Origin of the sequence: Streptomyces sp. NPDC096046 (assembly GCF_040303285.1) — a bacterium.
In the GTDB taxonomy this organism is placed as follows: Bacteria; Actinomycetota; Actinomycetes; order Streptomycetales; family Streptomycetaceae; genus Streptomyces.
On the sequence record NZ_JBEOSZ010000021.1, the window covers coordinates 26,595 to 84,265 of the forward strand.

At 71.8% G+C, this 57,671-nt stretch carries 46 protein-coding genes and 1 pseudogene (1 of these 47 only partly in view); 19 read left to right on the plus strand and 28 right to left on the minus strand.

Annotated features, from left to right (window positions below; genetic code table 11):
* The 13 genes from ABTX62_RS19640 to ABTX62_RS19700 all read right to left on the minus strand — a co-directional run.
* A partial coding sequence (locus tag ABTX62_RS19640) for an SCO3242 family prenyltransferase (RefSeq protein WP_352117427.1) occupies window positions 1-844 on the minus strand: 844 nt, incomplete at its 3' end.
* A 104-nt stretch (window positions 845-948) separates the two neighbouring features.
* Complete coding sequence (locus ABTX62_RS19645) at window positions 949-2,133, minus strand: inositol-3-phosphate synthase (protein ID WP_352117344.1); 1,185 nt, start codon at window positions 2,131-2,133, stop codon at window positions 949-951.
* Between the two features lie 85 nt (window positions 2,134-2,218).
* Window positions 2,219-5,941 (minus strand): ThuA domain-containing protein, encoded by a 3,723-nt coding sequence (locus ABTX62_RS19650; protein WP_352117345.1) that lies wholly within the window; start codon window positions 5,939-5,941, stop codon window positions 2,219-2,221.
* Between the two features lie 263 nt (window positions 5,942-6,204).
* Window positions 6,205-7,203, minus strand: a complete 999-nt coding sequence (locus ABTX62_RS19655; RefSeq protein WP_352117346.1) for a sugar phosphate isomerase/epimerase family protein — start codon at window positions 7,201-7,203, stop codon at window positions 6,205-6,207.
* Window positions 7,204-7,216: 13 nt separating this feature from the next.
* The gene (locus ABTX62_RS19660; protein ID WP_352117347.1) at window positions 7,217-8,428 is read right to left on the minus strand and encodes a Gfo/Idh/MocA family protein; all 1,212 of its coding nucleotides are present in this window, start codon (window positions 8,426-8,428) and stop codon (window positions 7,217-7,219) included.
* A 55-nt stretch (window positions 8,429-8,483) separates the two neighbouring features.
* Entirely contained in the window at window positions 8,484-9,530 is a 1,047-nt protein-coding gene (locus tag ABTX62_RS19665; protein ID WP_352117348.1) for a substrate-binding domain-containing protein, read from the minus strand.
* Window positions 9,531-9,547: 17 nt separating this feature from the next.
* Window positions 9,548-10,567, minus strand: a complete 1,020-nt coding sequence (locus tag ABTX62_RS19670; RefSeq protein ID WP_283971026.1) for an ABC transporter permease — start codon at window positions 10,565-10,567, stop codon at window positions 9,548-9,550.
* Window positions 10,564-12,081, minus strand: coding sequence for a sugar ABC transporter ATP-binding protein (locus tag ABTX62_RS19675; protein WP_352117349.1), 1,518 nt, complete (start codon window positions 12,079-12,081; stop codon window positions 10,564-10,566). Before ABTX62_RS19675 ends, ABTX62_RS19670 begins: the two co-directional genes overlap by 4 nt.
* A 121-nt stretch (window positions 12,082-12,202) precedes the next feature.
* Window positions 12,203-13,384: an ROK family transcriptional regulator gene (locus ABTX62_RS19680; RefSeq protein WP_352117350.1), complete on the minus strand. Its 1,182-nt coding sequence runs from the start codon at window positions 13,382-13,384 to the stop codon at window positions 12,203-12,205.
* Window positions 13,385-13,585: 201 nt separating this feature from the next.
* Window positions 13,586-14,263: a GntR family transcriptional regulator gene (locus ABTX62_RS19685; protein WP_352117351.1), complete on the minus strand. Its 678-nt coding sequence runs from the start codon at window positions 14,261-14,263 to the stop codon at window positions 13,586-13,588.
* A gap of 163 nt (window positions 14,264-14,426) precedes the next feature.
* Window positions 14,427-15,365, minus strand: a complete 939-nt coding sequence (locus ABTX62_RS19690) for a beta-ketoacyl-ACP synthase III (RefSeq protein ID WP_352117352.1) — start codon at window positions 15,363-15,365, stop codon at window positions 14,427-14,429.
* 206 nt (window positions 15,366-15,571) lie between these two features.
* Window positions 15,572-15,712, minus strand: coding sequence for an MFS transporter small subunit (locus ABTX62_RS19695; protein WP_283971031.1), 141 nt, complete (start codon window positions 15,710-15,712; stop codon window positions 15,572-15,574).
* Window positions 15,681-17,015, minus strand: coding sequence for an OFA family MFS transporter (locus tag ABTX62_RS19700; protein ID WP_352117353.1), 1,335 nt, complete (start codon window positions 17,013-17,015; stop codon window positions 15,681-15,683). Before ABTX62_RS19700 ends, ABTX62_RS19695 begins: the two co-directional genes overlap by 32 nt.
* A 258-nt stretch (window positions 17,016-17,273) precedes the next feature.
* Here ABTX62_RS19700 and ABTX62_RS19705 point away from each other — a divergent pair, with 258 nt between their 5' ends.
* From ABTX62_RS19705 to fdhD, 5 genes are read left to right on the plus strand one after another with little or no spacing between them, the layout of a single operon-like run.
* Window positions 17,274-18,245, plus strand: coding sequence for a 2-dehydropantoate 2-reductase (locus ABTX62_RS19705; protein ID WP_352117354.1), 972 nt, complete (start codon window positions 17,274-17,276; stop codon window positions 18,243-18,245).
* Window positions 18,242-20,167 carry a molybdopterin oxidoreductase family protein gene (locus tag ABTX62_RS19710; RefSeq protein WP_352117355.1) on the plus strand — a complete coding sequence of 642 codons (1,926 nt, stop codon included), beginning with the start codon at window positions 18,242-18,244 and terminating at the stop codon, window positions 20,165-20,167. The genes ABTX62_RS19705 and ABTX62_RS19710 overlap by 4 nt, the downstream gene beginning before the upstream one ends.
* Before the next feature lie 6 nt (window positions 20,168-20,173).
* Window positions 20,174-21,997, plus strand: coding sequence for an NAD(P)H-dependent oxidoreductase subunit E (locus ABTX62_RS19715; RefSeq protein WP_352117356.1), 1,824 nt, complete (start codon window positions 20,174-20,176; stop codon window positions 21,995-21,997).
* Complete coding sequence (locus ABTX62_RS19720) at window positions 21,994-22,854, plus strand: 2Fe-2S iron-sulfur cluster-binding protein (RefSeq protein WP_352117357.1); 861 nt, start codon at window positions 21,994-21,996, stop codon at window positions 22,852-22,854. Before ABTX62_RS19715 ends, ABTX62_RS19720 begins: the two co-directional genes overlap by 4 nt.
* A gap of 7 nt (window positions 22,855-22,861) precedes the next feature.
* On the plus strand, window positions 22,862-23,746 hold the full coding sequence (fdhD, locus tag ABTX62_RS19725) for a formate dehydrogenase accessory sulfurtransferase FdhD (protein ID WP_352117358.1): 885 nt from the start codon (window positions 22,862-22,864) through the stop codon (window positions 23,744-23,746).
* A gap of 105 nt (window positions 23,747-23,851) precedes the next feature.
* Here fdhD and ABTX62_RS19730 read toward each other — a convergent pair whose 3' ends face one another.
* Window positions 23,852-24,289: a MarR family winged helix-turn-helix transcriptional regulator gene (locus ABTX62_RS19730; RefSeq protein WP_352117359.1), complete on the minus strand. Its 438-nt coding sequence runs from the start codon at window positions 24,287-24,289 to the stop codon at window positions 23,852-23,854.
* A 124-nt stretch (window positions 24,290-24,413) separates the two neighbouring features.
* On the opposite strand from ABTX62_RS19730, the gene ABTX62_RS19735 reads away from it, so the two are divergent.
* Window positions 24,414-25,331: a quinone oxidoreductase family protein gene (locus tag ABTX62_RS19735; protein ID WP_352117360.1), complete on the plus strand. Its 918-nt coding sequence runs from the start codon at window positions 24,414-24,416 to the stop codon at window positions 25,329-25,331.
* 363 nt (window positions 25,332-25,694) lie between these two features.
* Complete coding sequence (locus tag ABTX62_RS19740; RefSeq protein WP_352117361.1) at window positions 25,695-26,930, plus strand: DUF5005 domain-containing protein; 1,236 nt, start codon at window positions 25,695-25,697, stop codon at window positions 26,928-26,930.
* Here the strand turns inward: ABTX62_RS19740 and ABTX62_RS19745 are convergent.
* On the minus strand, window positions 26,866-27,876 hold the full coding sequence (locus ABTX62_RS19745) for a bile acid:sodium symporter family protein (RefSeq protein WP_352117428.1): 1,011 nt from the start codon (window positions 27,874-27,876) through the stop codon (window positions 26,866-26,868). The two genes, ABTX62_RS19740 and ABTX62_RS19745, sit on opposite strands and share 65 nt — an antisense overlap.
* Window positions 27,877-28,038: 162 nt before the next feature.
* On the opposite strand from ABTX62_RS19745, the gene ABTX62_RS19750 reads away from it, so the two are divergent.
* From ABTX62_RS19750 to ABTX62_RS19760, 3 genes are all read left to right on the plus strand, one after another.
* Complete coding sequence (locus ABTX62_RS19750) at window positions 28,039-28,917, plus strand: LysR substrate-binding domain-containing protein (protein ID WP_352117362.1); 879 nt, start codon at window positions 28,039-28,041, stop codon at window positions 28,915-28,917.
* A 300-nt stretch (window positions 28,918-29,217) separates the two neighbouring features.
* Window positions 29,218-31,044: an AMP-dependent synthetase/ligase gene (locus ABTX62_RS19755; protein ID WP_352117363.1), complete on the plus strand. Its 1,827-nt coding sequence runs from the start codon at window positions 29,218-29,220 to the stop codon at window positions 31,042-31,044.
* A 157-nt stretch (window positions 31,045-31,201) separates the two neighbouring features.
* On the plus strand, window positions 31,202-31,993 hold the full coding sequence (locus ABTX62_RS19760) for an aldo/keto reductase (RefSeq protein ID WP_352117429.1): 792 nt from the start codon (window positions 31,202-31,204) through the stop codon (window positions 31,991-31,993).
* 158 nt (window positions 31,994-32,151) lie between these two features.
* Here ABTX62_RS19760 and ABTX62_RS19765 read toward each other — a convergent pair whose 3' ends face one another.
* Entirely contained in the window at window positions 32,152-33,063 is a 912-nt protein-coding gene (locus ABTX62_RS19765) for a class I SAM-dependent methyltransferase (protein WP_352117364.1), read from the minus strand.
* A 130-nt stretch (window positions 33,064-33,193) separates the two neighbouring features.
* The gene (locus tag ABTX62_RS19770) at window positions 33,194-34,918 is read right to left on the minus strand and encodes a glycoside hydrolase family 6 protein (protein ID WP_352117365.1); all 1,725 of its coding nucleotides are present in this window, start codon (window positions 34,916-34,918) and stop codon (window positions 33,194-33,196) included.
* Window positions 34,919-35,372: 454 nt separating this feature from the next.
* Here ABTX62_RS19770 and ABTX62_RS19775 point away from each other — a divergent pair, with 454 nt between their 5' ends.
* Window positions 35,373-38,291 (plus strand): glycoside hydrolase family 48 protein, encoded by a 2,919-nt coding sequence (locus ABTX62_RS19775; protein ID WP_352117366.1) that lies wholly within the window; start codon window positions 35,373-35,375, stop codon window positions 38,289-38,291.
* 214 nt (window positions 38,292-38,505) lie between these two features.
* Entirely contained in the window at window positions 38,506-41,154 is a 2,649-nt protein-coding gene (locus tag ABTX62_RS19780) for a cellulose binding domain-containing protein (RefSeq protein WP_352117367.1), read from the plus strand.
* Between the two features lie 152 nt (window positions 41,155-41,306).
* Here ABTX62_RS19780 and ABTX62_RS19785 read toward each other — a convergent pair whose 3' ends face one another.
* Window positions 41,307-42,305, minus strand: coding sequence for a helix-turn-helix transcriptional regulator (locus ABTX62_RS19785; protein ID WP_352117368.1), 999 nt, complete (start codon window positions 42,303-42,305; stop codon window positions 41,307-41,309).
* Window positions 42,306-42,344: 39 nt separating this feature from the next.
* Here ABTX62_RS19785 and ABTX62_RS19790 point away from each other — a divergent pair.
* A pseudogene (locus tag ABTX62_RS19790) lies at window positions 42,345-42,819 on the plus strand (hypothetical protein).
* Window positions 42,816-43,292 carry a hypothetical protein gene (locus tag ABTX62_RS19795; RefSeq protein ID WP_352117369.1) on the plus strand — a complete coding sequence of 159 codons (477 nt, stop codon included), beginning with the start codon at window positions 42,816-42,818 and terminating at the stop codon, window positions 43,290-43,292. The pseudogene ABTX62_RS19790 and the gene ABTX62_RS19795 overlap by 4 nt, the downstream one beginning before the upstream one ends.
* On the opposite strand, the gene ABTX62_RS19800 is transcribed toward ABTX62_RS19795, so the two are convergent.
* Together ABTX62_RS19800 and ABTX62_RS19805 are read right to left on the minus strand one after the other, a co-directional pair.
* Window positions 43,261-44,001 (minus strand): class I SAM-dependent methyltransferase, encoded by a 741-nt coding sequence (locus ABTX62_RS19800; protein WP_352117370.1) that lies wholly within the window; start codon window positions 43,999-44,001, stop codon window positions 43,261-43,263. The two genes, ABTX62_RS19795 and ABTX62_RS19800, sit on opposite strands and share 32 nt — an antisense overlap.
* Window positions 44,002-44,005: 4 nt before the next feature.
* Window positions 44,006-44,311, minus strand: a complete 306-nt coding sequence (locus ABTX62_RS19805) for a 4a-hydroxytetrahydrobiopterin dehydratase (protein ID WP_352117371.1) — start codon at window positions 44,309-44,311, stop codon at window positions 44,006-44,008.
* Between the two features lie 135 nt (window positions 44,312-44,446).
* Between ABTX62_RS19805 and ABTX62_RS19810 the strand changes: the two genes are divergently transcribed.
* Window positions 44,447-45,253: a helix-turn-helix domain-containing protein gene (locus ABTX62_RS19810; RefSeq protein ID WP_352117372.1), complete on the plus strand. Its 807-nt coding sequence runs from the start codon at window positions 44,447-44,449 to the stop codon at window positions 45,251-45,253.
* Here ABTX62_RS19810 and ABTX62_RS19815 read toward each other — a convergent pair.
* Window positions 45,235-45,660 (minus strand): hypothetical protein, encoded by a 426-nt coding sequence (locus ABTX62_RS19815; RefSeq protein WP_352117373.1) that lies wholly within the window; start codon window positions 45,658-45,660, stop codon window positions 45,235-45,237. The two genes, ABTX62_RS19810 and ABTX62_RS19815, sit on opposite strands and share 19 nt — an antisense overlap.
* 240 nt (window positions 45,661-45,900) lie before the next feature.
* Between ABTX62_RS19815 and ABTX62_RS19820 the strand changes: the two genes are divergently transcribed.
* Window positions 45,901-46,764, plus strand: a complete 864-nt coding sequence (locus tag ABTX62_RS19820; protein WP_352117374.1) for a Sco1979 family transcriptional regulator — start codon at window positions 45,901-45,903, stop codon at window positions 46,762-46,764.
* A 135-nt stretch (window positions 46,765-46,899) separates the two neighbouring features.
* Window positions 46,900-47,367: a nitrate reductase molybdenum cofactor assembly chaperone gene (locus ABTX62_RS19825; protein ID WP_283971052.1), complete on the plus strand. Its 468-nt coding sequence runs from the start codon at window positions 46,900-46,902 to the stop codon at window positions 47,365-47,367.
* A gap of 113 nt (window positions 47,368-47,480) precedes the next feature.
* Here the strand turns inward: ABTX62_RS19825 and dnaK are convergent, their stop codons facing one another.
* From dnaK to ABTX62_RS19850, 5 genes are all read right to left on the minus strand, one after another.
* On the minus strand, window positions 47,481-49,340 hold the full coding sequence (gene dnaK, locus ABTX62_RS19830; RefSeq protein WP_352117375.1) for a molecular chaperone DnaK: 1,860 nt from the start codon (window positions 49,338-49,340) through the stop codon (window positions 47,481-47,483).
* Window positions 49,341-49,403: 63 nt separating this feature from the next.
* Window positions 49,404-50,144 (minus strand): glycerophosphodiester phosphodiesterase family protein, encoded by a 741-nt coding sequence (locus ABTX62_RS19835; RefSeq protein ID WP_352117376.1) that lies wholly within the window; start codon window positions 50,142-50,144, stop codon window positions 49,404-49,406.
* 122 nt (window positions 50,145-50,266) lie between these two features.
* Window positions 50,267-50,695: an OsmC family peroxiredoxin gene (locus tag ABTX62_RS19840; RefSeq protein WP_283971055.1), complete on the minus strand. Its 429-nt coding sequence runs from the start codon at window positions 50,693-50,695 to the stop codon at window positions 50,267-50,269.
* 591 nt (window positions 50,696-51,286) lie between these two features.
* Window positions 51,287-53,365, minus strand: coding sequence for a phage holin family protein (locus ABTX62_RS19845; RefSeq protein WP_352117377.1), 2,079 nt, complete (start codon window positions 53,363-53,365; stop codon window positions 51,287-51,289).
* A 108-nt stretch (window positions 53,366-53,473) separates the two neighbouring features.
* Window positions 53,474-53,875 carry a hypothetical protein gene (locus tag ABTX62_RS19850; protein ID WP_030843767.1) on the minus strand — a complete coding sequence of 134 codons (402 nt, stop codon included), beginning with the start codon at window positions 53,873-53,875 and terminating at the stop codon, window positions 53,474-53,476.
* 83 nt (window positions 53,876-53,958) lie between these two features.
* Here ABTX62_RS19850 and ABTX62_RS19855 point away from each other — a divergent pair, with 83 nt between their 5' ends.
* Both ABTX62_RS19855 and ABTX62_RS19860 read left to right on the plus strand, forming a co-directional pair.
* Entirely contained in the window at window positions 53,959-54,732 is a 774-nt protein-coding gene (locus ABTX62_RS19855) for an MBL fold metallo-hydrolase (protein ID WP_352117378.1), read from the plus strand.
* The gene (locus ABTX62_RS19860) at window positions 54,729-55,379 is read left to right on the plus strand and encodes a DedA family protein (RefSeq protein ID WP_502997982.1); all 651 of its coding nucleotides are present in this window, start codon (window positions 54,729-54,731) and stop codon (window positions 55,377-55,379) included. Before ABTX62_RS19855 ends, ABTX62_RS19860 begins: the two co-directional genes overlap by 4 nt.
* A 3-nt stretch (window positions 55,380-55,382) precedes the next feature.
* Here ABTX62_RS19860 and ABTX62_RS19865 read toward each other — a convergent pair whose 3' ends face one another.
* Both ABTX62_RS19865 and ABTX62_RS19870 read right to left on the minus strand, forming a co-directional pair.
* Complete coding sequence (locus ABTX62_RS19865; RefSeq protein WP_352117379.1) at window positions 55,383-56,444, minus strand: MBL fold metallo-hydrolase; 1,062 nt, start codon at window positions 56,442-56,444, stop codon at window positions 55,383-55,385.
* Window positions 56,441-57,671, minus strand: partial view of an aminotransferase class I/II-fold pyridoxal phosphate-dependent enzyme gene (locus ABTX62_RS19870; RefSeq protein WP_352117380.1) — the 3' portion only. 17 nt of this gene lie beyond the right edge of the window; only the last 1,231 of its 1,248 coding nucleotides appear in the window; its start codon lies beyond the right edge, outside the window; its stop codon occupies window positions 56,441-56,443. The genes ABTX62_RS19865 and ABTX62_RS19870 overlap by 4 nt, the downstream gene beginning before the upstream one ends.

Here is a 57,671-nt window from a genome sequence, read left to right on the forward strand (position 1 = left end):
GGGCGGTGGCGAGCGGCGCTACCCCGTCCTGCCAGCGACGCCGGGCGGCCCGGGAACCGATCGGCCCGAGGGCGGTGGCGAGCGGCGCTACCCCGCCCTGCCAGCGACGCCGGGCGGCCCGGGATCCGATCGGCCCGAGGGCGGTGGCGAGCGGCGCTACCCCGCCCTGCCAGCGACGCCGGGCGGCCCGGGATCCGATCGGCCCGGTGGCGGTCGCCTGCCGGGGGCGTTTCGGTTGGGCAGCGGAGGGCCGTGTCATCAGCCGGGTGAGCAGAGCGGTCGTCGCGAGGGCCGCCAGGGGTGGCAGGGGTGAGCCGCCCTGTGCCTCCTGGCGGGAGACCGTCGTGACGGCCAGGGTGTGGGTGCCGAGGAGGGCGGCGGAGGGAAGCGCCTCGCGGGTACGGCCAGTGGTGGCCGCGGCTCCCAGAAGCAGGTCGAGGCCGCGGGCCGCTCCCATGGCCACGGGTCCTGCAGGTGTGTGCTTCAGGACGAGGTCGTACGCCCAGACGGTCGCCGCCAGGGGTGCGGCGACGGCCAGGGCCGGACGGCCGGCGCGCGCGGCCAGGGCCAGTCCGGCTCCGGTGAGGGCGCAGGCCGCCGTGAGGGCGGCAGCCGGGCGGATGCGGCCGGAGGGCAGGGGGCGGTGCGGGCGTTCGACGGCGTCCACGTCGCGGTCGGCCCAGTCGTTGAGGGCCATGCCGGCCTCGTACAGGCACAGGGAGGAGGCGATGGCGAGCAGGGTGCGCGAGCCGGGTGCCGAGCCGGTGGCGGCCGTACCGGCCAGGGCGTCCCCCGGGACACTGAACAGGGCGGGCAAGCGCAGGAGTTCGGCCCAGGCGCGAATCCGGTGGGAACGGTCGGCGCAAGGGCGGGGGGCCGGGTCGCCGGTGGCTTCCGGATCGGCGCAGGGCGCACCGCCGGGGCACCCGCAAGGGCTCTCGCGCAGCGTCACGGCGCTTCCCCCGTCTCCTCGGAGCGCCTCCCCGGCCGCGTGCCACCGGCCTTTCCACCGGCCTGCGCAAGCCTTCGCCCGAACCGGACGAGCGCCTCGTACTGCTCCGACAGTCCCGGGGGCCCGTCCCCCACCGGGTCCTTGAAGTAGAAGCCGAGGGCATCGAGTGGGCCGGACAGCCCCGTCTCGTGGGCGCGGGCGGTCAGGCGGGCCAGGTCCAGCACCAGAGGCGCCGCGAGGGCCGAGTCGCAGCCCTGCCAGATGGTCTGGAGGATCATGCGGGTGCCGAGGAAGCCGTCGAAGGCGATGTGGTCCCAGGCGGTCTTCCAGTCGCCGAGGGCGGGGACGTCGTCGATGTGGACCTCGCCCTCGGGGACGGTGCCGAGGGTGTCGGCCAGGACGCGTTCCTTGCCGGCGTTCTTCGCCGCCGCGGCGGCCGGGTCGGCGAGCGCCGCCCCGTCGCCGCCGCCGAGCAGGTTCGTGCCGGACCAGGCCCGGACCCTCAACGCCCGTTGCGGGAACATCGGGCCCAGCACGGCCCGCAGCAGTGTCTGACCGGTCTTGCCGTCCCGGCCGGCGAAGGGCAGGCCGCTCCCTTCGGCCTCGCGGGCGGCGACGGGGTGGTGCATGCCCTCGGAGGGGGTGAAGTTGACGTAGGGGCAGCCCGCGCGCAGGGCGGCCAGCGCGTACAGGGTGCTGGCGGGCAGTGGGGCGCCGGGCCCCTGGCAGGCGGGTTCGGTGGAGGCGACGTTCACCACCACGGCCCGCTCCAGTGCGTGGCGGTGCAGGAAGTCACGGATGTCGTGGGCGAAGGCCGTGATCAGGTCGGCCTCGCTCCTGGTGTCCCCCGGGGCGGGGCCGCCGGGCCTGATCTCCCGGTCGGCGGCGGTGAGTTCGGAGGCCACGGCGGTGGCGACGCCGGGTGGGAGGACGCCGCCGGCGGTCAGGGTCTCGGCGCGTTTGGGCAGGGGGCAGTCGAGGGTGTCGTGGCCGCCGAAGACCAGGTCGGACAGGGCGGGCAGGCCGCTGTCGGTGAATGCCGGTGTTTCGGTCACCATGCCGGTGGGCGGGTGCAGTCCCGCGGCGACGGCGGCGCACCCCGTGACGACGGTGGTGGCGACGGAGCCTCGGGCTCCGATCAGCCACACCCCCACACGGGGTCGGGAGAGGGACGCGGACATGGGCAGCCTCCTGGTCGTACGCGAACCCGGGGGGAGAGGGAGGAAGACGGCGGGCGGAAGTCCGGCGTCCCCCGCCCGCCGCCGTTCAGTCGCCCTTGACGGGCAGTTCCTTGAGCTGGATGTCGCGGAAGGAGACCTGGTCGTCGGCGCCGTGGTTCTGCAGGCCGATGTAGCCGTCGGTCAGGCTCCGCCGGGGGTCCTTGTTGGTGAAGTCGTTGATCTCGACTCCGTTGAGGAACACCCGGAGGCGTTCGCCCTGGACCTTGATCTCGTAGGAGTTCCACTGGCCGGGCGGCCGCAGAACCTGGTCACGGGCCTTGATGTTCGCCGACTTGAAGGAGTAGACGGAACCCGTGGTGCGGTCGGGCGCGTCCGTGGCGTCGATCTGGATCTCGTAGCCCTTGTTCACGGCGGACCAGGGGTCGTCGGAGGCGGGGAAGCCCACGAAGATCCCCGAGTTGTCGTCGCCCCGCATCTTCCAGTCGAGCTTGAGCGAGTACGACTTCAGCTCCTTGGCCTGGTACCAGAGCAGTCCCATGCCGCCTTCGGACTCCATCACGCCGTCCTTGACGACGAACGTGCCGGGGCCGGCCTGCTTCCAGCCGTCCAGGGTCTGGCCGTTGAAGATCTTCCGGTAGTCCTTGCTCGGCTTGCAGTCCGCCTTGACCTGGCCGGTGGCGTACTGGAGGCCGCCGAGCAGGTGGGCGCGGAAGGCCTCGTCGGCGTAGGACTCCTTGGTGTGGCCGCCGCCGGTGTAGAAGGACCGGCCGCCGCCGTAACTCTGGCACCAGGCGATCGGGTGGTCGCCCTTCATGGTGCCGCCCTGGTAGGTGGTCTCGTCCAGGGTGGCGAGGATCTTGGCCTGCTCACGCGGGTTGGTGCGGTAGTTGTACCACTCGTCGGTGCGCTCCCAGGCCTCGCCCAGGTGTGCGGTGGACGGGTGATCGTGGTCCTCGACGCGGACGGTGGCCTTCTGGATGGCCGGGTGCGAGTGGAAGTAGGCGCCGACGAGGCCGCCGTAGAACTCCCAGTCGTACTCGGTGTCGGCGGCGGCGTGGACGCCCATGTAGCCGCCTCCGTTGCTGACGTAGTTCTCGAACGCCTGCTGCTGCTCGGCGTTGAGGACGTCACCGGTGGTGGACAGGAAGGCGACCGCGTCGTACTTGGCGAGGTTGGCCGTGGTGAACTGCCGGGCCTCCTCGGTGGCGTCGACCGTGATGCCCGCGGGAGCGCCGAGCTCCTTCAGCGCGGTGATGCCGGCCGGGATGGAGTCGTGACGGAAGCCGGCGGTCTTGGAGAAGACGAGGACCCTCTTGCCGCCCTTGAAGGGCTCCTTGGAGAACTCGAAGTCGTCCACGTCGAACAGCGCGCCCTCACCGCCCTTGAAGACCAGGTAGATGTCCGTGGTCTTCCTGGGCAGCGACCGCAGCGGCACGTCGACGTTCTGGAACGTCTCCCAGCCGCCGGTCGGCGGGATGTACGCCGAACCGTGCAGCGGACCCTCGGGCGAGCCGGTGCGCAGCTCGACGAAGCCGCCCGCGCCGCCGGAGGACGCCCGCACGGTCATCTTCCTCTGCCCGTCGAACCGGTAGGGGGAGAAGGAGATCCAGTCGCCGTCGTCGATGTCGCCGACGGTCTTGCCGCCGTTGGCTCCGGCCTTGTCGATCACCGACACACCCGACCGGGTGGTGAAGTGCTCGCCCTGGCGGTGCGGCGGCTGGAGCACGGTGCGGGCGGTGCCGGTCAGTTCCTCCTGGCCGCTTGCCCCGCCGTCGGTGTAGGCGGCGCCGACGACGCCGTAGATGTTGGCGTTGGGGTCGTGTCCGCCGTCACCGGCGGGCGGCTTCAGGGTGCCCTCGCAGCCCATCTCGCTGGTCAGCTCGTGGGCGTGGGAGTCGTGGCCGAGGCTGTAGGTGACCTTGACCTTGGAGCAGTCGACGGTCTCCTCGGGGTCGGTGACCTTCACCTTGAACGGGACGGGCCGGCCCAGGGCGGACAGGCTGCCGTTGGCCGGGGTCTCGATCGTCACCTTGGGCTCGGTGTTGCCGACCACGATCCGGACGCTGGCGTTGCCGGTGTTGCCCTCGGGGTCCTTGGCGGTGAAGGTGGCGCTGTAGGTGCCGATCTTCTTGTACCGGTGGGTGGGGTTGAGGCCCTCGCCCTTGGTGCCGTCGCCGAAGTCCCAGCTGTAGGTGAGGTTCGGGGAGTCGGCGTCCTTGGCGGATCCGGTGAAGGTGACCTTCAGGCCGGCCGCTCCGGACGCCTTGTCGGCGCTCGCCTCGGCGATGGGCGAGAAGCCGTCCTCGGCGCTCTCGATCCGGTACAGCGCGGAGTTCTCGTCGCCCTGGAACCAGGAGACGCCGTAGTCGAGGACGTAGAGCGCGCCGTCGGGGCCGAACTCCATGTCCATGATCTGGGTGCCGGTCCAGGGGAAGTCGTTGATCTTCGCGACGGTCCCGTCCGCGTTCTGTTCGATGCGCTTGATCCAGCGGCGGCCGAACTCACCGGCGAAGAAGTCGCCGTCGTAGGCCTCGGGGAACTTCACGCTGGAGTCGAGTTCGGGGTCGTAGCGGTAGACCGGGCCGGCCATCGGGGACTCGGAGCCGCTGCCGAACTCGGGCACGGAGCCGCCGTCGTACGGGATCCAGGCGGCCTGCGCGGGCGGCAGGTCGACCAGGCCCGTGTTGTACGGAGAGGTGTTCTTCGGGGCGTCGCAGTCGAAGGTCTCGCCGGACTGCTTGGTGGCGAAGTCGTAGTCGATGTAAGGGTCGTTGTCGCCGGTGCAGAAGGGCCAGCCGAAGTTGGCGGCCTTGGTCACCTTGGCGAACTCGACCTGTCCGCCCGGGCCGCGCTTGGGGTCGGCGGCGCCCGCGTCGGGGCCGTAGTCGCCGACGTAGACGGTGCCGGTCTTGTCGTCGACGCTCATGCGGAACGGGTTGCGGAAGCCCATCGCGTAGATCTCGGGGCGGGTCTTCTCGGTGCCCGGGGCGAAGAGGTTGCCCTCCGGGACGGTGTAGGAGCCGTCCTCGGCGACCTTGATGCGCAGGATCTTGCCGCGCAGGTCGTTGGTGTTGCCGGAGCTGCGGCGAGCGTCGAAGGCCGGGTTGCGGCCCGGCCGGTCGTCGATCGGCGTGTAGCCGTCGGAGGCGAAGGGGTTGGTGTCGTCGCCGGTCGACAGGTAGAGGTTGCCGTCCGCGTCGAAGTCGATGTCGCCGCCGACGTGGCAGCAGATGCCCCGGGAGGCCGCGACGTCCAGGACCTTCTTCTCGCTGGACATGTTGAGCGTGCCGTTGGCGTTGAGGACGAAGCGGGAGAGGCGGTTGACGCCGTCGAACTTCTTGAAGTCCTCGGCGGTGCCGGTCTCGGGGGCGTCGCCCACGGGGGTGTCCAGCGGCGGGGCGTAGTAGAGGTAGATCGCCCGGTTGTTCTTGAAGTCCGGGTCGATGCCGACGCCTTGGAGACCTTCCTCGTCGTGGCTGTAGACGGGGATCTTGCCGGCGACCCTGGTGACGCCGCCCTGGTCGGTGAGGCGCAGCGTGCCGTCGCGCGAGGTGTGCAGGACGCTGCGGTCCGGGAGCACGGCGAGCGACATCGGCTCGCCCGTCTCGGGTTCGCCCTTGGCGAGCGGCACTTGCTGGAACTGGCTCTCGGCGGCCGCCGGTTCGTCGTGTTCCGGGTGTCCGGGGTGGGCGCCGGCGACGGTGGCCGGGGTGCCCACGGCGAGGAGCAGGCCGGTGAACAGGGCGACGGTGGTGCGCAGTCCGGGCCGTCTGGGGGTGCGGGTGCTTCTGAGTCTGGTTCTGTGCACGAAGTCCCTCCGGGAACGGGGTGGGCCGTACGGGGTGGGTGCGTGGACGTGCGGTGCGGGTGCCGGGGTGCGCAGTCACCCCGGAGGTGCTTGTGTCCTGAACACATCAAGGACGGTAACCGCGTCCGTCCGGGGCGAACACCCCTCGCGAACGACTCGGTCGAACGTCCCCCCGCCTCAGGACAGAGCGGGATCCGGGCAGGTCGGAGGGGTGATCGGCGTTGCCGCCGGTCCCCGCTCCCGACCAGCGCCGGGCGCGCTGTTCAGCTGTTGAACGCGGCGTCGAAGGACGCGCTGGGCGGATCGAAGTCGAACGCCTTGAGACGGTTCAGGGCCTCGGGGGCACCCTGGAGCCGGTCCATGCCGGCGTCCTCCCACTCGACCGAGACCGGGCCCTGGTAGTCGATGGAGCGCAGCATCCGGAAGACGTCCTCCCACGGGACGTCCCCGTGCCCGGCGGAGACGAAGTCCCAGCCGCGCCGCGGATCGCCCCAGGGCAGATGGGAGCCGAGCCGGCCGTTGCGTCCGTCCAGGCGCTTGCGGGCCTCCTTGCAGTCGACGTGGTAGATCCGGTCGCGGAAGTCCCAGAGGAAACCGACCGGGTCGAGGTCCTGCCACACGAAGTGCGAGGGGTCGAAGTTCAGGCCGAACGCGGGGCGGTTTCCGACGGCCTCCAGGGCGCGCTGGGTCGTCCAGTAGTCGTAGGCGATCTCGCTGGGGTGCACCTCGTGCGCGAACCGCACGCCCTCGGCGTCGAAGACGTCCAGGATCGGGTTCCACCGGTCGGCGAAGTCCTGGTAGCCGCGCTCGATCATCGTGTCCGGGGCGGGCGGGAACATGGCGACCAGGTGCCAGATGGCGGAGCCGGTGAAGCCGATGACCGTGTTCACGCCGAATGCGGCCGCGGCCCGGGCGGTGTCCTTCATGCGCTCCGCGGCCCGCCGCCGGACCCCTTCCGGATCGCCGTCGCCCCACACCGCTCCCGGCACGATCGCCTGGTGGCGTTCGTCGATGATGGCGTCGCAGACGGCCTGGCCGACCAGGTGGTTGGAGATCGCCCAGCACTTCAGGCCGTACTTGTCGAGGAGCTGGCGCCTCGACTCCAGGTAGGAGGGGTCGCTCAACGCCTTGTCGACCTCGAAGTGATCGCCCCAGCAAGCGAGTTCGAGGCCGTCGTAGCCGAAGTCGCGGGCCAGGCGGCAGACCTCCTCCAGAGGCAGGTCCGCCCACTGGCCGGTGAACAGGGTGAAGGTGCGCGGCATGCTCGGGGCCTCCTCAGAGCGAGATCGGCGTGTAGACGGAGTTCTTCTCGGCGCTCTCCTCGACCGCCGCGAGCACGCGCTGCACCTGCAGCCCGTCGGCGAAGGAGGGTTCGGGGCGGCGGCCCTCGGCGATCGCGTGGACGAGGTCGCGTGCCTGGTGGACGAAGGTGTGCTCGTAGCCGAGGCCGTGGCCCGGCGGCCACCAGGCCTCCAGGTAGGGGTGGTCGGCTTCGGTGACGAGGATCCGGCGGAAGCCGGCCTCGGCGCCCGGTTCGGTGCCGTCGTGGAAGGACAGCTCGTTGAGCCGCTCCAGGTCGAAGGCGAGCGAGCCGCGCTCCCCGTTGAGTTCGATGCGCAGGGCGTTCTTGCGGCCGGTGGCGTAGCGGGTGGCCTCGAAGGAGGCGAGGGCTCCGGAGAGGAAGCGGGCCGTGAACAGGGCGGCGTCGTCGACGGTGACCTGGCCGGTGCCGGCGGACGTGACGGCGGACAGCCCGCTGGTCGCGCCGGTGGGCAGGGGCCGTTCCCTGACGAAGGTCTCGGTCAGTGCCGAGACACCCGCCAGCGGCTCCCCCACCAGGTACTGCGCGAGGTCGACGATGTGCGCCCCCAGATCGCCCAGCGAGCCCGCGCCGGCCTGCTCCCTGCGCAGCCGCCAGGTCAGCGGGAACGCGGGGTCGACCAGCCAGTCCTGGAGGTACGTCACGCGCACGTGCCGCAGCCTGCCCAGGCGGCCCTCGGCGACCATGCGGCGGGCCTGGGCGGTGGCGGGCACCCGGCGGTAGTTGAACCCGACCATCGCCACCTGGCCCCGCGTGTGGGCCTCTTCGGCCGCCAGCGCCATCGAGGTGGCTTCCTCGACGGTGTTGGCGAGAGGCTTCTCGCACAGGACGTGCTTGCCCGCGGCCAGGGCGGCCAGGGCGATCTCGGCATGGCTGTCGCCCGGGGTGCAGATGTCGACGAGGTCGACGTCGTCCCGTTCCACGAGGGCCCGCCAGTCGGTCTCGGTGGAGGCCCAGCCGTGCCGGTCGGCCGCCGCGCGGACGGCGGCGGCGTCTCGGCCGCAGATCACGGCCTGCACGGGGTTCAGCGGCAGGTCGAAGACGCGGCCCGCGGTGCGCCAGCCCTGTGAGTGGGCGGCGCCCATGAAGGCATAGCCCACCATCCCCACGCGCAGGGGCGGCTTGCCTTTCTCGGTCCCTTCCGACGGCTGCTGCGGCTGTCCCATACGGGTGTCCTCCTCGTCCTGGTCGGGGTGGCGCACGTGGGGGGTGCGGGGTGGCTCACTTGAAGCCGGTGGACATGTACTGGTCGACGTTGGTCTTGTCGACGACGGCCGAGTAGAGCGTGAGCGACGACGGGATCTCGAACTCGGCGAGTCCTTGGATGCCCTTGCTCTGGCCGAGGGCCCGTGCGAGGTCGATCGCGGAGGCCGCCATGGTCGGCGGGTACAGAACGGTCGCCTTGAGGACGCCGTCGTCCTGCTTGATGGCCTGGAAGGCGGAGAGCGCGCCGGCGCCGCCGACCATCAGGAAGTCGTCGCGCCCGGCCTGCTCGATGGCGCGCAGGGCGCCCACACCCTGGTCGTCGTCGTGATTCCACAGCGCGTCGAAATTCGACTGCGCCTGGAGCAGCTGGGCCATCTTGGCCTGCCCCGACTCGACGGTGAACTCGGCGGCCTGCCGGGCGACCTTCTTGATGTTGGGGTAGTTCTTCAGGGCGTCGTCGAAGCCCTGGGTGCGCTGCTTGGTGAGCTCCAGGTTGTCCAGGCCCGCCAGTTCGATGACGCGGGCGCCCGACGTGCCCTTCAGCTTCTCGCCGATGTAGTGCCCGGCGTTGAGGCCCATGCCGTAGTTGTCGCCGCCGATCCAGCAGCGGTACGCCTGCGGGGAGTTGAAGATCCGGTCGAGGTTGATCACCGGGATGCCGGCGCGCATCGCCTTGAGGCCGACCTGGGTGAGGGCCTTGCCGTCGGCGGGCAGCACGACCAGGACGTCGACCTTCTTGTTGATGAGGGTCTCGATCTGGCCGATCTGCTGGGCGGTGTCGTTGGAGCCCTCGGTGATCTCCAGGGTGACGTCGGAGTACTTCTCGGCGCGGCTCTTGGCGTTGTCGTTGATGGCGTTGAGCCAGCCGTGGTCGGCCTGCGGTCCGGCGAAGCCGATGGTGACCTGCTTGCCGGGCTTGTCGTCGGCGGCCGGCTGGTCGTTGCCCGCCGGCTCGTCCTTGGCGTCGGACGGCTCGTTGCTGGTGCACCCCGTGACGAGGGCACCGGCGGAGACGGCGGCGGCCCCGAAGAGCAGACCTCTGCGGCTCGTGATCTCTGGCATGGCGGGGAACCCTTTCCTCAGGTCGTGCTCGCGGTACGGCGCTGGACCAGCACGGCGGCGACGATGATCGCGCCCTTGGCGATCTGCTGGACGTCGCTCTGCAGGTTGTTCAGGGCGAAGATGTTGGTGATCGTGAAGAAGATCAGGACGCCGAGGACGGAGCCGGTGATGGTGCCCCGGCCGCCGGTGAGCAGGGTGCCTCCGATGATCGCGGCGGCGATGGCGTCGAGTTCGTAGAGGTTGCCGTTGGTGTTCTGGCCCGAGCCGGACAGGACGATCAGGAGGAAGGCGGCGATGCCGCAGCACAGCCCGGACAGCAGGTAGAGGTAGAGCCGCTGGCGGCGGACGTCGATGCCGGCGAGCCGGGCGGCCTCCGGATTGCCGCCGACGGCGACCGTGCGGCGGCCGAAGGTGGTGCGGTTGAGCACCAGCCATCCGATGACCGTCACGACGGCGAAGACCAGGACCAGTGGCGGGATGCCGAGGACGTAGGCGTCGCGCTCCCCCAGGTCGAGGACGGACGGCACCGTGACGATCTGTGTCTTGCCGTCGGTGATCTGCAGGGCGAGGCCGCGGGCGGAGGCCAGCATCGCGAGGGTGGCGATGAACGGCACCATCGCGCCGTAGGCGATGAGCACTCCGTTGACCAGGCCGCAGCCGACTCCGACGACGATCGCCGTGAAGAGGATGCCGGCGAAGCCGTACTCCTGGGTGGCGACGGTGGTGGCCCACACGGAGGCGAGGGCGACGATCGCGCCGACCGACAGGTCGATGCCGCCGGAGATGATGACGAAGGTCATGCCGACGGTGACGACGCCGACCACGGAGGCCTGGGTGAGGACCAGTTGCAGGTTGCGGGTGTCGAGGAACTCGTCGGGTTTGGTGATGCCGCCGACGAGGATCAGCGCGGCGAGCACGCCGAGCAGGGAGAGGGTGCGGATGTCGGCGCGGGCCGGCAGGCCGCGCCAGGCGGGGGGCCGGGCCTGCGGCACCTTGTCGGTCGTGCTGTCCCGCGGCGGGGAGACGGGCTGCGTCATGACGCCGGGCTTCCTTCCATGACCAGGTCGAGTACGCGGTGTTCGTCGAGTTCGCGCGCGGGTGCCGTGTGGACGACACGGCCCTCGCGCAGCACCAGGACGCGGTCGGCGAGGCCGAGCACCTCGGGCACCTCGCTGGAGACCAGCAGCACGGCCAGGCCCTCGTCGGCCAGCCGGCGGATGACCGCGTAGAGCTCGGCGCGGGCGCCGACGTCGACGCCGCGGGTGGGTTCGTCGAGCAGCAGCACCTTGCAGCCGCGCAACAGCCAGCGGGCGAGGACGGCCTTTTGCTGGTTGCCGCCGGACAGGGTGCGCACGGGCACGGACGGGTTGTCCGGCCGGAGCGACAGTTCGCGGGTCGCGGCCCGGGCGGCGCCGAGTTCGGCGCCCCGGTCGATCCAGCCGCCGCGGGAGAAGCGGGACATGGACGAGACCGACACATTGCGGGTGACGGATTCCAGCATCAGCAGGGCCTGCGCCTTGCGTTCCTCGGGAGCGAGCCCGAGTCCGGCCCGGACGGCGGCCTGTACGCTGCCCGGCTTCAGGGCCTTGCCGCCGATCAGCACCCGACCGGTCGTCGGTTTGCGGGCGCCGTAGACGGTCTCCAGGATCTCGGAGCGGCCCGAGCCGACGAGTCCGGCGAGGCCGACGATCTCACCCGGCCGCACCTCCAGGTCGAACGGTTCGAACTCCCCGCGCCGGGAGAGCCCTTGGACCGTCAGTACGGGTCCGGCGGTCGGCGGTGCGACGGGCCGCTCCGGGAAGACGTACTCGACGTTGCGGCCCGTCATCAGCGAGACGACCTCGCGGGTCGGGGTCGACTTCGCCGGGAGCCCGTTCGCCACCGCCCGGCCGTCCTTGAGCACCGTCACCCGGTCGCCGATGCGGCGGATCTCCTCCAGGCGGTGCGAGATGTAGACGACGGCGACTCCGGCGGCGGTGAGGTCGCCGACGATGCGGAAGAGGTTGTCGACCTCGTCCGGGTCGAGGGCGGCGGAGGGCTCGTCCATCACGATGAGCCGTACGTCGTGGGAGAGCGCCCGGGCCATGGACACGATCTGCTGCTGCGCCGCCGGCAGCTCCCCGACGAGCCGGGCCGGATCGATCTCGGCATGCCCGAGTCGTTCGAGCAGAGCGGCGGTTGACGTCTTGGCCGCCTTCCCGCGGACGACGAATCCCGCGGCGGTCGGCTCATGCCCGAGATGGACGTTCTCGGCGACGGACAGGTGGTCCACCAGGTCGAGTTCCTGGTAGATGGTGGCGATGCCGAGGCGCATGGCCGCGAGGGGCGAGCGGAGCGCGACCTCCTCGCCGCGCCAGCGCAGACGGCCGGTGTCGGGCTGGTGGGCGCCGGCCAGGACTTTGATGAGGGTCGACTTGCCGGCTCCGTTCTGGCCGAGCAGGCAGTGCACCTCACCGGCCTGGACGTCGAGGTCGACGCCGTCGAGGGCCCGGACTCCGGGGAACGACTTGGTGATGCCGGACATGCTGAGCAGCGGTGGTTCTGGTGCCATGCGGATTCCCCTTGGCGGGCGGGCCGGTGTCAGGGCGCTTGTCGAGCAGGCGGGTTTCAGGGCAGGGCAGAGCAGGGCGCTGTGCTGGTGAGCCGTGCTGGTGAGCCGTGCTGTGAAGGGACTACGCGGGTGAGAACAGGTGGTCGCTGATGAGCCGGGCCGCGCCGATGACTCCGGCGGTGGGGCCGAGCTCTCCCAGGACGATGGGCAGGTTGCCGGTCGCCAGAGGCAGCGACTGGCGGTAGACCTGGGTGCGGATCGCGGCGAGCAGGGTGTGGCCGAGGCCGGTCACCCCGCCGCCGATCACCACCAGGCCCGGGTTGAAGAAGCTGACCAGGCCGGCGATGACCTGGCCGGTGCGGTTGCCGCCCTCGCGGATCAGATCGAGGGCGGTGGCGTCACCGGCGGAGGCCGCGGCGGCGACGTCGACAGCGGTGAGTCCGCCGTTGGTGTCCAGGCGCGAGGCCAGGTCGACCGAAAGGCCCTGCTGGGCGGCCTCCGTGGCGTCCCGGGCCAGCGCGGCGCCGCTGAAGTGGGCCTCCAGGCAGCCCCGGTTGCCGCAGGCGCACGGGCGGCCGTCGGGCACGGCCTGGATGTGCCCGATGTCGCCGGCGCTGCCCGTCGTTCCGCGGTAGACCTCGCCACCGACGACGATGCCGCAGCCGATGCCGGTGCCGATCTTGACGCAGAGGAAGTCACCGACGCTGCGGGCGACGCCCGCGTGCTGCTCCCCCAACGCCATGAGGTTCACGTCGTTGTCGACCATGACCGGGCAGCCGAGTTCCTGGCTGAGCGCCTCTCGCACGGGGAAGCCGTCCCAGCCCGGCATGATCGGCGGTGCCACCGGGATGCCCTCGGGGAAACGGACCGGACCCGGAACGCCGATGCCGGCGCCGTCGAACCCCTCCGCGAGCCCGGAGGCCCTCAATTTCGCGGCCATGGCCAGGACCTGCTCGAAGACCGCGACCGGGCCCTCGCGCACGTCCATGGGCTGGTTGAGGTGCCCGAGGGTCTCCAGCTCGGCGTTGGTGACGGCGACGTCGATCGAGGTCGCGCCGATGTCGACGCCGAGGAAGCGCAGCTCGGGGTTGAGCCGGACGTTGTGGGAACGGCGGCCGCCGCGCGAGGCGGCGAGCCCGTCGGCCACGACCAGACCCGTCTCCAGCAGCCGGTCCACCTCCACGGCCAGCTTGGACCGCGAGAGGTCGACCTGATCGCCCAGCTGGGCACGGGAGTTGGGTCCGCCGTCGCGCAACAGCGTGAGCAGTCGGGCCTGATGGGCGTTGGCGGGTCGTGCGGTCATACGTCTCACGAGCCCCTCCCCGCCTCGATCGGCCTGCGCGCGCCGGTTTTCCGCCACCTCGGTGGCTTGCTTTCGGAGGGAACGTAGCAGCGGCTGCCGGAGGTGGGAAGAAGTCGCGCAGGAATTGCCCTCTACTTTTTCCACTCACAGGACAAAGGCGCGGTGACGGGTGCCTCGCGGCACAGGACGCCCGTGGTGGCGCTACGAGCCCGCCCGCGCGTGGTACGACCGTCGTGTGTGCTCCGTGTGGGCGCGCATCAGCTGGGTGGCGCGCTGTTCGTCCCGGTCGGAGATGGCGGCGATCAGCTCGCGGTGTTCGATCCAGGACTGGTGGCCGCGCCGACGGGCCACCGGCGTGTAGTACCAGCGCACGCGCCGGTCGACCTGGGCGGCGAGTTCCGCGAGGACCGCGTTGCCGGCGAGCTCCATGATCTTGGCGTGGAAGCGGGCGTTCATCGCCACGGCCCCGTCCACGTCGTCGGCCTCCACGGCCTTCTCGCCCTCCGCGCACAACGCTTCCAGGGCGGCGACGCCCGCGCTGTTCGCGTTGGCCGCCGCGAGCCGGGCCGCCTCGGCCTCCAGGAGCGTACGGACCGTGAGGAGCTGGTCGGCCTCCTCCTCCGTCGGCTCGTGCACGAACGCGCCCTGCGCGGGCCGCAGATCGACCCACCCCTCGGTGTTGAGCCGCTGCAGCGCCTCGCGCACGGGTTGCCGGGAGACCCCGAGGTGCCCGGCGAGTTCGCTCTCGACGAGATGCTGGCCGGGCTGAAGCGCACGGGTGGTGATGAGTTCGAGCAGTGCCTCGTAGACACGGTCGCGCAGCGGACCCGGGCGTTCCAGCTTGGGTACCGCCCCCTGGGGCAGGCCTGTCGACAGCATCGCGGTCCCCCTCCTCGGCAGGGCCGTGCACAGTGCGGCGCCGGCCGGTGTCACCGCAGAGTCAGTATTGATTGTCTTTCGTCTACAGTCTACGGCGCCCCAGAGCCAGGGTTTCGGGGAGTTGACCGCGTCACACCACCCCTCCGCCAGGGGCGGCGCACGCTCAGGGGCAGCGCACGACCTGCCCCGCGTACGAGAGGTTCCCGCCGAAGCCGAACAGCAGCACCGGGTCGCCGGTGGTGAGCGCCCCCCGCTCGACCAGCTTCGAGAAGGCCAGCGGGATACTCGCGGCGGAGGTGTTGCCGGACTCGGTGACATCGCGCGCGACGACCGCGTTGACGGCTCCGATCTTCTCCGCGAGGGGTTCGATGATGCGCAGGTTCGCCTGGTGCAGCACGACCCCGGCGAGGTCGGCCGGCTCCAGCCCGGCCCGCTCGCAGGCCCGGCGCGCGATGGACGGGAGCTGCGTGGTGGCCCAGCGGTAGACGCTCTGCCCCTCCTGGGCGAAGCGCGGCGGGTTGCCCTCGATGCGCACCGCGTTGCCCATCTCGGGCACCGAGCCCCACAGCACCGGGCCGATGGCCGGCGCGTCGGCGGCCTCCACCACCGCGGCCCCGGCTCCGTCACCGACGAGCACACACGTGCTGCGATCGCTCCAGTCGGCCACCTCGGACATCTTGTCGGCCCCGATGACCAGCGCCCGGCTCGCGCCCCCCGCGCGGACGGCGTGGTCGGCGGTGGCCAGGGCGTGGGTGAAACCGGCGCACACGACGTTGAGGTCCATGGTGGCGGCCTGCGGGATGCCCAGGCGGGCCGCGACCCGGGCCGCCATGTTGGGCGAGCGGTCGACGGCGGTGGAGGTGGCGACCAGCACCAGATCGATGTCCGCCGAGGCCAGCCCGGCCGCCGCGAGGGCCTTGGCGGCGGCGTGGCCGGCCAGTTCGTCGACCGGCTCGTCGGGTCCGGCGATGTGACGGGTCCGGATGCCCACCCGGCTGGTGATCCACTCGTCACTGGTGTCCACGAGAGCCGCCAGGTCCTTGTTGGTGAGCACCTTGGCGGGCTGGTAGTGGCCGACGGCGGCGATGCGCGAGCCGTTCATTGGGTGGGTCCCCCTCGTTGCCTTGGGTAGCGGATCCACCAGTCTGATCAGTGACTCACGGGTACGACGGCAGCCAAGGCGACAGGAATCGAGCGCCGGGGTTGTCAGCTTCGGTCAGCAGCTCGGACGCCCGGACACCTGTCGACCGCCCACCCCGCACCCCGCTGCCCGCCCCGTACACCGGCGCCCCTCCCCCGCCCCGGCGGCTACCCGGTGAACAACTGCGTCGCCTTGCGGACGAGCTCGTACAGCCCGTAGGCGAGCGGGACGCCCACCCACACCCAGGCGAAGGCGATCAGCCACCGCCGGTCCGGGCTAGGCGGACTCTGACTGCTCTCGCCGGACATGGGCGGCCTCCTTCGGCTCGGGGACGTGGTGGCGGGGGTCGACGGGCCGCACCAGTTCGTTGGCGACGAAGCCGACGACGAGCAGCCCGATCATGATGACGAAGGACAGCCCGTACAGGGACGCGCCGTGCCGGCCCGCCTCCTCCTGCCGGTCGGCGATCCAGTTCACGATCAGCGGCCCGAGCACCCCGGCCGTGGACCAGGCGGTGAGCAGCCGCCCGTGGATGGCACCGACCTGGTACGTACCGAACAAATCCTTCAGATAGGCCGGAACCGTGGCGAAACCGCCGCCGTAGAAGGAGAGGATGACCAGCGCGCACAGGATGAACAGTGGCTTGGAGGAGTCGCCGAACAGGGCGATGAGCGCGTACATCAGCGCGCCGGCGCCCAGGTAGAGGCGGTAGATGTTCTTGCGGCCGATGAGGTCGGACGTCGACGACCAGCCGATGCGGCCCGCCATGTTCGCCGCCGACAGCAGCGCGACGAAACCGGCGGCGGCCGTCACCGACACCGGGGTGGAGGTGTCCGCGAAGAAGTCCGTGATCATCGGCGCGGCCTTCTCCAGGATGCCGATGCCGGCGGTGACGTTCATGCAGAGCACGAGCCACAGCAGCCAGAACTGCGGGGTGCGCAGCGCCTGGTTCGCGGAGACCTGCGGGCCGGTGGGGGCTTGTCGCGCGGTTGCCCGCGCCGCCGGGGCAGGACGCGGAACGCGGACCAGGAACACGCCCAGCAGCATGAAGACGGCGTACGACAGCCCGTGCACGAGGAAGGCGAGCGCGATGCCGGAGCTGTCACCGCCGAACGACTCCAGCATCTGCGCCGACCACGGCGAGGCGATGAGCGCGCCGCCGCCGAAGCCCATGATGGCGATGCCGGTGGCCATGCCGGGCCGGTCCGGGAACCACTTGATCAGCGTGGAGACGGGCGAGATGTAGCCGATGCCGAGACCGATGCCGCCGACGAAGCCGTAGCCGAGGACGATCAGCCAGTACTGCTCCAGGGACGCGCCCAGCGCGGAGAGCAGGAAGCCGGAGGAGAAACAGACCAGGGCGACGGTCATGGCCCAGCGCGGGCCGTTGCGCTCCACGAGCGTGCCGCCGAACGCGGCGGACAGGCCCAGCATGACGATACCCAGCTGGAAGGGCAGCGCGCTCTGCGTGCCGCTGAGACCGAGCGCGGACTCGAGGGGCGGCTTGAACACGCTCCAGGCGTAGGCCTGGCCGATGGAGAGATGTACGGAGAGAGCGGCGGGCGGGACGAGCCAGCGGCTCCAGCCCGGGGGCGCGACTGGGGGACTCATGAACCCCGGACGGTAGGCATCCGCGCGGGAGTTGAGAAGGCGGCGCGTCGACCGTATGCGGTGAACGGTATCCGGCATGCGCCGAACGGTCGGTGCGCGAACCCTTGCCGCCCCAACCTCCATACTGTAGACAATATTTCGTCGACACAAGCCGTCCGCGAGAAGGCCCGGCCCGCCTGTGCTGGGCGGGACGCGACCCGTGGGCGGCCGGACGGCAGCCACCTCCGCGGTATCCCTCGAACCGAACGGAGTGTTCCCGTGAAAGTCGCAGTTCTCGGAGCAGGTGCCATCGGCGCCTACGTCGGCGCCGCGCTTCACCGCGCGGGCGCCGAGGTGCATCTCATCGCCCGTGGACCGCATCTGGCGGCCATGAGGCAGCACGGAGTCCGGGTGCGCAGTCCACGCGGTGACTTCACCGCGCACCCCCACGCCACCGACGACCCGGCCGAGGTCGGCCCGGTCGACCATGTCTTCCTGGGCCTGAAGGCCAACGCGTACGCGGCGTGCGGGCCGCTGATCGCGCCCCTGCTGCACGAGACGACCTCGGTCGTCGCGGCCCAGAACGGCATCCCCTGGTGGTACTTCCACCGGCACGGCGGCCCGTACGACGGCCACCGTGTCGAGAGCGTCGACCCGGACGGCGCGGTCAGTGCGGTGCTCGCTCCCGAACGGGCCATCGGCTGTGTCGTCTACGCGGCGACCGAACTCGAAGGGCCGGGCGTGGTCCGGCACTTGGAGGGCACGCGGTTCTCCATCGGCGAACCCGACCGCAGCCGCTCCGCCCGCTGTCTCGCCTTCAGCGAGGCCATGCGGGAGGGCGGACTGAAGTGCCCGGTCGAACCGGACCTGCGCAGCGACATCTGGGTCAAGCTGCTCGGCAACATCTCCTTCAACCCGATCAGTGCCCTCGCCCGCGCCACCATGCGGCAGATGTGCCTGCACGGCGGCACCCGCAAGGTCATCGAGAACATGATGACCGAGACGCTGGCGGTCGCCGAGGCCCTCGGCTGCGAGGTCGGGGTCTCCATCGAGCGCCGGCTCGCGGGCGCCGAGCGGGTCGGCGACCACCGCACCTCCACGCTCCAGGACCTGGAGCGCGGCAAGCCGCTGGAACTCGACGTGCTGCTGGCGGCGGTCGTCGAGCTGGCGGAGATCACCGGCGTCGAGGTGCCCACCCTGCGCACCGTGCACGCCATCTCGGACCTGCTCGCGCTGAGGAGCGTCGCATGAGGAAACGCGACCGGACCCCCAAGACCTACACCCGGCTCACTCACCCGCTCGTCCGGGACTCCCGCGACGAGCCGTTCCGGCGGGCCACCTGGGAAGAGGCCCTGGACCGGGCCGCCGCGGGCCTCGGGCGCAACCGCGACGCCTTCGGCCTGTTCAGCTGTGCCCGCGCCACCAACGAGATGAACTACGTGGCGCAGAAGTTCGCCCGGGTCGTCATGGGCACCAACAACGTCGACTCCTGCAACCGCACCTGCCACGCCCCGAGCGTGGCGGGCCTGTCGGCGGCGTTCGGCTCGGGCGGCGGAACGTCGTCGTACGAGGAGATCGAGCACACCGACGTCATCGTGATGTGGGGCTCCAACGCCCGGTTCGCGCACCCGATCTTCTTCCAGCACGTGCTGAAGGGGATCAGGAACGGCGCCCGGATGTACGCGGTCGATCCGCGCCGGACGTCGACCGCCGAGTGGGCGGAGAGCTGGATGGGGCTCAACGTCGGCACGGACATCCCGTTGGCGCACGCGGTCGGCCGCGAGATCATCCACGCGGGGCTCGCGAACGAGGCGTTCATCGAGCGGGCGACCACCGGCTTCGAGGAGTACCGGGCGCTGGTCGAGCCGTGGACCCTGTCCCTCGCCGAGAAGGTGACGGGCGTACCGGCGGCGGCGATCCGCGAGCTGGCGCACGCCTACGCCCGGGCCGAACGGGCCCAGTTGTGCTGGACCCTGGGCATCACCGAGCACCACAACGGCACCGACAACGTCCGCGCCCTGATCAACCTGTCCCTGCTCACCGGGCATGTCGGCCGCTACGGCTCGGGGCTTCAGCCCCTGCGCGGGCAGAACAACGTGCAGGGCGGCGGCGACATGGGGGCGATCCCCAACCGGCTGCCCGGGTTCCAGGACATCCTGGACGCGAGCGTCCGGCTGAAGTTCGAGTCGGCCTGGAACACCGTGATCCAGCCGCACTACGGCCTGAACCTCACCGAGATGTTCGAGGCCATGGAGGACGGCTCGCTCAGGGCCGTCTACTGCATCGGCGAGAACCCGGCCCAATCGGAGGCGGACAGCGAGCAGGCCGTGCGGCGGCTGAGGGCCCTGGACTTCCTGGTCGTGCAGGACATCTTCCTGACGAGGACGGCCGAGCTCGCGGACGTCGTCCTGCCGGCCACCGCCGGCTGGGCGGAGACCGACGGCACGACCACCAACAGCGAACGGCGCGTGCAGCGCGTGCGCAAGGCCGTCACCCCGCCCGGCGAGGCCCGCGAGGACATCGACATCATCTGCGACCTCGCGGCCCGCCTCGGCCACGACTGGAAGTACGCCGACGCCGAGACCGTGTGGAACGAGCTGCGGTCCGTCTCACCCGACCACCACGGCATGACGTATGAGCGGCTGGAGGAGCACCAGGGCATCCAGTGGCCCTGCCCGAGCACGGACGGCATCGAACCCACCTATCTGCACGGGCGGTTGTGGGAGACCGACCCCGCACGGCGCGGCCCGCTCGCTCCGTTCGGGATCGTGCGGCACGACCCGCCCCTGGACCTCACCGACGAGCGGTACCCGATCCGGCTCACCACCGGACGGCGGCTCGACTCCTACAACACCGGTGTACAGAGCGGTGGTTACGCCTCGCCGCTGCGGCGCGGCGAGTTCATCGAGCTGAGCCCGGAGGACGCCGAACGCTACGGGGTCGTGGTCGGCGAGCACGTCCAGGTGACCTCGCGGCGCGGGTCGGTGACCGCTCCCGTGTGGGTGGACACCGCGCTGCGGCCGGGGCTCGCCTTCATGACCATGCACTTCCCGGACGAGGTGGACACCAACGCCCTGACGATCGAGGCGAACTGCCCGATCGCGGGGACTGCGGAGTTCAAGGCGTCGGCGATCCGGATCGAGAAGCTGCCCATCGCGACCATCGTGGGGTGAACGTACGTGGACCTGCGCTTCGGTGACAGCAAACCGACGGACGAGGAACGGGCGGCCGTCGACGCCCTGCTCGGGCCTCCCGAGTCCTCCTGGGAGGGCGCCGACCGCTCGGACGCGGATCTGCGATGGGCGCGTGGCGGGCGGGAGGCCAGGGACCGCCGCGACCTGCTGCTGCCGGGGCTGCACGCGGTCAACGACCGCATCGGCTGGATCAGCGAGGGTGCCCTCGACTACCTGTGCCGACGGCTGACCGTGCCGCCGGCGGAGGCCTACGGGGTCGCCACCTTCTACGCCATGTTCTCGGTCGAGCCGCGTCCGGCGACCGTGCTCCACGTGTGCACGGACCTGGCGTGCGCGGCGGCCGGGGCGCCGGAGCTGTGCGCCGGGATCGAGGAGCGGCTGGGCCTCGGCAGCGGGGTCAGTGTCGAGCGCAGCCCCTGCCTGGGCCTGTGCGAACGCGCCCCGGCGGCGCTCGCGATCAAGGCCGGGGACCCCGTCCGTACGGCGGTCTCCGCGCCGGCGACCGTCCGGGACGCCGTGCTCGCCGCGAGCTCACCCGACTCCGCGCCCGAGGAGCCGCCCGCAGCGCTGGCGGTGCCCCAGGCCGGGCAGGACGGCCTGATGCTGCTGCACCGCATCGGCGTGGTCGACCCGTGGTCCCTCGACGACTACCGCGCCCACGGCGGCTGCACCGCCCTGCGCCGGGCCTTCGCGCTGGGACCGGCCGGGGTGATCCGCGAGGTCGCCGACTCGGGCCTGGTCGGGCGCGGCGGCGCCGCCTTTCCCACCGGCCGCAAGTGGCAGGCCGCGGCCTCCCAGCCCGACCGTCCGCACTACCTCGTCTGCAACGCCGACGAGTCCGAGCCGGGCACCTTCAAGGACCGGGTGCTCATGGAGGGCGATCCGTACGCGCTGATCGAGGCGATGACGATCGCCGGATACGCGACCGGCGCCCACCGGGGCTACCTCTATCTGCGCGGCGAGTACCCGCGCGCCCTGCACCTGCTGGAGCACGCGATCGCGCAGGCCCGTGCGCGCGGACTGCTCGGCGACGACGTCCTCGGCCAGGGCTACGCCTTCGACATCGAGATCCGGCGCGGCGCGGGCGCCTACATCTGCGGTGAGGAGACGGCCCTGTTCAACTCCATCGAGGGCTACCGGGGCGAACCGCGCTCCAAGCCGCCGTTCCCGGTGGAGAAGGGCCTGTTCGGCAAGCCGACGGTCGAGAACAACGTGGAGACGCTGGTCAACGTCCTGCCGGTGTTGACCATGGGCGCCCCGGCGTACGCGGCGATCGGCACCGGCCGCTCCACCGGGCCGAAGCTGTTCTGCGTGTCCGGGAGCGTGGAACGGCCCGGTGTCTACGAGGTGCCGTTCGGCGCGACGCTGGGGGAAGTACTCACGCTGGCCGGGGTGCGTGACGGGCTGCGGGCGGTGCTGCTGGGCGGGGCGGCCGGCGGGTTCGTCCGCACCGACGAACTGGACATCCCGCTCACCTTCGAGGGCACGCGCGAGGCCGGCACCACCCTGGGCTCCGGAGTCGTCATGGCCTTCGACAGCGGCGTTCCCCTGCCCCGGCTGCTGCTGCGCATCGCCGAGTTCTTCCGCGACGAGTCGTGCGGGCAGTGCGTGCCCTGCCGGGTCGGGACGGTGCGGCAGGAGGAGGCGCTGCACCGGATCGTGGAGCGCACGGGCGCCGACGCCGCCGGGGACATCGCGCTGCTGCGGGAGGTCGGCCGCGCCATGCGGGACGCCTCGATCTGCGGTCTCGGGCAGACCGCGTGGAACGCCGTGGAATCCGCCATCGACCGTCTGGGGGCGTACGAATGACCGTCACACCGCTGGGCATCCCGCGCCGGATGCTGGAGTTCACCCTCGACGGCGAGCAGGCCCGGGTCCCCGAGGGCTCGACCGTCCTGGATGCCTGCCGGGCGGCCGGGAAGGACATCCCGACCCTGTGCGAGGGCGACACCCTGCGGCCGAAGAACGCCTGCCGCGTCTGTGTCGTCGAGGTGGAGGGGGCCAGGACGCTCGTTCCGGCCTGCTCCCGCGAGGCCGAGCCGGGGATGGAGGTGCGCACGGACACCGAGCGCGCCCGGCACAGCCGCAAGGTCGTCCTGGAACTGCTCGCGTCCTCGGTCGACCTGTCGACGACACCGGAGGTCGCCGGGTGGCTCAAGGAGTACGAGGCGAAGCCGGACCGCTTCGGCCCGGACGCGGCGCGGCTGAACGAGGAGCCGAGGGTCGACAACGACCTGTACGTGCGCGACTACGACAAGTGCATCCTCTGCTACAAGTGCGTCGGCGCCTGTGGCGACCAGTGGCAGAACTCCTTCGCGATCTCGGTCGCGGGACGCGGTTTCGACGCCCGGATCGCCGTGGAGCACGACGCGCCGCTGACCGACTCGGCGTGCGTGTACTGCGGGAACTGCATCGAGGTGTGCCCCACGGGTGCGCTGTCCTTCAAGTCCGAGTTCGACATGCGTGCGGCGGGTACGTGGGACGCGTCACGGCAGACGGAGACGACCACGGTGTGCGCGTACTGCGGAGTGGGCTGCAATCTGACGCTGCACGTGCAGGACAATGAGATCGTGAAGGTCACCTCACCGCACGACAACCCGGTGACCCACGGCAACCTCTGCATCAAGGGCCGCTTCGGCTACCAGCACGTACAGAACCGGGACTGATCAGGACATGGGACGAGTCACGGAACGACGCAAGGTTCTCCGCATCCGGGACGGAGCGGTCTCCAGCCGTCCCGACACGCTCGTCGCCGAGGAGCCCCTGGAGATCCGGCTCAACGGCAAGCCCCTGGCGATCACCATGCGCACCCCGGGGGACGACTTCGCGCTGGCGGCGGGGTTCCTGGTCAGCGAGGGGGTGCTGGCCGGGCGGCAGGACCTGCGGAACATCGTCTACTGCGCCGGCGCGACGGCTGGGGGCACCTCCCGCTCGAGCGGAGCCGAGAGTGGGGGAGGCTCGAACACGTACAACGTGGTCGACGTGCAGACGGCCCCCGACGTGGTGATCCCCGACATCACACTGGAGCGCAACGTCTACACCACGTCCTCCTGCGGCCTGTGCGGCAAGGCGTCGCTGGACGCGGTGCGCACCACGGCCCGGTGGCCCATCGCCGACACTCCCCCGGTCCGGATCAGCCCCGGACTGCTCGCGAGCCTGCCCGACCGGTTGCGCGCGGCCCAGCGGGTCTTCGACCGGACCGGTGGCCTGCACGCTGCGGCCCTGTTCTCCGAGGAGGGCGAGCTGCTGGACGTCCGGGAGGACGTGGGCCGGCACAACGCGGTCGACAAGCTGGTCGGCCGCGCCCTGCAGAACGGGGACCTGCCGCTGTCGCGGGTGATCCTGCTCGTGTCGGGCCGGGCCTCCTTCGAGCTGGCGCAGAAGGCCGTGATGGCCGGCATCCCCGTGCTGGCGGCGGTGTCGGCCCCGTCCTCGCTGGCGGTGGATCTCGCCGCCGAGACGGGTCTGACGCTGGTGGGCTTCCTGCGGGGCAGCTCCATGAACGTGTACGCGGGTGAGGACCGGATCGCCCTGCGGGCCGCGGCCGCCCAGGGCTGAACCGGTTCCTCCGCGACACGGCGGCGGGGCCCCGACCGGCGGGGAGCGCCCCCTGCGCCGCAGGGGCCCCGTCTCGGCCGCCTTCGCGAAGACACGGGAGCGTCGTCAGTCCGCCGTGCCGGATATCCGCAGCAGCATCCCCGTGAACTGCTCCCGCTCGGCCGCCGACAGCGGTGCGAGCAGTTCGTCGTTGGCCGCGCGGGCCGCCTTCTCGCAGCGCTTCAGCAGCCGTGCTCCCCGCTCCGTGAGGGACACCGCGTTCTTGCGGCGGTCCACCGGGTCCGGCTCGCGTAGCACCAGGCCCGCCGACTGGAGGTCGTTGAGGACGCCGACCAGATCCTTGGGGTCCAGCCGTACCCCGCGGCCGAGGTCGGCCTGCGCGACGGGACCGAGGTCGCGGACGGCGGACAGCACCACGTGGTGCCACATCCGCATGTCCTCCTCGGCCAGCGCCTCGGCCACCAGGGCCCGGCCGCGGGCGGCGGCGCGGCCGAGCAGCCAGCTGGGCAGGGAGCGGATCGCGGGGAGGGGGGCTTCCGACATGGCCGCAGCCTAACCAGTACATCGTTGGGTGTTCCCATGATCCTCCTATACCGTTGGGGTCCCCAACGACTCCGCTGGAGACCCCGACGACTCCGTCGGGAAGTCCGACGACCCCGGAGGTGCGATGCGCCGTATCCGCTACGAATCCCGAGGCGGCCCCCTCTTCGTGGAGGAGGCCCCGCTGCCCGAGCCCGGCCCCGGAGAGCTGCTCGTGCGCGCGGAGGCGATCGGCGTCACGCTTCCGGTGGTACGCAAGGTCACCGAGGCGGCCGAGCCCGTCCCGCTCGGCGGTGAGATCGCCGGGCAGGTCGTGGCCGTCGGCGAGGGTGTCACCCGGTTCGGCACCGGCGACCGGGTGACCGGTCTCTGCCTCGGCCACGGGTATGCCGACGTCGCGCTCCTGCACGAGGCCGTGGCCTCCCCGGTTCCGGGGGACACCGGCGCCGTGGACGCGGTCGCCCTGGTCCGCAGCGGCCTGGTCGCCCTCGGCGCCCTGGAGGCGGCCCGCCCCCAGCCGGGCGAGGCGACCCTGGTCACCGCGGCCGCGAGCGGCGTCGGCCACCTGGCCGTGCAGCTGGCCAGGACGCGCGGCGCCGGACGGGTCGTGGGAGCCGTCTCCGACCCGTCCAAGGCGGGTTTCGTCAGGGCCCTCGGCGCCGATCACGTCATCTCCTACGGCGACGGCAGCTGGGGCACCCCGGTCGACTACGTGCTGGACGCGGTCGGCGGGGAGCTGCTCACCCGCGCCCTGCACGCGCTGGTCCCCGAGGGGCGGCTGGTGGCCTACAGCTCGGGCGGCGGCACCATCCAGGCGTACGACCTGCTCGTGGACGCCAAGTCGGTGATCGGGTTCCAGATGGCCCGGGTCGCCCGGGGGAAACCGGAGCTGTACGAGCAGTGGCGTGAGGAACTGTGGCGGCTGTTCGCGGCGGGCGAGGTCAAGCCCGTCGTCCACGCGGAGTTCGCCCTGGAGGACGCGGCCCGGGCGCACGCGGAGATCGAGGCCCGGGTCAATCTGGGCAAGGTCGTCCTGATCCCCTGACGGACGATTCTTGGGGGGTCCGAGAGGCCGAGGACCGTCTGTGGCCCAGACGTTGGACGCGGAATGTCCGGTTGAGCGGATGTCAGTTCCATGCCCCGGTGGTCCGGCCGACAGACGCCTGGAGGGCTGGTCGCACCATGCCGTCAAGTCTTCGCGCACGTCTGAGATCCGCCCTGACGGCCACCGCCGCCGGGGCGCTGCTCGCGCCCACCGCACCGGCGCACGGCTCGACGACGTCCGCGTGTGGAACCGGGCCCTGAGTGACGAGGAGCCGGCCTCCGGCACCTCGGGCGCGGCCCCGCGGGGCACGGTGCTGTGGCTGCCCATGGACCGGGTGAGCGGCAGCAACTAACGTCACGGACCGTGCCCGACGACTCAGGAGCAGCACGAGCACGACAGCGCACGGGAACCGGGATCGGCCTTCTGCTGGTCCTGGTTCTCGGCGCCGCGCTGCTCATCGGCCTGCCGGACGACGACGGTTCGGACGACGGCGCCTGCCGGGGCCGCACCGTCGGCTCCTGGAAGGCGGACGACGGCCTCACCGCCGAGTTCGCCCGCTACGGCGGCGACGCGAGCCGCACCGACGACTGGACCGGCGGCGACGGCACCCACTCGGTGCGACTGCCGGACGGCCGGGTGCTGTGGCTGTTCTCGGACACCTTCCTGGGCCAGGTGTACGGACCGCCCAACCCGCACGGCGAGCCCTACGCCTGGCGGGACCCGACCACACCGCTGGTGCGCAACTCGGCCGTGCTGATGCGCGACGGCCGGCTCGAATCGACCCTGCCGGCCCCGCTGTTCGCCGATCCGGCGCCCGACCAGTGGCGCTGGCCGGTCGCCGCCCGCGTCGAGCCCCGCTCCCCCGGCTCCCCGGAGCAGGTCGTGCGGGTCCTGCTGTGGGTGCGCACGGCGGGCCAGGCTCCCTGGATCTACGGCGTTCCCACCGCCACCGAGGTCGCCACCCTGTCGCTGCCCGCGCTGCGCCTGGAGTCGATCGTCGAGGTGCTGGACCAGAGCGCGGTCCCCGACCCGTCCCGCCGCGTGCTGTTCGGCACGACGCTGGTCGAGGAGGACGGCTGGACATACGTGTTCGGCGGCGACGACGGCCGGGCCGCCTCCCGCCCCGCCTCGCACGCGTACGCGGCCCGGGTGCCGGAGGGCGGGCTCGCTGATCCGGACGCCTGGCAGTACTGGAGCGGCTCGTCCTGGGTGCCCGGCGCCCGCCCCCGGCCGGTGCTCGGCGACGGGCGGCGCACGGGTGTGGGCAGCGCGTTCACGGTCGTCCGGGACGGCGGCACCTATGTGCTGTTCACGATGGCCGCCGGCCCGAAGGGCCTGACCACCGTGGCGTCCTACTGGGCCTGCTCCCCGGCCGGACCGTGGCACGGTCCGGCGAAGGAGTTCAGCCCCTCGCTGCCGCAGGGGCAGGTGGCCGCCTACAACCCCCAGGCGCATCCGGTGCTGAGCGGCGGGGGACGGCTCGTCCTGAGCTACGACGTCAACTGGCTCGGGACGACGGGCGCCGCCGCCCAGCTCAGCCGGAACGTGTCCCTGTACCGGCCACGGTTCGTGACGCTGCGCCTGGCCGCGGTGCGGTGAGCTCGCCCGCCGCTTCCCGTGCGCGCCGCTTGGCGATCACCGCGCACACGATCAGCTGCATCTGGTGGAAGAGCATCAGCGGCAGCACGGCGAGCGCCGCCTGCGCGCCGAACAGGACGCTCGCCATGGGCAGCCCGGCGGCCAGGGACTTCTTCGAGCCGGCGAACTGGATCGCGATCCGGTCCGCCCGGCCGAAACGCAGCGCCTTGCCGCCGTACCAGGTGAGCAGCAGCATCACGGCGAGGATCACCGCCTCGACGACGACCAGACCGCCGAGCCGCGCGGGGCTGACCTGGTGCCATATGCCCTGGACCACACCCACGCTGAACGCGGTGTAGACCACCAGCAGGATCGAGCCGCGGTCCACCAGGGCGAGGACCCGCTTACGGCGGGTGACGAAGCCGCCGATCCAGCGGCGCAGCAGCTGCCCGGCCAGGAACGGCACGAGCAGGTGCAGCACGATCTTCAGCAGCGAGTCGGCGGAGAACCCGCCGCTGCCGCCGAGCAGCGAGGCCGCGAGCAGCGGGGTGGCGATGATGCCGACGAGGGAGGAGAAGGAGCCCGCGCAGATCGCCGCGGGCACGTTGCCGCGGGCCATCGAGGTGAAGGCGATCGACGACTGCACGGTGGACGGGACGAGTGTGAGGAAGAGCAGACCCTGGTAGAGCGGGTGCGTCAGGATCACCGGCACCAGCCCCCGGGCGGCGAGCCCGAGCAGCGGGAAGACCACGAAGGTGCCGGCCAGGACGGTGATGTGGAGCCGCCAGTGCCGCAGCCCGTCGAGCGCCTCACGGGTGGACAGCCTGGCGCCGTACAGGAAGAAGAGGAGGGCGACCGCGGCGGTGGAGGCACCGGAGGCGAGGTCGGCGGCCGATCCGCGCGCCGGGAAGAGTGCGGCCAGGCCCACCGTCCCGAGGAGGAGCAGGATGTAGGGGTCGATCGGCATCCACTGCGGCCACTGCAGGCGTTTCACGGTGCTCCACTTGCTTGGTGCTTCCGTCGGTCCGGAGGGCCGTGGCGGCCCCCTCCCATCCTGCTCCCCCGGTCGGCGATCGGGAATCCCGTACACCGCTCTCACTGTCATCGCGATTCGCGATAACGTGGCACCATGTACGACCCCGCGCATCTGCGCACGTTCCTGTCGGTGGCGCAGACGCTGAGCTTCACACAGGCCGCGCGGCGGCTCGGACTGCGGCAGTCCACCGTCAGCCAGCACGTGCGGCGGCTGGAGGACGCCGCCGGGCGGACGCTGTTCACCCGGGACACGCACTCGGTGGAGCTGACGGAGGACGGCGAGGTGATGCTCGGTTTCGCCCGCCGGATCCTGGAGGTGCACGAGCAGGCGGCGGCGTTCTTCACGGGCACCCGACTGCGCGGCCGGCTGCGCTTCGGCGCCTCGGAGGACTTCGTGCTGACGCGGCTGCCCGAGATCCTCGAAGGCTTCCGGCACGAGCATCCGGAGGTCGACCTGGAGCTGACGGTCGAACTGTCGGGCACGCTGCACGAGCGGCTGGCCGCGGGGAAGCTGGATCTGGTCCTGGCCAAGCGGCGGCCCGAGGACCCGCGGGGTGAGCTGGTCCGGCACGACCGGCTGGTGTGGATCGGCGCGGAACGCCTCCGGCTCGACCCGGACCGCCCGGTGCCGCTCATCGTCTACCCGCCGCCGGGCATCACCCGCACGCTCGCCCTGGAGGCCCTGGAGCGGCAGGGCCGCCAGTGGCGCGTGGCGTGCACCAGCGGCAGCCTCAACGGCCTGGTCGCGGCGGCCCGGGCCGGTCTCGGCGTGATGGCCCACTCGCGCGGCCTCATCCCGCCGGGACTGGTCCGGGTCCCGGACCGGGCGGGACTGCCGGAACTGGGGCAGGTGGACTTCGTCCTGGTCCACGGCCGGCGCCGGCCGTCCGCCCAGGGCGCGGCGGACGCCCTGGCGGCGGCGGTCCTGGCGGGCGGCGACCGGCTGCACCGCAGCGAGCGCAAGGGACTGTGACGAAGCGGAGTAACAGAATCCGCCGTCGTCCCGCTGACAGAAGAGACCCCGCTCGACGGCGCGCCGCACGACACCGGGGCTCGTACAGATTCGGTGGAGATTACAGCACCGAAACTTACTCAACCGTCAGGAATGTGTCCGGCCCTTCCCCATGTGAGCGCTTTTTCCCTCGCTGACCAGCTCGGACCGGAGCGGTGCTCACCTTCGCGCCCCCTCCCGTCCCCTGTCCGGGTGGGGTAGCTTTCACGGCGCTGTGCGGGGCGTCACTCGACAGGAGCGCTGAGGAGCGGGGAGCGGGGTTTGCGCGAGTTCACCAACCCTCCGTTGGCGTTGGCACCTCCGGTGGGCGGTCTGGCCGACGTGGTCTTCGAGCATGCCCAGGAAGACCCCCTGCACATCGCGCTGGGCCGCAAGGACGACTCCGGCCAGTGGCGGGACGTCACCAGCGCCGAGTTCCGCGACGAGGTGCTCGCCCTGGCCAAGGGCCTGCTCGCGAGCGGCATCCGGTTCGGCGACCGGGTCGCGATCATGTCCCGCACGCGCTACGAGTGGACCCTGTTCGACTACGCCTTGTGGACCGTCGGCGCCCAGGTCGTCCCGGTCTACCCCACGTCCTCCGCCGAGCAGTGCTTCTGGATGCTGTACGACGCCGAGGTGACGGCAGCGGTCGTGGAGCACGAGGACCACGCGATGACGATCGCCACCGTCATCGACCGGCTGCCCCAGCTGCGCCGGCTCTGGCAGCTCGACTCCGGTGCCGTGCACGAGCTGTACGACGCGGGCGCACACCTCGACGACGAGGTGGTGCACCGCCACCGGCAGGCCGTCACACCCGACTCGGTCGCCACGATCATCTACACCTCGGGCACCACCGGCCGCCCCAAGGGCTGTGTCATCACGCACGGCAACTTCATGTACGAGGCGGACACGGTCATCGAGCGCTGGAAGCCGTTGTTCCACTCCAAGCGCGGCGACGAGGCGGCGACCCTGTTGTTCCTGCCGCTCGCGCACGTCTTCGGGCGGATGGTCCAGGTCGCCGGGATCCGCGGCAAGGTCAAGTTCGGCCACCAGCCACAGCTGAACGCGGCGGCCCTGCTGCCGGACCTGGCCGCGTTCAAGCCGACGTTCTTCCTGGCCGTGCCGTACATCTTCGAGAAGGTGTTCAACGCCGCCCGCCGCAAGGCCGAGAAGGAGGGCCGCTCCGGCCCCTTCGAGAAGGCCGTCGACATCGCCATCAAGTACGCCGACGCGATGGAGGCCAAGGCCTGGGGCACCGGCCCCGGCCCGTCGGCCGGCCTGCGCATGCAGCACCAGCTGTTCGACAAGCTGGTCTACGCCAAGATCCGCGCCGCGATGGGCGGCCGCATCAAGCACGCCATGTCCGGCGGCTCGGCGATGGACCGCCGGCTCGGGCTGTTCTTCGCCGGGGCGGGCGTGCACATCTACGAGGGCTACGGCCTGACCGAGTCGACCGCCGCCGCGACCGCCAATCCGCCCGACCGCACCCGGTTCGGCACGGTCGGCCGGCCCATCCCCGGCATGACCGTGCACATCGCGGACGACGGCGAGATCTGGCTGCGCGGCGAGAACGTCTTCCAGGGCTACCTCAACAACCCCAAGGCCACCGACGAGGCCCTGCACGACGGCTGGCTCGCCACCGGCGACCTCGGCGCACTCGACGAGGACGGCTTCCTCACCATCACCGGCCGCAAGAAGGAGATCCTGGTCACGTCCGGCGGCAAGAGTGTCTCGCCCGGTGTGCTGGAGGAACGCGTCCGGGACCACCCGCTGGTCAACCAGTGCATCCTCGTCGGCAACGACCGTCCGTACATCGCCGCCCTGGTGACCCTCGACCAGGAGGCCGTGGAGCACTGGCTGGCCATGCGGGCCAAGCCGCGGATGTCCCCGGCGGAGCTGGTGCGCGACGCGGATCTGGAGACGGAGGTGCGGCGCGCCGTGGTCGCCGCCAACACCCTGGTCTCCCAGGCCGAGTCGATCCGCACCTTCCGCATCCTGGCCCAGCCGTTCACGGAGGAGCACGGGTTGCTCACCCCGTCCCTGAAGCTGAAGCGCAAGGCGATCGAGAAGGCGTACCACAACGAGGTCGCGGCGCTCTACCGGGCGTGACCCCGCCCCCACGGGGCAGGTGTGGCTGCGGAATTCTCCCGTCAGGAATGCATCACCGCCCGTGATCGTTCACGATGGGAGCACACCTGACCACTTACCGAAGGATCGAGAGCTCGTGAGCAAGGTCCCCCCGATCATCCTGAACAACGGCGTGGAGATGCCCCAGCTGGGCTTCGGCGTCTGGCAGGTGCCGGACGACGAGGCCGAGACGGCCGTCGCGGCGGCGCTGGAGGCCGGGTACCGCAGCATCGACACCGCGGCGATCTACGGCAACGAGCAGGGCACCGGCAAGGCGATCGCCGCGGCCGGTCTCCCCCGTGAGGAGCTCTTCGTCACCACGAAGCTCTGGAACGCCGACCAGGGGTACGACTCCACGCTGCGCGCCTTCGACACGTCGTTGGAGAAGCTCGGCCTGGACTACGTCGACCTGTACCTGATCCACTGGCCGACGCCGGAGCGGGGTCTGTACGTCGACACCTACAAGGCGTTCGAGAAGCTGCACGCCGACGGCCGGATCCGGGCCATCGGTGTCTCCAACTTCCTTCCCGAGCACCTGGAGACCCTGATCGGCGAGACCTCGGTCGTCCCGGCGGTGAACCAGATCGAGCTGCACCCCCACCTCCAGCAGGAGGCCGCCCGTGCCTTCCACGCGGAGCGGGGCATCGCCACGGAGGCCTGGTCGCCGCTGGGCCAGGGCAAGGGCCTGCTGGAGGTCCCGGCGATCGTGGCCATCGCCCGCAAGCATGACCGCACCCCGGCTCAGGTGGTGCTGCGCTGGCACCTCCAGCTGGGCAACGTGGTGATCCCGAAGTCCGTGACGCCGTCGCGGATCAAGGAGAACATCGAGGTCTTCGACTTCAGCCTCGACGACGAGGACCTGGCGGCGATCAGCGCCCTGAACGAGGACCGGCGCCTGGGCCCGGACCCGGCGGAGTTCAACGGAGCCTGAGCCGTGTCGGGGAGCGCCCCGGCCCCGGGCCCCGGTGGGCCGGGCCCGGGGGCGCCGCCGGTTCAGCGCCCGCTCAGCCCGGCTGCCCGACCGGCCGTTCGACCACCGAGTCGACGTCGTCCCCGTCGGGCAGCATCCGAAGTCGAGGGCCGCCGCCGCTACGCGGGCCGGACCGCCGTGTGCACCGTGTGGGCCTCCAGGACGAACACGTCCGGGCGGTGGTGCAGGCTCGCCTCGTCGTCGGGGTCGAGCAGACGGTCGACGGTCGCGAGGTCCTCGGCGTCGAGCCCCTCGGTGAGCTTGTCGCGCATGTGGGACAGGGACGCCACGACGTAGGCTCGCGCCCGGTCCGAGGCGGGCGCCGGGAGGTCGAGCAGGAAACTGTGCGTCCTCGTGTGCTTGAGGCCCGCGGCGGCCAGCAGGGCCGGCCAGTCCTCCGTCTCGGCGACGTGCCCGGGCAGGTCGGTGCGCATCCGGGTGAACCATTCCGACTCCACGGCGTCGATCCGCGCCTGGAGACCGGGCCGGCCGATGCCGATGTCGCGCGGCAGGAACCGCAGGGGCAGACCGCCCTCCATGAGGGCCAGGGTGCCGCCCGGCGCGAGCCGCTGCGCGAAGGCTGCCAGCGCGGCCCGCTGGTCGCCCAGGTGGTGCAGGCTGCGGCTGGCCCAGAGCAGGTCGGCGGGGTATTCCAGCTCGCCCAGCACGTCGGGCAGGTCACCGGCGAGCGTGCCGAAGCGGTCGGCGACGCCCTGCCGCTCGGCCCGCGCCCGGGCGCGTTCCAGCAGCGCCGCGGAGCCGTCCACCGCCACGATCCGCGCGCCCGGGAACGTCTCCGCGAACAGGCACGACACGACGCCAGGACCGCTGCCCGCGTCGACGATCAGGCCCGGTTCGGTCACCTCCTTCGCGAGCCAGCCCAGCGCCCGTTCGTACAGGGACGCGAAGAGTTCCGCCGAGGACTCCAGCATCGGGCCCATCTCGGCCCAGTCGAGATCCGTGTGGTCGTGATGATGTCCAGGCTCAGGCCTGTGCTCGTGCCGGTGGTCGTGGTCGTGCTGGTGCGCCATGGTGGTCAGCCTCTCGCTCGGATGTTGTCAGCGTGCGCCGACGCACCGATCGGAGGCCACTGCTGTTGCCGGTGCGGCAAATCCGCCGGGGCCCGGAGCCCCGGCGGATCTGCCGGTCAGCGGAGGCGGTTCAGGACAGCGGCGGGTACGCGTTCTGCATCAGCTGCCGGAACTGGGCGGAGAACCAGTGTCCGGACACCGGTGCGTCCGGCAGGGCACCGGACGGGCTGTTGCCGTTGCGCGGGTTGCCCTCGTACGTCGGGTCGCACATCCGGTCGAAGCCCTTGCCCTCGGTGTTCGGGATCTCCTTGCTCGACCCGTCGGACTCGCCCGGGGGCTTCATCCACACGTAGGCGTCGATCCCGGCGGCCGGGCTGGCCTGCGGCCGCTCACCGAGGCCGGCTCCGGACTGGTTGCACCAGTTGCCGGGGTTGATGCGGCGGTCGTAGCGCCCGCCGTCGACGTACGTGTCGACGCTGGTCGTCGCACCCGGTCCGGTGGGTCGTGCGGTGCCGCCCCAGCCGTTGCGGGAGGTGTCGATCAGCATGCCGATGCCGGAGTTGAAGCCGACGGAGACCAGCTGGTTGCGGAACGCCTGGGCGAAGGACAGCTCGTCGACGTAGCGGTTCCAGTCGACCCACTTCGACTCACGGACGGACTTGCCGGCCACGTTGTCGCCGATGGAGAAGTGATCCTCCTTCAGGGCGCTGTAGTTCGCCGTGTTGGTGATGAAGCCGTGGACGTCGTTGACGGTGGCGCCCTCCGTGGTCGCCGCCTCCTTGAACAGGGTGGCGCTGGGCCCGAAGTTGTCGTCCCAGCCGATCCAGCCGTGGTGGCCGGCGTCCACGTAGTTGTAGACGTTGGGCACGTCACCCAGCTTGTTCAGCGCGTAGCCGACGCCCTTCTGGTAGTTGCCGTTGGCCTTCATCACGTCGCACTGCGGGGTGGCCGTCGCACGGCTGCCGGTGTTGGTGACGAGGTTCGGCAGCGAGTCGATCTCGACGGTGGTGACGATCCGCAGCGAGGAGTACTTCGAGTCGGCGAGGATCGCCTTGATCGGGTCGATGTACTCCGTCCTGTAGCGGCCGATCTCGTCGGCCTTCAGCTCACCGTTGGAGGCGAGGGCGGCACAGTCACGGCCGGGCAGGTTGTAGATGACGAGCTGCACGACGAGTTCGCCGGAACCCTTCTGGCGCAGCGCCTCGTCGAGGTGGGCGCGCAGGCCCATCTTGCCGCCCGCGCCGTTGATGGCCGCGGTCCGGTCCAGCCAGACACCCGTGGGCTGGTTGGAGATGCGGCTGCCGCCCGGCTCGGCGGCCGCATTCGCGGACCACTCCGGGTTCACGTACACCTTGGCGCCGTCGTAGGGGTTGTTCACCCGGTTGCCCGGGCCGCCCGGGTCCGGCGGATCGGTGGGTCCACCGGGGCCGCCGCCGCCGTCGACGTTGCAGGTCACGCCGTCGAGGGTGAAGGTCGCCGGGATCGCGTTGCTGCCGCTGTAGCTGCCCTGGAAGCCGAAGCTGACCGAACCTCCCGTCGCCAGCCGGCCGTTGTAGGACTCGTTGGCGGCGGTCACGGCGGCACCGCTCTGGCTGATCTTGGCGTTCCAGCCGCTGGTGACCTTCTGGTTGCCTGCGTAGGACCACTTCAGCGACCACGAGGACTTGGCGGCGCTGTTGTTGGTGACGGTCACGGCGGCGGTGAAGCCGGTGTTCCACTCGTTCTGGATCTTGTAGTCGACGGTGCACGGGACGGCGGCGACGTCGGCACCGCCCGCGTCGACGGCGAAGGCGGTGCCGGTCGCACCACCGACCAGGGCCATGGCGGCCAGTAACGCGGTTCTCGTACGGCTCATGAGTGGGGGTCCCTCTTCCGTTGGGGTTCCTTGCGATGTCCGCGGTTGCGTGGGGGGTTCGTCAGGCGCGGTGAGGCTTCACGCGGGCAGGGCGATGCCGGGCGGCGACGTACGTGACCGAAGCGGGGCGGCAACGGTCCGCCGCAGGCGGGCGTCCGGCGCCGGCGGCGGCTCAAAGCACTGAAGGCGGGGGGTGTCGCATGAGCGACTCCTTGCAGGTCGGGCGTGCCGTGACGGACGCGTCGACTGATGGAACCGCTCCCACTGGTGCCAAGGAAGGTAGCGCCAAGTGACAGTAAAGAACAGGGAAGTTGCTGACTTTTGCCCAAGGCGGGGCGTCGAATCTTTTCGACTCTTCAAGGACCTTGACCGGTACCTGACGGGTCCGCACTATGGGAGCGCTCCCACTGGTTCAAGCCTTGACTTCTCCGAGCCGCAAGGAGGGACCAGCACCATGCATCCCCCACCCCGGAGACGCGGAGCGGTGCGGCGGTTGTGGACCGCCGCCCTCGCAGCTCTCGCGCTTCCGTTGACGATGCTCTCCTCAGGGTCGACCACCGCGCAGGCGGCGGCACTTCAGTGCAGTGTCGACTACAAGACGAACGACTGGGGCTCCGGTTTCACGGTGGACCTGACCCTCACCAACCGCGGCACGGACGCCATCGACGGCTGGACGCTGACCTACGCCTACTCCGGCAACCAGAAGCTGCAGAACGGCTGGAACGGCACCTGGTCACAGTCCGGCCAGAACATCACCGTGAAGAACGCCGGCCACAACGCGCGGGTCGCCGCGGGTGCCGCCGTCTCCACCGGCGCCCAGTTCTCCTACAGCGGCGGCAACACCGCGCCGACGTCCTTCTCGGTCAACGGCACCACCTGCACCGGCGCGCACCAGCCGCCGATCGCCGTGCTGACCAGCCCGAGCGCGGGCGCCGTCTACACCCAGGGACAGGCGGTGCCCCTGGCGGCGACCGCCGCCGCCGCGGACAACGCCTCGATCAGCAAGGTGGAGTTCTACGACGACACCAAGCTGCTGGGCACGGACACGAGCGCGCCCTACACGCTCTCCGTCTCCGACTTGACCGTGGGCAGCCATTCCCTGGTGGCGAAGGCGTACGACAGCATGGGCGCCTCCGCCGACTCCACCCCGGTCGGGATCACCGTAGCCGCCGGTCCCACCCTCGTCGCCTCCCCACTCCAACTGGGCGTCCAGTCCGGCAAGTCGGGCACGTACGAGGTGAAGCTGTCCAAGCAGCCTTCCTCGAACGTGACGGTGACCTCGGCCCGCGCGAGCGGCAACTCGGGCCTGTCGGTCTCGGCCGGCGCCTCGCTGACCTTCACGCCGCAGAACTGGAACACCGCGCAGAAGGTGACCGTCACGGCCGCGGGCTCCGGTACCGGTTCCGCCGTGTTCGAGTCGACGGCCGCGGGCCATGCGAAGGCCTCGGTCACCGTCACCCAGCTGGCGGCGGCGAAGGTGTACGACGCCCGCTTCCTGGAGCTCTACGGGAAGATCACCAACCCGGCGAACGGCTACTTCTCCCCCGAGGGCATTCCGTACCACTCGGTCGAGACGCTGATCGTCGAGGCACCGGACCACGGTCACGAGACCACCTCGGAGGCGTACAGCTACCTCCTGTGGCTCCAGGCCATGTACGGGAAGGTGACGGGTGACTGGTCGAAGTTCAACGGCGCGTGGGACCTCATGGAGAAGTACATGATCCCCACCAAGGCCGACCAGCCGACCAACTCCTTCTACAACGCCTCCAAGCCGGCCACCTACGCCCCCGAGCTGGACACGCCGAACGAGTACCCGGCCAAGCTCGACACCGGCGTCTCGGTCGGCACGGACCCGATCGCGGGCGAGCTGAAGAGCGCCTACGGCACGGACGACGTCTACGGCATGCACTGGCTCCAGGACGTCGACAACGTGTACGGCTACGGCAACTCGCCCGGCAAGTGCGAGGCGGGCCCGTCGGACACCGGCCCCTCGTACATCAACACCTTCCAGCGCGGTGCGCAGGAGTCGGTGTGGGAGACGGTGCCGCAGCCGACCTGTGACGCCTTCAAGTTCGGCGGCAAGAACGGCTATCTGGACCTGTTCACCGGCGACGCCTCCTACGCCAAGCAGTGGAAGTTCACCAACGCGCCGGACGCCGACGCGCGGGCCGTGCAGGCCGCCTACTGGGCGGATCTGTGGGCGAAGGAGCAGGGCAAGGGCTCCGCCGTCTCCGCGACGGTCGGCAAGGCCGCCAAGATGGGCGACTACCTGCGCTACTCGATGTTCGACAAGTACTTCAAGAAGATCGGCAACTGTGTCGGGCCGTCGACCTGTCCGGCCGGCACCGGCAAGGACGCCTCGATGTACCTGATGTCCTGGTACTACGCATGGGGCGGCGCCACCGACACCTCGGCCGGCTGGGCCTGGCGCATCGGTTCCAGCCACGCACACGGCGGCTACCAGAACCCGCTGGCCGCCTACGCGCTCGGCAACTACGCGCCGCTGAAGCCCAAGTCGGCGACAGGCGCGGCGGACTGGGCCAAGTCCATGGACCGGCAGCTGGAGTTCTACCGCTGGCTGCAGTCGAGCGAGGGCGCCATCGCCGGCGGCGCGACCAACAGCTGGGCGGGTCGGTACGCGTCCCCGCCCGCCGGGAAGTCGACGTTCTACGGCATGTACTACGACGAGAAGCCCGTGTACCACGACCCGCCGTCCAACCAGTGGTTCGGCTTCCAGGCGTGGTCCATGGAGCGGGTCGCCGAGCTGTACCAGCAGACGGGGAACGCGAAGGCCAAGGCGGTCCTCGACAAGTGGGTCGACTGGGCGCTGTCCGAGACCACGTTCAACCCGGACGGCACCTTCCGCATCCCGGCGACGCTCCAGTGGTCGGGCCAGCCCGACACCTGGAACGCCTCCAGCCCCGGCGCCAACAGCGGACTGCGCGTCACCGTCGCCGACTACTCCAACGACGTCGGTGTGGCCGGCGCGTACGCCAAGATCCTGACGTACTACGCGGACCGCTCCGGTGACACGGAGGCGGCGGCGGCGGCGAAGAAGCTGCTGGACGGCATGTGGGACAACCACCAGGATGCCCTCGGGATCGCCGTCCCGGAGAACCGGGCCGACTACAACCGGTTCGACGACCCGGTGCACATCCCCAGTGGCTGGACGGGCACGATGCCGAACGGTGACGCGATCAACTCGTCGTCGACGTTCGACTCGATCCGCTCCTTCTACAAGGACGACCCGGCCTGGTCGAAGATCGAGAGCTATCTCGCGGGCGGCGCGGTGCCATCGTTCACGTACCACCGGTTCTGGGCTCAGGCGGACATCGCCTTGGCCATGGGCGCGTACGCGGAGCTTCTCGAATAGCCCCCGCCGGACGCTCCTCGGGTGGGCGGGGTCCCGGCTGCCGGTCCGTCGTGGCCGGCCGCGCAGTTCCCCGCGCCCCTGAAACAGCAGGTGTGTCCGACGCTCCGCGTACCCGGCCCCGCACCTGACGCGGGGCCACCACGGCCGGGCGGCTCCCCCGCACGGGAGTCGCCCGGCCCTCGCACGTTCCCCCTCCCGCGGAAGGAACCCCACCGTGCGAAGAACCCGTATCCTCACGGCCGTGCTGGCGCTGGCGGCCGGCCTGCTGTCGGGCGCCCCCGCCGCCCTGGCCGCCGACCCGCCGTCGCCGCGGATGGCCGCCGACACCTACACCTGGAAGAACGCCCGGATCGACGGCGGTGGCTTCGTCCCCGGGATCGTCTTCAACCGCTCCGAGAAGAACCTGGCCTACGCCCGCACGGACATCGGCGGCGCCTACCGCTGGCAGGAGTCCTCGAAGACCTGGACGCCGCTGCTGGACTCGGTCGGCTGGGACGACTGGGGGCACACGGGCGTCATCGGCATCGCGTCCGACTCCGTCGATCCGGACCGGGTGTACGCGGCGGTGGGCACGTACACCAACAGCTGGGACCCGAAGAACGGCGCGGTCATGCGCTCCTCCGACCGGGGCGCGAGCTGGCAGAAGACGAATCTGCCGTTCAAACTGGGCGGCAACATGCCGGGGCGGGGCATGGGCGAGCGGCTGGCCGTCGACCCGAACCGGAACAGCGTGCTGTACCTGGGGGCGCCCAGCGGTAAGGGGCTGTGGCGGTCGACGGACGCGGGCGTGACCTGGTCGCAGGTCGCGAACTTCCCCAACGTGGGCGACTACGTGGCGGACCCGAGTGACACGTCCGGCTACTCCAGCGACAACCAGGGCATCGTCTGGGTCACCTTCGACGAGTCCACGGGCACGTCCGGCAACGCGACGAAGACGATCTACGTCGGGGTCGCCGACAAGGACAACGCGGTGTACCGGTCGACGGACGCGGGCGCCACCTGGCAGCGGCTGGCAGGGCAGCCCACCGGCTACCTCGCCCACAAGGGTGTGCTGGACGCCGAGAACGGCTCCCTCTACCTCGCCTACAGCGACAAGGGCGGCCCGTACGACGGCGGCAAGGGCCAACTGTGGCGATACGCGACCGGGACGGGGACCTGGACGAACATCAGCCCGGTCGCGGAGGCCGACACCTTCTACGGCTTCAGCGGACTGACGGTGGACCGGCAGAAGCCGGGCACGGTGATGGCGACCGCGTACAGCTCCTGGTGGCCGGACACGCAGATCTTCCGCTCCACGGACAGCGGCGCGACCTGGACCAAGGCATGGGACTACACGTCGTACCCGAACCGCGAGAACCGCTACACGATGGACGTCTCCTCCTCGCCGTGGCTGACCTGGGGCGCGAACCCGCAGCCGCCCGAGCAGACGCCGAAGCTGGGCTGGATGACGGAGGCCCTGGAGATCGACCCGTTCGACTCGAACCGCATGATGTACGGGACGGGCGCGACGATCTACGGCACCGAGAACCTCGGGAACTGGGACAGTGGTGGCAAGTTCACCGTCAAGCCGATGGTCCGGGGGCTGGAGGAGACGGCGGTCAACGACCTCGCCTCTCCCCCGTCGGGCGCCCCGCTGCTGAGCGCGCTGGGTGACATCGGCGGCTTCCGCCACACGGATCTGACCAAGGTCCCGCCGATGATGTTCACCCAGCCGAACTTCACGACCACGACGAGCCTGGACTTCGCCGAGTCGAACCCGGACACCGTCGTCCGGGTGGGCAACCTGGACTCGGGCCCGCACATCGCGTTCTCCACGGACAACGGCGCCAACTGGTTCGCCGGCACCGACCCCTCGGGCGTGAGCGGGGGCGGCACGGTCGCATCCGCGGCCGACGGCGGCCGGTTCGTGTGGAGCCCCGAGGGCGCCGGCGTGCACCACACGACGGGCTTCGGCACGTCATGGCAGGCGTCGGGCGGGATCCCCGCAGGGGCGATCGTCGAGTCGGACCGCGTCGACCCGAAGACCTTCTACGGCTTCAAGTCCGGCAGGTTCTACGTCAGTACGGACGGCGGCGCGACCTTCAAGGAGTCCCCGGCCACCGGGCTGCCGAGCGGCGACAGCGTCCGCTTCAAGGCGCTGCCCGGCGGGAAGGGCGACGTGTGGCTGGCGGGCGGCGCCACGGACGGCGCGTACGGGCTGTGGCACTCCACGGACGGCGGGACGAGCTTCACCAAGCTCTCCGCCGTCGAGCAGGCCGACACCATCGGCTTCGGCAAGGCGGCGCCCGGCGCCTCCTACCAGACGCTGTTCACCAGCGCGAAGATCGGCGGCGTGCGCGGCATCTTCCGCTCCACGGACAAGGGCGCGAGCTGGACGCGCATCAACGACGACGCCCACCAGTGGGGTTGGACGGGCGCGGCGATCACCGGCGACCCGCGGGTGTACGGTCGTGTCTACGTCTCCACGAACGGCCGTGGCATCGTCTACGGCGACAGCTCCGGCGGCGGCACGACGGACCCGGGACCAGGCCCCGGCCCGGCGGGAGCCTGCAAGGTGACGTACAAGGTCACCAGCCAGTGGCCGGGCGGCTTCCAGGCGGACGTCCAGCTCACCAACACCGGTACCACCGCCTGGAACGGCTGGTCCCTCGGCTGGACCTTCCCGGACGGCCAGAAGCTGACCCAGGCCTGGAACGCCGGGGCCACGCAGTCGGGCGCGGCGGTGACGGCGAAGAACGTCGGCTGGAACGCGAACGTGGCGGCGGGCTCGTCGGTGGGCTTCGGCTTCACGGCGGACTGGTCGGGCACGAACACGAAACCGGTCGCGTTCAAGCTGGGCGAGCAGACCTGCGCGCTCGCCTGACCTGACCGGGTGACCCGAGGGCGTGTGCCGGCAACGGCATGCGCCCTCCGCGCGGGTCCGGACCGACCCCGCCCGCCGTGACCGACCCCGTTCCCGTCTCCGTCACCGAGACGGCCCGGTCACACGACGCGGCGGAAGGGGCGCCCACCGTGTCAGCGGTGGCTCCGACTGGACCGCGCGCCGGAGTCGGGACCGGTCGTCACCGGCCCGGCCCGATGGCCGTACCGCTGCGTCAGTTCCCTCGCGGTCCGGGCGATCCGGTCGCGCAGTTCAGGGGGTTCGAGCACCTCGATGCCGCTGCCCAGGCGCAGAAAGTCGGCGTGGGCACGGTCGACGGACTCGATGGCGACTGTGACACGGGTCCAGCCGTCCTCCTCGACGTGTGCGTCGGTCTGCGCCGGGCCGGGGAGGGGCACACCCGGTGCCAGCCGGACCACGGCCCGGGCCGGGCGGAGCCGGTCGTGGAAGTCGCGCTGGTACGCCGCCCAGTACCCGGCCAGGTCGAAGTCGCCGGGGCGGGTGAACTCCTCCTCGGTGGCGGTGAGCCGGAGGATCTGGTCGACCCGGTAGGTGCGGGGGCCGCCCGGGCCCGCGACGACGTACCAGCGGCCCGCCTTGAGGACGAGGCCGTACGGCTCCAGGCGGCGCTCCACGTCGGTGGGCTCACGCCAGCGGCGGTACAGCACGTGCACGGCCCGGTGGTTCCAGACGGCGTCGGCCACAGCCGGGAGGTACGGCGTCTCGTCGGCGTCGGCGTACCAGCCGGGCGCGTCGAGGTGGAAGCGGCCGCTGATCCGGTCGGCGTGCGGGCGCAGTTCGGACGGCAGCGCGGCGCGGACCTTGAGCTGGGCGGCGGCCAGGACGGAGCCGAGACCCAGCTGGGCGGCGGCACCGGGGGCACCGGCGAGGAAGAGCGCCTCGGCCTCGTCGGCGGTCAGCCCGGTGAGGCGGGTGCGGTAGCCGTCCAGCAGGCGGTAGCCGCCGGAGTGGCCCGCGTCGCCGTACAGCGGGACACCGGCCGCGCTCAGCGCCTCGACGTCCCGGTACACCGTGCGCACCGACACCTCGAGTTCCTCGGCGAGCTGGGCGGCGGTCATCCGGCCGCGGGTCTGGAGCAGCAGGAGGACGGAGACGAGCCGGCTGGACTTCACTGCCACAGGATGTCAGTGAAGTCGCCCTAAGGTCCCGCCATGGGCTTCACCGAGAAACTGCTGACCGTGCCCCCACCCCTCGAGGTGGCCGGCCGCCACATCAAGCGCCACCACGTCACCGCCGACCCCGCGGGCATCGAACCCGAGGTGGAGCTGCGTACGCGATCCTGCCGGAGCTGCTGCCGGAGCCGGACGGCACGCCCCCGGCGACCTTCGTCGTCCTGCACCGGGGCGGGGACGACGGCGCCTACCTGAACGCGTACAGCTGGGTGTGGGACAACGTCCTGCACTTCAAGGGCGCTGCGGCGGGACAGCCCGTGCTGGGCTGCCGGACCGCGATCCCGCCCACTTCGTCACTCCCGGACTGCCGTGGATCGGCTGCGTCTGGGAGCTGCCGCCGATCCTGCACGAGCGGGACGCCTGGGTGCGGCACCTGCTCGCGCCCGAAGTCCCGGACATCAAGGCCTACGTGGCCGACTGCCTGCCCGAACGAACCACAGGAGACCGCGCATGAGCAGCCCGCACGACTTCGACTTCTTCCACGGCGCGTGGGACGTGCGCCACCGGCGCCGCACCGACTTCCTCGACCCGGGCAGCGCCTGGACCGAGTTCCGGGGAACCAGCCTCTGCCGGCCGCTGTTCGACGGGGCCGCGAACGTCGACGAGATCGACATGCCGGGGTTGTCGGCCAAGGGCGCGACCCTGCGCCTCTTCGACCCGGACACCGAGCGGTGGTCGCTGAACTGGGCCTCCAGCCGCACGGGAACCCTGTTCCCGCCGGTCTTCGGCCGGTTCGAGCACGGACGCGGCGAGTTCCACGGTGCCGACACGTACGGCGGCGAGGAGGTCAGCGTGCGGTTCGTCTGGTCGGGTGTCTCCGCCACGTCGGCCCGCTGGGAGCAGGCGTTCTCCGTCGACGGCGGGGACACCTGGCTCACCAACTGGATCATGGAGTTCACCCGGCCTTCCGGAACGACCGCAGGCTGAACACCGGGTCGGGGCGGGGCCGGTCCTGGTCGGGCAGGCGGGCGAGACGGGCGGCGAACCCGTCGGCGAGCGGATCGCCCGGCGGTAGCGTGACGAACCAGCCCCGGCGCAGGTCGGCGATGGTCCGGCGGGGGCTGCGGCCCTGGCCCTGACCGGTGAAGCGGGCCTGTCCGGCCGGGACCAGGCCATGGGCGGCGGCGCAGGACGCGACGTCCGCCGCCGCGTCCCGGACCGGGCTGGGCGGCCGGGAGGACAGGACGACATCGATGTCACTGCCCACATTGTGGGAGGCGGCCTTGTCGACCGTCGTGACATAGATCCCGCCGGGCCGCAGCACCCGGGCGCACTCGCCGACGATGCTCCGCACCTCGGCGGGACCGGCGGCCAGATGCAGCAGCCACACACTGCACACGGCGTCGAACTGTCCGTCCCGGAAGGGCAGCCGGCGGCTGTCGGCGCGCACGACGGCACCGGGCAGCCGGGTGGAGGCCTGTCGGATCATCGCGGGGGCGAGGTCGACACCGGTCACCCGCATGCCGTCACGGGCGGCGAGCCGGCGGGTCACGATGCCCGTTCCGCAGGCGACGTCGAGCAGGGCACGCGTGTCCGGCGGCAGCAGGCTCAGCACCGCCTCCGCGGCGGCCGCCGCCCGGGGCTCGCCGCCGCGCGAGGCGTCGTACCGCTCCGCTTCCTTGTCGTAGTCGAGCACCCCGTCAGTGTGCCCCGTGCCCGGGGGCGAGGTCCTCCACCCTGCGGGCGAGCTCGAAGTCCTTCTCCGTGACGGTGCCGCCCGCGCTGTGCGTGTGGAGGGCCAGGGAGACGGTGCGGTAGCCGAGCGTGAGGTCGGAGTGGTGGTTCAGCTCCTCCTGCACCTGGGCGATGTGCACGACCATCGCCGTCGCCGCGAAGTGCGAGCCGAGCCGGTAGGACCGGATGAGGTGGTCCTCGTCGAGCGACCAGCCCGGCAGCTCGGCCAGCCGGTCCTCGATCTCCTTCTGCGACAGCGGTTCGACGGGCATGGGCTGCGCTCCTTGTCCTGCTCCGGAGTCCTCGGGGTGTTCCCTCAGCCTGCCACAGGCCGGCCGCCGAGACCCTGGTCGCCGTCGCAGGGGTGTGCCTGTCCGGCACGACCGGTTCTCGACTACGGTCCTGACATGACCATTCACGCGTCCACCGCCGAGAAGGGCGTGGGTCCCCTGCTGCGGGCCTGGCGGGAGCAGCGGCGGGTCAGCCAACTGGAGCTGGCCCTGCGCGCGGACTCCTCGGCCCGGCACATCAGCTTCGTCGAGACGGGCCGCTCCCGGCCCAGCGAGGAGATGGTGCTGCGGCTGGCCGAGCATCTGGAGGTGCCCGTGCGGGAGCGCAACGCACTGCTGCTCGCGGCCGGTTACGCCCCGCGCTATCCGGAGACCCCGCTGGACGACCCGGCGCTGGGCGCGCTGCGGGAGGGCATCGAGCGGCTGATCAGCGGCTACGAGCCGTATCCGGCGCTGGTGGTGGACGCGCTGTACAACGTGGTCGCCGCCAACCGCGGGGTCATGACGCTGGTCGACGGGGTCTGCCCCTCACTGCTCGAACCGCCGCTGAACGCGATGCGGCTGGCCCTGCATCCTCGGGGCCTCGCGCCGCGCATCCGCAATCTGCGCGCCTGGCGGGGCCATCTGCTGGAACAGATGGAGCGGCAGATCGCGCTGCACCGCTCGGAGCCGCTGCGGGCGCTGTACGAGGAGGTGGCGGCCTATCCGGTGCCCGAAACGGATCCGGCGGACGAGCCGTCGGAGCCGGTGCCGTACTTCGCGCTGCCGCTGCGGATCGAGCATGAGGGGCGCACGCTGTCGTTCATCTCCTCGATCGCCACGTTCAACACCCCGATGGACGTGACGGTCGCCGAGCTGGCCATCGAGACCCTGCTCCCGGCCGACCCGGCGACGGTCAAGTACCTTCAGGGGCTGCTGGCCTGACGCATCTTCAGGGCCGTGTGCTGGAGGACGGCGAACGCGGCCACGGTCAGGGCCTGGAGTACCGTCCACACGGCGCCCGGGGTGCTCGGCGTGAGCCACAGCACCAGTGCCGCCAGGCTCACCGCCGCCCAGGCGAGGTTGCCCTCGACGACGGCCCGCACGCCGAGCACCGGCGGGCGTCGGCGGGCGGCCAGCAGGCCCACGCCCGCCGCGTAGAGCGTGAGGAACGCGCCGAGGGTGAGCAGTAGAGTGGCGTCCACGCCGAGGAAGCGCCCGAGAGGACCGGAGAACGCCAGGTAGGCGAGCGCGTTGGCGCCGGTCACCACGGCGTCCAGGGCGAGGAAGCGGCGCAGCACGGACTGCGGCTCGGAGGTCCGGGCGAGTGCGGCGAGCTGGATGGCGGACACGGGGCATCACCCTCCGTCGGGTCGTGGTGAGGCGGCTGGGGCCGGGTCCCGGGCCGGAGTGCGCCGGACCGGGACCCGGTGGGTTCACGATCCCGTGCGGGGGACGTCCGGTCGATTACCCGCGAGGTCATGCCCCTGCCTCTGCCCGGCTTGCGCGATCTTCCCGGTGCAAGGCCCTGTGATACCCCCGGCCGGACGTGACAGACTGATCGCAGGCTTGGCACGTTGGGGAGGCGTGGCGTGAGTGAACGGCGGGCCGCACCCACCGTGGGCCAGGTGGTCCTGGGCAAGCGGTTGCAGGAACTGCGCGAGGCCGCGGGCCTCAGTCGTGACGAGGCCGCCCGGGTGCTACGGGTCGCCCCCGCGACCGTCCGGCGGATGGAGACCGCCGATGTCGCGCTGAAGATCCCGTACGTGCAGATCCTGCTGACCGCGTACGGGGTGGCCGAGGACGAGGTGAGCGCGTTCGTCGACCTCGCCGAGGAGGCGAACCGGCCGGGCTGGTGGCAGCGGTTCCACGACGTGCTGCCGGAGTGGTTCAGCCTGTACGTGAGCCTGGAGGGCGCCGCCCGGATCATCCGGTCGTACGAGCCGCACTTCGTGCCGGGGCTGCTGCAGACCGAGGGGTACGCGCGGGCCGTGCTGAAGGCCGGCACCATCGCGAACGCGGGAGCCGAGGCCATCGAGCGGCATGTGTCGCTGCGGATGGAGCGGCAGCGGCTCCTGGACCGCCCGGACGCGCCGCACCTGTGGGTCATCATGGACGAGACGGTGCTGCGGCGCCCGGTGAGCGTCGACGGCCGGGTGATGCGCGACCAACTGGACAAGCTGCTGGAGTACGCCGGGCGCGACCGGGTCACCCTGCAGATCGCCGAGTTCGCGGACGGCCCCCATCCGGGGACGTACGCGCCCTTCTCGCTGTTCCGCTTCGCCGAGCCGGAACTGCCCGACATGGTCTTCACCGAGTATCTGACCGGTGCGCTGTACCTGGACTCCCGCAAGGAGGTCTCCACGCATCTGGAGGTGCTGGACCACATGACGGCCGGGGCGGGCTCCGCGCAGCGCACGGAGGAACTGCTGCGGGAGTACCGCGAGCGCTACTGAGCTCGTCGTCTCCCGCCGTGACGTCATGGCACGGGTTCTGACCCGTACGGGCGCCGCCGACAGGTGTGCTCCCCGGCCCGCCCCTAGCGTCTGGGATGACGGGGCAGGCAAGGGAGCGCACGCGAAGGAGGTCCGATGCCCGGATTCGAGGTGCTGTACCAGGCGGCGGCGCTGTGCTTGATGTACCCCGACGACGACTTCCGCGCCCGGCTGCCGCTGCTGCGCGAAGCGGCCCCGCAACTGCGGGAGTTCGCCGACCACGCGGCCGTGACGCCGCCGAGGGAACTGGCCGCGCACTACGTCGAGGTGTTCGAGGCCGGCCAGGACCACAGCCTGTATCTGAGCGTCTGGCGGGAGGCGGCACCGGCACCCTCCGAGGAGATGTACCGCGCGCACGGCCTGGAGACCACCGGCGAGGAACCGCCGGACTTCCTGCCGGCGGTCCTGGAGTTCGCGGCCCGCACCGGCGACACCGGGCTGCTGGCGGAGCACCGCGACGGCCTGGACCAGCTCCGCACCGGCCTCACCGACTTCGGCACGCCGTACGCGACGGTCCTGGACGCGGTGTGCGCGACACTGCCGCCTGCGCACACCGAAGCCTAGGAGCCGTGTCCTTCCCTGTCCGCCGCACTCGGCCGGCAGGCCGCACGGGCCCGCTGGAGGCCGGCAGGGCGCACTGACATCATCGAAGGGGTTTTCGGCGAGGCGAGTCCGGGCTAGGCCCCCTTTTCGTCCCGGGCGTCCCGGTCCTCGTCCACGATCTCCGCGTCGACCACGCCCTCCTCGTCCCGCGGCGTGGCCGAGGGGTCCTCGGTGGGGGGCTGCTGGGTCTGTGCGTACATCGCCTGGCCCATCTTCTGGCTGACGGAGGCGAGTTTCTCGACGCCGGCGCGCAGGGCCGTGGTGTCGGCCTGCCGTTCCAGGTGCTCCTTCACCTCGGCGACGGCCGCCTCGACCTCTGACGTCGTGTCCGCCGGGATCCGGTCGCCGTTCTCGCGGAGGAAGTTCTCGGTCTGGTAGACGAGTTGCTCGGCCTGGTTGCGGGTCTCGGCGGCCTCGCGGCGCCCCCGGTCCTCCTCGGCGTACTGCTCGGCCTCGCGCATCATGCGGTCGATGTCGTCCTTGGGCAGGGCGGAGCCGCCGGTGACGGTCATCTTCTGCTCGCGGCCGGTCGCCAGGTCCTTCGCGGAGACGTGCATGATGCCGTTGGCGTCGATGTCGAACGCCACCTCGATCTGCGGCACACCGCGCGGCGCCGGCGGCAGGCCCGTCAGGTCGAAGACGCCGAGCTTCTTGTTGTACGCGGCGATCTCCCGCTCGCCCTGGTAGACCTGGATACCGACCGAGGGCTGGTTGTCCGCCGCCGTCGTGAAGATCTCCGAACGCCGTGTCGGGATGGTCGTGTTGCGCTCGATGAGCTTCGTCATGATGCCGCCCTTGGTCTCGATGCCCAGGGACAGCGGGGTGACGTCGAGCAGCAGCACGTCCTTGACGTCGCCGCGGATGACGCCCGCCTGGAGCGCGGCACCGACGGCCACGACCTCGTCGGGGTTGACGCCCTTGTGCGGCTCCTTCCCGGTGAGTTCCTTGACCAGGTCGGTCACCGCGGGCATCCGGGTCGAGCCGCCGACGAGGATCACGTGGTCGATCGCCGACAGCTTCACGCCGGCGTCCTTGACCGCCTGGTGGAACGGGTTCTTGCAGCGGTCGAGCAGATCGGCGGTGAGCTCCTGGAACTGGGCCCGGGTCAGCTTCTCGTCGAGATGCAGGGGCCCTTCGGCGGAGGCCGTGATGTAGGGCAGGTTGATCGTCGTCTCGGTCGAGCTGGACAGCTCGATCTTGGCCCGCTCCGCGCCCTCGCGCAGCCGCTGCACGGCCATCTTGTCGCGCCCGAGGTCGACGCCGTTCTGGCCCTTGAAGCGCTTGATCAGGTACTCGACGATCCGCTGGTCCCAGTCGTCGCCGCCGAGGTGCGTGTCGCCGTTGGTGGCCTTCACCTCGATGACGCCCTCGCCCATCTCCAGCAGCGACACGTCGAAGGTGCCGCCGCCGAGGTCGAAGACGAGCACCGTCTGGTCGTTCTCCTTGTCCAGGCCGTAGGCGAGGGCCGCGGCCGTCGGCTCGTTGATGATCCGCAGGACCTTCAGGCCCGCGACCTCACCGGCCTCCTTGGTCGCCTGCCGCTGGCTGTCGTCGAAGTAGGCGGGGACGGTGATCACGGCGTCGGTGACGTCCTCGCCGAGGTAGGACTCCGCGTCCCGCTTGAGCTTCTGCAGCACCCGCGCGGACAGCTCCTGCGCCCGGTACCGGGTGCCGTCCACGTCGCCCTCGTCGGGGAAGCGCCAGTGGGCGTCGCCCATGTACCGCTTGACCGAGCGGGCGGTGCGCTCCACGTTCGTCACGGCCTGCCGCTTGGCCACCTCCCCGACCAGCACCTCGCCGTTCTTGGCGAACGCCACGACCGAGGGTGTCGTTCTGGCCCCCTCCGCGTTGGCGATGACGGTGGGCTCGCCGCCTTCCAGCACGGCGACCACCGAGTTCGTGGTTCCGAGGTCGATTCCGACCGCACGTCCCATCGCTGTCCCCTTCCGCCAGGGAGCTCTTCCCATTCTCCAGCACAAAACTTGAGTGCGCTGTTGTCAATGCCGCGAAGGGGTGATCGCTCCGCGCAGCGCCACGGCGTGCCGGGGGCGGTCGGTGACGAGCACGTCGACGCGCGGGTGGGCCAGGAAGGCCCGCATGAGGGTGTCGTCGTTGACGGTCCACACCATGGTGAACAGGCCGTGCCGGGTCGCCTGGCGCAGCACACCGGCCCGGGCCAGCCGCTGGTGCACGGCGACACCGTGGGCCCCGCAGGCCCGGATGCGCCGGACGGGGAAGAGCTCGCTCAGGCGCGTCCCGGGCAGCCGGGCGAGGGCCAGCTCCCCGCGGTCACGCCCCAGGGAAAGGGCGGTGCGCACGCCCGGGTGCCGCTGTGCGACAGCGGCGACGGACCGGTCCTCCAGCGTCGTCACGACGAGCCCGTCCACGCCGAGCAGGGCCACCGCCCGGTCGATCACCTCCCGCTCGTAGCCGGTCTCCTTGAGGTCCAGGTGGGCCACGAGTCGCCCGGCGATCAGCGCCATGACCTCGTCCACGACGGGCACGGCGTATCCGGCCCGCTCGCACAGCTCGGCGTGGGTGAGCGCGGACAGCGGCGGCCCCACGGGGCCGACCCGGGGGTCGTGGTAGACGACGAGGACCCCGTCCCTGGTTCGGCGGATGTCGAACTCGACGTACTCCGCACCGGAGTCGATCGCGCCCTCGTACGCCTCCCAGGTGGCCGGGCCGGCGCGCTCGGAGCCGCCCCGGTGGGCGGAGACGGCGGGGTGCGGCGTCATCGCGTTCCTTCCGGGCCGGCGGTTCGAGGCCTCTGGTTCATACCCCGGCCCGGGGTGGTGAACCGACGACACCGCGCGGGCCGCCCTGGTGGGCGGACCCGCGCGGCGGGAGGTGCGGCCGGTCAGGCGAGCTTGGCGGTCAGCGTGATCGGGGTGGCCTTGAGGGCCTGGCTGACCGGGCAGCCGACCTTGGCCTCGTCGGCGGCGGCCTGGAAGGCCGCCTCGTCGATGCCGGGGACGGTGCCCTCGACGGTGAGATGGATGCCGGTGATGCCCTCACCGGGCTGGAAGGAGACGTCGGCCGAGGTGATGAGCTTGGTGGGCGGCGTCCCGGCCTTGTTGAGGATGTTGGAGAAAGCCATGGAGAAGCAGCTGGAATGGGCGGCCGCGATCAGCTCCTCGGGGCTGGTCTTGCCGTTCGCCTCCTCGGCGCGCGAGGCCCACGTCACCGGCTGCTCGCCGATGGCGCCGGAGGAGTCGAAGGTGACGACACCGCTGCCCTCGAGCAGGTTGCCTTCCCAGACCGTGTGTGCGGAGCGCGTGGTAGCCACGAGTTCTTCCTTTCGCATGCGGACTCGCGTGCGGGCCCGTCACCGGGCCCCGTGTCCCCCATCCGATCACACTACGGCTCAACTCACGCACAGGACCGGTCCTCTCGCGGTGAACGGCAGCCGCGCTCGCTCGCGGGATCGGGTCCGCGTGACGGCGCGCGGGACGTCGCCCCTGCCGCCGCTGACGACCAGGACGGACGGGACAGGCGGGACGGACGGGCCGGCGATCCCGGTGATCGGCGGGCAGCCGGCGTCGTGCGGGGCCGCGTCACCGGACCCGGCGGGTCGGCGGCATGCCCCCGGGCCGGACCCGCTGCGGAGCGCGCACGGGGAGGGCCGGCCGAGAAGGCGCCGCGACCCCCGGGCCCTCGCGGCGCCGCGCGCTCCACGCCGCCTCGTCCGGCGCTACGGCACCGAGGCACCGGCGGTGCACGACCTGGCCGACGGGCGGCCCGGCCGCCAGGTGCGGCTCGGTGCCCTCGGCACGGTGCGGGGGGCGTCTCGCAGGGCGCCGCCGCCACTCCTCGGGCGGGACGTGGCGTCCGGCGCGCGAGCGGTGCGCGGGTACGGCCCGGTGGGCGCGGCCGAGGTTCAGGCGGCGCGCTCCTCCTCGGTGGCCTCCAGCGGCACCTGCGGTCCGTTCGACTCGCGCAGCCAGCGCCGCAGCACCCGGTGCACGTGCTCGGCGCCCACGAGGTCCTCGCCCTCGGCGACCGGTGGGGTCAGGCCGAGCGGCGACAGCAGGAAGGGCTTGCCCTGGGCGCCCCCCAGGCCACCGTGGGAGCCGATCTGCTCCTCGAAGGCCAGGACTTCGCCGTCGGCCGGGTCGTGGATGGAGTTGACCATGATGTCGGCGGTGTGCGGGAACGCGTGCGTACGGCGGACCGCTTCGGCGGCGCCCGGCCCGAACGGGGCGAGCGGGCCGGGGTTGTCGTCGAGGTCTGCCAGCGGGATCTCGGCACCGTACGCGCCGAGGACGACGCCGCCGTGCCTCTCGCTGCGGACCAGCAGGAAACCGATGCCGGGATGGTTGGCGAGGGTCGGCAGCAGCGCGGGGTGGCGGGCGTCGATCTCCTCCTTGCTCATCCGGTGCGTGACGTCCGGGAAGCAGACCAGGCCGAGGTTGCCGGAGGCCAGCACGATCGGCTCCGCGCTGCGCCCGGGGCGATGCTGCTCACCGGCCTCCTCCACGGGGATGCGCAGCGCGGCGCGGACGGCGGCGCGGGCCTCCGCACCGCTGCGGGTGCGCTGCGCCCTCCGCGGTACGGGCAGGCCGCAGCCGGCCCGCACCAGGTCGCCGAGCGGGAGGCCGTAGCGGGAGCGGAAGGTCTCGCCGGGGCTCTGGCCGTGGTCGGACAGCACGACGATCCGGTAAGGGCGTGGGGCGTGCTCGGCGACGTTCTCGATCAGGGCGAGGCAGCGGTCGAGGCGTTCGAGGACCTTCTGCGCGTCGCGGCTCGCCGGGCCGGAGTGGTGGGCCACCTCGTCGTAGGCCACGAGGTCGGCATAGACGGCGGTGCGGCCGACGAGCATGTCGCCCGTCACCGCGGCGACGACGACGTCCCGCTCGACGACGGTCGCGAAGGCCCGGACCAGGGGGTAGAGGCCGCCGCGGGCGACGCGGGGGCGCTGCTTGCGCAGGCGCGCCCGGGTGGACTGGCCGATCTCCCGGCCCACCTCGGCGACGAAGGAGAGCGCGGTGCGCACGGCGTTGGCTGGGTCGGAGAAGTAGGCGAAGTAGCCGTCGCGGGAGCGGTTCTCGCGGCTGCGGCGGCGGGCGGCGATGGACAGCACGAGGGCCTGCTGGTCGGCGCCGCCGCTGAAGAGGTTGCCGCGGCTGGCGCCGTCGACGGTGAGCAGCCCGCCGTGCCCCGCGTACTCGACGGCGCGGCGCTGGAGTTCCACGGCGCTGGTGGGGCGGTTGCAGACGACCACCTCGCGGGTCTCCTTCTCGTACCAGCGGAAGGCGGGGACGTCGTGGTTGCTGCCGTGCAGGATGCCGAGCTGGCTGGCACCGGTCTGGCTGGACCAGTCGGTGCGCCAGGGGGTGAGGCGGTGGGTGGGGCGGCCGCCGGCCCCCAGGTCGAGCCAGCGGGCGACGGTGGGCATCAGGCCCCTGCCGACCGCGTCGAGCAGCGTGTCGTGACCGACGCCGTCCAGCTGGATGAAGACCGTGCCCGGGGTGGCGGGGCAGGGCGGTCCGGACCGGCGGCGGCGACGGTCGGAGAGGCGGTACAGCCTGCGGCGGTAGGCGTCGTCGTCCCGCACGGCCAGTGCGGCGCCGGTCGCGGACGCCACGGCGGACATCACGGCGGCGACGACGACGGCGGTCTCCGGCTCGGCGGCGCCCCGCTCGGCCGGGTTGAGGTTCAGGGCGAGCAGCAGCAGGGCGCCGTTGAGGAAGAACACCAGCAGGCCCAGCACCAGCGCCGGTACCAGGAGCAGGAGCCGGACGAGCAGCGGCCACACCAGGGCCGAGAGCAGACCGAAGACGCCGGCGCCGAAGGCCGCCGTGACGGCGATGTCGGTGGCACTGTCGCCGTTCTCCGAGCGGAGGCGGAATTCCGGGAGGATCCCGGCGAGTACGAGCATGGTGAGGGTGGAGACCGCCCACACGGCGACGCTCCGCCCCACCTGACTGGCGATCCGCCGCCACCGCACGCCCCGCACGCCCCGTCACCTCACGTCCCTCGCCCGCGACCGCCGCGGTCCCTCCCCGACAGTTTCCCCACGCCCGGTCGGGTCTTCCCGCCCCCGGGCCGCACCCGGTGAGAGACGTCAGCGCCCGTCGTAGCCGGCCGTCGGCATCGACAGCCGCCGGTGCACGCACGCCTTCATCGCGGCGTCGTACGCCGGTTCCGCATGCCCCACGGTTTCGACCCGTACACCCCGCCGCGCGCACTCGGCGGTGAACTCCTCGACGGAGGCGAGCGCGCTCTCCAGTACCCGGCGGCTGGGGGCGACGAACAGATCGAGGCCGGGCCGGACGCCGTCCCACAGCGCGCCGTGGTCGGGCCGCAGCCCACGGACGAGCAACTCCCGGCTGACCACGTAGCCCCGCTCGGCGGCCCAGCGGGCGCACATCGCGTGCTGACTGCGGGAGTCGACGAGGAACGGATCGTCGTCCAGCTCCTCCAGCGGCGTCAGACTCGCGATCGCCGTGACCCGCACCGGCACCATGGCGTCCCCCTCACCTCCGGTTTCGCCGCCGACCCTACTCCTGCACGTAGGCTTCGGGGGAGTCGCGCGAAGGAGGCAACGGAGTGCCGGTGGAGATCACCTGGTGGGGTCACGCCACTTGCACCGTCGAGGACTCGAACGTGCGCGTGCTCACGGACCCCCTGTTCGCGCGCCGGCTCGCACACCTGCGCCGCCGGCGCGGGGCCCTGCCGCCTCCGGGCGCCCCGCACGCGGACGTGGCGCTGGTCTCCCATCTGCACGCCGACCATCTGCATCTGCCGTCGCTGAGGCGACTCGCGCCGGGCACGCGCCTGCTCGTGCCCCGGGGCGCACGCCGGGCGGTGCCGGGACTGCGCCGGCTCACACACCTGCGGGTGAGCGAGGTCGCCCCCGGGGACGAGACCCCGGTCGGCGACATCGTCGTACGGGCCGTGCCCGCGCTGCACGACGGGCGGCGGCTGCCGTTCGGGCCGCACCGCTCCCCCGCCCTCGGCTACGTCATAGCCGGTGAGGCCCGCACCTACTTCGCCGGGGACACCGGCCTGTTCGACGAGATGGCCAAGGAGGTCGGGCCGGTCGAGGTGGCGCTGCTGCCGGTGGGCGGCTGGGGACCGTGCCTGGGCGAGGGGCACCTGGACGCGGGCCGGGCGGCACAGGCGCTGGAACGGCTGGCGCCGCGCAGTGCGGTGCCGGTGCATTACGGCACCTACTGGCCGATCGGCATGGACGCCGTACGTCCCCACGAATTCCACGCGCCGGGGGACGAGTTCGTCCGGCTGGCGGCCCGGCACGCTCCGGCCGTGGCGGTGCACCGGCTCGGGCACGGGGAGAGCGTGCGCCTGGAAGGCGCGCGGTGAGCTGGTCCGCGCCCTGGGCGCTCGCGGTGTCGGCCGTGACACCGGTGTCCCTGGTGTCGGAGGCCACGCAGCAGGCGATCGGGTATCCGACGCTCTTCCTGCTGGTGCTGGCCGGAGCGCTGGTGCCGGTGATCCCGACGGGGGCGCTGGTCAGTTCGGCGGCGGTGGTCGCCATGCACCGGACGGCGCCGTTCTCCCTGGCGATGGTGTTCGTGACGGCGTCGCTGGCGGCGTTCCTGGGCGATGCGGCGCTGTACTGGCTGGGGCGGCGCGGACTGAAGTCGAAGAACGGGTCGCGGTGGCTGGAGGCGCTCCGGTCACGGGCCTCGGAGGGCCGGCTGGAGCAGGCGCAGGAGAAGCTCGCCGCGCACGGGGTCGCCGTGCTGGTGCTGTCGCGGCTGGTGCCGGCGGGACGCATCCCGGTGATGCTGGCCTGCCTGCTGGCCCGGTGGCCGATACGGAGGTTCTCCCGGGGGAACCTGCCGGCCTGTCTGGCCTGGGCCGCGACGTATCAGCTCATCGGGATACTCGGCGGGTCGCTGTTCGCCAAGCCGTGGCAGGGCGTGGTGGCGGCGATCGCGCTGACCCTGCTGATCAGCCTGGTGCCGACGGTGGTGCGGTGGGTGCGCGGCTCCCCGCGCTCCTGAGGGTCAGTCCCCGGACAGCACGCGTGAGGCGCCCACGGGCATGTCCCACAGGTTCTCCCGGGGCAGCCCCGCCTTCCCCCAGGCCACTCGCACACGCGTCAACGGTTCCATCACCGGCTCCGCCGACAGCACGAACGTCGCCCAGTGCATGGGGGCCATCCGGCTCGCGCCCAGGTCCTGGGCCGCGCGGACCGCCTCCTCCGGGTCGCAGTGGACGTCCCTGAGCCACCAGCGGGGGTCGTAGGCGCCGATGGGCAGCAGCGCCAGGTCGATGCCGGGGTAGCGGCGGCCGATGCGCGAGAACCAGTGCCCGTAGCCCGTGTCGCCCGCGAAGTAGACGCGTCGGCCGTCCCGGTCGGTGAGGACCCAACCGCCCCACAGGCTGCGGCAGGTGTCGGTGAGGCTGCGCTTGGACCAGTGGTGGGACGGGACGAAGTCGAAGCGGACGCCGTCCAGTTCGGCCGCCTCCCACCAGTCGAGTTCCGTCACGCGGGTGAACCGGCGGCGGTGGAACCAGCGGGCGAGCCCGGCCGGGACGAACACCGGGGTGTCGCGCGGGAGGCGGCGCAGGGTGGGGGCGTCCAGGTGGTCGTAGTGGTTGTGGCTGATGACGACGGCGTCGACGCGCGGCAAGTCCTCCCAGGGGACGCCCACGGGGGTGATCCGGGCCGGGGTGCCGAGGATGCGGCGGGACCACACGGGGTCGGTGAGGACGGTCAGCCCGCCGATGCGCAGCACCCAACTGGCGTGTCCCGCCCAGGTGACGGCGACGGTGCGGGCGTCGACGCGGGGCAGCGGGGCCGGGGCGTACGGCAGCCGGGGGATGTCGGCGAGGCCCTCGGGGCCCGGTCTCACCGCGCCCTCACGGGCGAAGCGGGCCATGGCCTTCAGACCCGGCAGCGGCGCGGTCAGCCGGTCGTGGAAGCTGCGCGGCCACACCCGCCGCTCGGCCGGTGGCCGAGGTTCGGCCAGGGGTGGGCAGGGCGGCGCGAGGGGCGACGGGAGCGCGGGTTCGTCGGACTCCTGGGTGGCCGTGCGGGTGGTCGACTGGGACTGCTGCGTCATCGAGGAGGCTCCCATCGCTGAGCTTCGTCGCGGAGATCGTCGAAGACCGATTTCAGTTGGATCAACGCGCGCTGCACGTGCGGCAGTTCCAGCGGCGCGGGTGAGGTGAGGCATTCCGCGCGTTCGGTGTCTGAACCGGCCACCAGTGCGCCGGTGGAAAGCCGCACGCGCGGGGCTTCGAGGTCGTCGCCGAAGCGGTGCCCGCCCGGGGCAGGCATGCGAAGGCGCGCGGTGAGGAAGTCCTCCAGTTCCTGTGCGTCGCCGACGCCGTGCGCGTTCAGCGCGGGCCGCAGCGGGGCCAGGTCCACGTACAGGTGGCGGCCTGAGCGCGGGGGACGGGCGAGGGCGCCCGCGGCGACGACGACGGAGTGCGCCTCGGCGGCCAGGAGCGCGTGCAGGCGCACGGTGCGCGCCATGCGCGCGGTGACCGGTTCCGGTTCGCCGAGGGCGTGCGCGGCCGCCGCGGCGACGGGCGCGGCGACGCGTGCGTCGAGGGCGGTGAGGACGTCGAGCACGCGCGCGTGCAGGCCGTCGCCCTCCCCGCCGGACGGGAAGCGGGCCACGGCGGCAGGCCAGCCGGGCGGGAGCAGGGCGCCGGCCAGGTCGGTGACGACGGTGACCCGGTCGGGGACCATCTCGGCGGGGCTGAGCAGCACGGTGTCGTGCGGGTCGTGCAGGGTGTCGCGCCAGGTCTCGTCGCTGACCAGGTGCAGGCCCGCCCCCTGGGCGGCCTCGACGGTCTCGTGGAGCAGCTCGGGCGGGGCGACGGTCCCGGTGGGGTCGTCGGCGACCGACAGCACGAGCAGACGCGGGTCGCCGCCCTCGGCGCGGACCCGGCGCACGGTCTCCAGCAGCGCGTACGGGTCGGGAACGCCGCCGCTCTCCGGCGGGGTCGGCACCTGGAAGGCGGGGCGCCCCAGCAGGCGCGCGTACGGCGCCCACCAGGCGGCGCAGGGTCTCGGTACGAGGACGTCGCCGCCGAGCGCCGCGGTCAGTGCGAGCAGCAGCGCGGGCGAGCCCGGGGCGGCGGCCACCCGGTCCGGGCGGCAGTGCAGTCCGCGCCGGTCCCAGTAGCCGCAGGCGGCCTCACGCAAGGCCTGACTGCCGCCGACCGGCTCATGGTCGCCCCGGGACGCCGCCGCGGCGAGCACCGCGGACAGCTCGGGCAGGAGGGGCAGTCCGTCCTCGGGCAGCGGCGGCCCGAACCGGACAGGGCCGTGACCTTCC

Excerpts from the sequence above, each read along its gene's own strand:
- ABTX62_RS19810 (WP_352117372.1), top strand. The coding sequence starts at position 44,447 with ATGACCATTCACGCGTCCACCGCCGAGAAGGGCGTGGGTCCCCTGCTG.
- ABTX62_RS19730 (WP_352117359.1), bottom strand. The coding sequence starts at position 24,289 with ATGTCGGAAGCCCCCCTCCCCGCGATCCGCTCCCTGCCCAGCTGGCTG.
- ABTX62_RS19805 (WP_352117371.1), bottom strand. The coding sequence starts at position 44,311 with ATGCCCGTCGAACCGCTGTCGCAGAAGGAGATCGAGGACCGGCTGGCC.
- dnaK (WP_352117375.1), bottom strand. The coding sequence starts at position 49,340 with ATGGGACGTGCGGTCGGAATCGACCTCGGAACCACGAACTCGGTGGTC.
- ABTX62_RS19700 (WP_352117353.1), bottom strand. The coding sequence starts at position 17,015 with ATGAGTCCCCCAGTCGCGCCCCCGGGCTGGAGCCGCTGGCTCGTCCCG.
- ABTX62_RS19745 (WP_352117428.1), bottom strand. The coding sequence starts at position 27,876 with ATGCCGATCGACCCCTACATCCTGCTCCTCCTCGGGACGGTGGGCCTG.
- ABTX62_RS19750 (WP_352117362.1), top strand. The coding sequence starts at position 28,039 with ATGTACGACCCCGCGCATCTGCGCACGTTCCTGTCGGTGGCGCAGACG.
- ABTX62_RS19690 (WP_352117352.1), bottom strand. The coding sequence starts at position 15,365 with ATGAACGGCTCGCGCATCGCCGCCGTCGGCCACTACCAGCCCGCCAAG.
- ABTX62_RS19675 (WP_352117349.1), bottom strand. The coding sequence starts at position 12,081 with ATGGCACCAGAACCACCGCTGCTCAGCATGTCCGGCATCACCAAGTCG.
- ABTX62_RS19670 (WP_283971026.1), bottom strand. The coding sequence starts at position 10,567 with ATGACGCAGCCCGTCTCCCCGCCGCGGGACAGCACGACCGACAAGGTG.
- ABTX62_RS19825 (WP_283971052.1), top strand. The coding sequence starts at position 46,900 with ATGCCCGGATTCGAGGTGCTGTACCAGGCGGCGGCGCTGTGCTTGATG.
- ABTX62_RS19865 (WP_352117379.1), bottom strand. The coding sequence starts at position 56,444 with ATGACGCAGCAGTCCCAGTCGACCACCCGCACGGCCACCCAGGAGTCC.
- ABTX62_RS19735 (WP_352117360.1), top strand. The coding sequence starts at position 24,414 with ATGCGCCGTATCCGCTACGAATCCCGAGGCGGCCCCCTCTTCGTGGAG.
- ABTX62_RS19795 (WP_352117369.1), top strand. The coding sequence starts at position 42,816 with ATGAGCAGCCCGCACGACTTCGACTTCTTCCACGGCGCGTGGGACGTG.
- ABTX62_RS19760 (WP_352117429.1), top strand. The coding sequence starts at position 31,202 with ATGCCCCAGCTGGGCTTCGGCGTCTGGCAGGTGCCGGACGACGAGGCC.
- ABTX62_RS19680 (WP_352117350.1), bottom strand. The coding sequence starts at position 13,384 with ATGACCGCACGACCCGCCAACGCCCATCAGGCCCGACTGCTCACGCTG.
- ABTX62_RS19695 (WP_283971031.1), bottom strand. The coding sequence starts at position 15,712 with ATGTCCGGCGAGAGCAGTCAGAGTCCGCCTAGCCCGGACCGGCGGTGG.
- ABTX62_RS19775 (WP_352117366.1), top strand. The coding sequence starts at position 35,373 with ATGCATCCCCCACCCCGGAGACGCGGAGCGGTGCGGCGGTTGTGGACC.
- ABTX62_RS19660 (WP_352117347.1), bottom strand. The coding sequence starts at position 8,428 with ATGGGACAGCCGCAGCAGCCGTCGGAAGGGACCGAGAAAGGCAAGCCG.
- ABTX62_RS19710 (WP_352117355.1), top strand. The coding sequence starts at position 18,242 with ATGAGGAAACGCGACCGGACCCCCAAGACCTACACCCGGCTCACTCAC.
- ABTX62_RS19665 (WP_352117348.1), bottom strand. The coding sequence starts at position 9,530 with ATGCCAGAGATCACGAGCCGCAGAGGTCTGCTCTTCGGGGCCGCCGCC.
- fdhD (WP_352117358.1), top strand. The coding sequence starts at position 22,862 with ATGGGACGAGTCACGGAACGACGCAAGGTTCTCCGCATCCGGGACGGA.
- ABTX62_RS19765 (WP_352117364.1), bottom strand. The coding sequence starts at position 33,063 with ATGGCGCACCAGCACGACCACGACCACCGGCACGAGCACAGGCCTGAG.
- ABTX62_RS19655 (WP_352117346.1), bottom strand. The coding sequence starts at position 7,203 with ATGCCGCGCACCTTCACCCTGTTCACCGGCCAGTGGGCGGACCTGCCT.
- ABTX62_RS19835 (WP_352117376.1), bottom strand. The coding sequence starts at position 50,144 with ATGACGCCGCACCCCGCCGTCTCCGCCCACCGGGGCGGCTCCGAGCGC.
- ABTX62_RS19645 (WP_352117344.1), bottom strand. The coding sequence starts at position 2,133 with ATGTCCGCGTCCCTCTCCCGACCCCGTGTGGGGGTGTGGCTGATCGGA.
- ABTX62_RS19720 (WP_352117357.1), top strand. The coding sequence starts at position 21,994 with ATGACCGTCACACCGCTGGGCATCCCGCGCCGGATGCTGGAGTTCACC.
- ABTX62_RS19850 (WP_030843767.1), bottom strand. The coding sequence starts at position 53,875 with ATGGTGCCGGTGCGGGTCACGGCGATCGCGAGTCTGACGCCGCTGGAG.
- ABTX62_RS19770 (WP_352117365.1), bottom strand. The coding sequence starts at position 34,918 with ATGAGCCGTACGAGAACCGCGTTACTGGCCGCCATGGCCCTGGTCGGT.
- ABTX62_RS19685 (WP_352117351.1), bottom strand. The coding sequence starts at position 14,263 with ATGCTGTCGACAGGCCTGCCCCAGGGGGCGGTACCCAAGCTGGAACGC.